We start from the raw sequence: 57368 nt of genomic DNA, 5'->3' as shown, positions 1-57368 counted from the left end.
GTCGGTGGTGCCGGTATAGATCCGGGAGGTCTGGTCGTTCAGGCTGATCACCTGGGAGCCCAGGTAAGAAAGCTCGGAGTCGCCGCCGGTGGCGTGGGCGGCGGTGGCGCTGAGCCGGGCCTCGCGATCGGCGACCTCGGCGGCGGTCTGGGGAGCGAGAGGCCGGGCGGCCGCCTCGACCTCCACCGGAGCGAGCTCGTCTTCGGTGAAGTCGGTCGGGGCCCGCAGGTCGCCCGGTACGACACCGGGGCTGGCGGCCGCGGGGACGAAGTCGTCGGCATTGAAGGCGGTCGACTCGAACCGCTGGTGGGTCCGGCCGTCCCCGGTGGCGATGAGGTTCATCAGTGACAGCCCTTGGGTGCAGGGGCTGTAGCCCGAGTTGAAGACGCCGACGCTGTCGGCCAGTCCGCCGTCGGCGGTGAGGACCATGAGCCCGTAGCCTTCGTCGGCGAGTCCGGTGCCGTAGGCGACGTTGTAATCGCCGGCCTGGTAGTAGCTGGATCCGGTGTGGACGGCCAGGTAGGTGTCGCCGGGTTCGAGCACGACATCGCCGATGACGGGGATCTGGTCGGAGGGGCTGCGGCGGCCGTCGCCTTGACAGCGGTGGACCTGCCAGCCTTCCAGGGAGACGGAGGTGTCGCCGAAGTTGGCCAGTTCGAAGAATTCGTCGGCGCCGCCACCCGGGCCCGTGTTGATCAGTTCGCTGATGCGGACGCCGGTCTCGACCGGTTCGGGGTCGCTCACCTCGACCGGTTCGGCGAGGGAGCCGATGGTGCGTTCGCCCTTGACGAAGTCGGCGGCGTTCTCACCGGTGTTCCCGGTACGCTGCCAGGTCTGGTTCCAGCCGAAGTCGAGCCGGTTCGGGAGGGCCGTGCCCTGAATGCAGGGGCCGTCGGTGGGGGCCTGGTGTACGCCGTCGGCCTCGTAGACGCCGACCGCGTCGCGGATCTCGCCGTGGTCATCGACCAGCATCGCGCCGAAACCCTCGTTGGCCAAGCTCACCGAGTATCGATTCGACTGCACGCCACTGGGAACCGATACCGAGTTGTGGGCGGTGACGAAGACCTCGCCGGGGTCGAGGACGGTGCCCGCCGGGATGGTCGACTGGAGACTGCCTGGTGTGGACTGGCCCGAGCCCCAGCAGCGGTAGAACTGCCAGCCGCCGATGCCGACCGCCTCAGAGCCGAAGTTCGCGAACTCGACGAAGTCGTCCGAGCTCCCGGCCGGGCCGGCGTTGGTCAGTTCGGAGATGAGCACATCGCTGGCCTGCACACCCGAATTGGGTTCGGTGGCGTTGGGCTCGCGAGGGGTGCGGGTGGCCCGGATGAAGTCGTCCCGGTCGGTCCCGGTGTCGCCGGTGCGCTGCCAGGTCTCGTTGCGAATCCCGTTGAGGTTATTGCGGAGCGGGGTGTCGCCGAGGGCGCATTCGCTGTCGACGCCGGGCGCGTAGACGGCGACGGAGTCGACCACATTGCGGCCTGAGTCCTGGAGCAGGACGCCGAATCCGGCGTTCGCGGTGCTGATCTCGTAGTAGGCGTCCGCGTCATCGATGGTGCCCTTGGCATTGGCGATGAGGAAGGTCTCGCCGGGGTCGAGCACGACCCCCTCCAGCGGCGGGAACTGCGGCTCGTAGGCGCGGGATCCGCTTGCGGCGCAGCGGTAGACGCTCCAGGCGTCCATATTGGCCGGCTCGTCGCCGTAGTTGGTGAGTTCGATGATCTCGTCGGCGCTGCCGGCGGCCCCGTAGTTGCTCAGTTCGCTGATGAGCACGTTCGGGCCGGCCTGGGCCGAGGCGGAGCTGGAGTAGGCGAGGAGGGAGGCGGTGAGGGCAGCGGTCAGGGACGCCGCGATTGCGGGCAGGCGCCATGACACGCGTTTCCGGGGGGAGGGCGTCATAACTCAGAGTGTGGAGGCGGTCGATGAATCAAAGATGAACCGGAGGCGGCGACAGCGCCTATCGGCCAACAATTCTCGGACATTTCGCACCTCACAAGGTGGATTCGCGGTCCAACGAGGACACCGGACGTGCCACGGGGCAGCGTACCGCGGGCCGGGCGAGGTATCCGGGAGGCCGCGGGAGGTGGAACGCTCCCGCAAAAAATATCGAGGCATTCAAATTCGGAGGCCTTGACGCGTGAAAAGAAACCCGTGTACGTTGCGCATGACAACGTAGTCAGAGCTTCCCCCAGGAGCCCTCATGCCGTCCCACGCGCCGCCGGAAGATGCCGGTGGCAAGCGCCGCCCTCCCGGGATGACCGATGTGGCGCGCGCGGCCGGGGTTTCGCAGAAGACCGTCTCGCGGGTCATCAACAACGAGCGCTATGTCAGCGCCGACGTCCGCGAGCGGGTGCTGACCGCCGCCGCCGAGTTGGGGTACCGGCCCAATACCGCCGCCCGCGCCCTCATCACCGGCCGGTCTCAGCGCATCGGCGTCGTCTCCCTCGGCACCGCCCTGTACGGCCCGGCCTCGCTGCTGGTCGCACTGGAGCGCGCCACCCGGGCCGCCGGATTCTCCTTCATGATCGCCAATACCGTTGAGGACCAACCCGACTCGCTTCAGCAGGCGATCGACTGGCTGCTGGATCAGGGCGTGGACGGCATCGTCATCGCCGAACCGATCGCCGACGGTCCCGCCTTGCGCCTCGACACGGACACGCCAATCGTCAGCATCGGCCAGGCATCCGGCATCCCCGAGGCCGTCCCCGGGACACGCACCGTCGCCGACTCCCGCGAGGCCACCGAGCACCTGCTCGACCTGGGACACGAACGGGTCTGGCACATCGGCGGGCCGAGCCGGTGGTGGGAGGCGCGCGACCGCCTCAAGGGATGGCGCCAGGCCCACACCGACCGCGGCATCATCGCCCCGCCCCCGTTCGAGGGCGACTGGACCCCCGCCTCCGGATACCAAGCGGGCCTGGAGCTCTCACGTGACCCCGAGGTGACGGCCGTGTTCTGCGCCAACGACGACATGGCCATCGGGCTCATCGGCGCCCTCGCCGAATCCGGGCGCCGCATTCCCGAAAGCATCAGCATCGTCGGCTTCGACGACATCCCCGCCGCCGCTTTCCTCACCCCTCCCCTGACCACCATCCCCCAGGACTTCGAGGCCGACGCGACCCGCGGCCTCGATCTCCTCCTCCGGCACCTGCCGGGCGCGGCGACCGCCGAGCCCGGCACCGCCGACAGGACGGCCGAACCCGCGCCCGGACGCCGCCTGGTCGTCCGCGGCTCAACCGCCCCACCTCCCTTCCGGCGCAACGAAGTGCCGCAACGAAAGGAACAGTGATGAATCCCCGTCTCAGCCGCCGGTCGGCGGCCAAGGGGGTCGCCGCCGCCCTAGCAGGCCCGTTGGCGCTCTCCGCCTGCAATAGCGGCCCCCCGGCCCCGCCGACCCACGTCACCCAATCCGATATCGACAAGGCGATGAGCACCCCCACCGAGATCAACTTCTGGACTTGGGTGGCCAATATCGACCAGGAAGTCGCCCTCTTCCAAGAGCTCTACCCGGACATCACCGTGAACATCGTCAATGCCGGGCAGGGCGCCCCGCACTACGCCAAGCTCCGCACCGCGCTGCGGGCCGGAAACGGCGCCCCCGACGTCGCCCAGCTCGAATTCCAGATGATCCCCTCCTTCACCATCACCGATCACCTGCTCGACCTGCGCCCCTTCGGCGCCGGCGACCTGGCCGACCAGTTCGTCGACTTCGCCTGGTCGCAGGTGAGCGGAGAGGGCGGCGAGGTCTGGGCGATCCCGCAGGACACCGGTCCGATGGGAATGCTCTACCGCACCGACATCTTCGAAGCCCACAACTTGGAGATCCCCGAAACCTGGGACGAGTTCGCCGCGGCCGCCCGCGACCTGCACGAGGCCGACCCCGAGATCTTCCTGACCAACCTGCCCCCCGCTCAGGGAGGGTTCTACGCCGCGCTGCTGTGGCAGGCGGGGTCGAACCCGTTCGCCGGCAGTTCCGGCGGCGACTTCCACCTCGACCTCGGCTCCGAGGAGGCCGTCCGGGTCACCAGGTACTGGAGCGATCTCGCGGAGGAAGGCCTGGTCTCGGTCGACCCCGACTACACCGATCAGTGGTATCAGGCGCTCAACAACGGCAAATACGCCGCCTGGCTCGCCCCAGCATGGGCTCCCAGTTTCCTCTCCACCGCGGCGAGTTCCACCTCCGGCAATTGGAGGGTCGCGCCGCTGCCGCAGTGGGACGCCACGGCCGCACCGGCCTCCTCCAACTGGGGCGGCTCGACCTCGGCGGTCATGTCCACCACCGAGAACCCGATCCCCGCCGCACTGTTCGCCCAGTTCCTCAACACCGACGTCGAATCGACCACCAAGTTGGCCAACGAGCAGCTCCTCTACCCGCCCACCACGGCGTTGCTGGAGGACCCCGAATTCACCGGCCGGCCGCTCGAGTTCTACGGCGGCCAAGAGGTCAACGCCCTCTTCGCCGAGATCAGCGAAACCGTCAGCGACGACTTCCAATGGTCGCCGTTCCAGGACCAGGTCTACGCCGAGTTCACCGAAACCGTCGGCACCGCGTTCACTGAGCGGACCGATGCCGTTGCGGCACTCGAAGAGTGGGCCGAACGCATCAAGGAATACGCCGAGTTCCAGGGATTCACGGTGAGGCAGCCATGACCACCACCAGCAATGCCGCACAGGCGAAACCGGTGACCGGACGGCGGCGCCCGCTGGCCGGCTACCTCTTCGTCGCCCCGTTCATGCTCGTCTTCGCCGCCATGTTCGTGGTGCCGCTGCTGTACGCCGCGTACTTCAGCCTCTTCCGCGAACAGCTCGTCGGCGGCACGATCTTCGTCGGGTTCGAGAACTACGCCCGGGCCTTCGGGGACGCGGAGCTGTGGAGCGGAGTCGCCCGGGTCGGGATGTTCTTCCTCCTCCAGGTCCCGCTCATGCTCGTCGCGGCCCTGGTCTTCGCGCTGGTCCTCGACACCGGCCTGGCACGGTTGTCGAGGGTGGCCAGGCTGGGGATCTTCGTGCCCTACGCCGTCCCGGGCGTCATCGCCACCCTCATGTGGGGCTTCCTGTACGGGCCGGACTTCGGACCGTTCGCGCAGATTGCCGACATGTTCGGCACGGCCGCACCGGACTTCCTCGGCCCCAACCTCATGCTCGGGTCCCTGGCCAACATCGTGTTCTGGGAGTTCACCGGCTACAACATGGTGATCCTGTTCGCCGCGCTGCGGGCCGTCCCGACGGAGCTGTACGAGGCAGCCAGCGTCGACGGAGCCGGGCAGTGGCGCACCGCGTGGAGCATCAAGATCCCCTCGCTGCGCCCGGCACTCATGGTCTGCCTGATCTTCTCGATCATCGGCGCATTCCAGCTGTTCAACGAACCCAACCTCATGGCCTCGTTGGCACCCACCGTCATCGACAGCGCGTACACCCCGAACCTGTACGCCTATAACCTCGCGTTCGTCGGGCAGGAGTACAACTACGCCGCCGCCGTGTCGTTCGTCCTCGGCCTGGTCATCCTGACCGGCTCGTACGCGTTCATGTTCGTCACCAACCGCCGGAGCCGGTCATGACCGCGACAAAGCTGAATCTCAAGCGCCCCAAGGGCAAGCGCAGCACAATCCTCACGGTGGCGTTGCTCGCCGTCACCGCCTACTTCCTGCTGCCGCTGGTGTGGCTGATCATCGCCTCCACCAAGTCCAGCGCCGACCTGTTCTCCACCTTCGGATTTTGGTTCTCTGGCGACTTCGCCTTCTTCGACAATCTGCAGCAGACGTTGACGTACGACAACGGCGTCTTCCTCAGGTGGATGGGCAACACCATCCTGTACGCCGTCGCCGCCGCCGGCGGCGGCGCGCTCCTGGCGGCCCTGGCCGGGTACGGCTTCGCCAAGTATCGATTCAAGGGCAACCGCGCCATGTTCATGGGCGTCCTCGGCGCGGTCATGGTGCCGACCACGGCACTCGCCATCCCGACGTACCTGCTGTTCAGCGAGATCGGGCTCGCCGACACGCCGTGGGCGATCATCCTGCCCTCACTGGTGAATCCCTTCGGGCTCTTCCTGATGCGCGTCTACGCCGAGCAGGCGGTTCCGGACAGTCTCCTGGAGGCCGCCCGCATCGACGGAGCGAGCGAGGCGCGGATCTTCTTCCAGGTGACGCTGCGGCTGCTCGCGCCCGGCTTCGCGACGGTGCTGCTGTTCGCTCTGGTGCACACCTGGAACAACTACTTCCTGCCGCTGATCATGCTCAACGACCCCGAGCTGTATCCGATCACGGTCGGCCTGGCGCGGTGGCAGGGCCAGGCCGCAGCGGCCGGCGGGGCCAGCGGCGACCTGGTGTCCCTGGTGGTCACCGGGTCGATGCTGTCGATCATCCCCCTGGTCATCGCATTCCTGTACCTCCAGCGGTACTGGCAGTCCGGTCTGGTCGCGGGCGCCGTCAAGCAGTAACCGAATACCCGGGTCGGGCGCCGATGCGAAAGCGGCGCCCGACCCGTTTCGATCTGGCGATAGGAAAGGAAACCACCCATGAGCAACTGGCCCAACCCGATCCTCTTCGGGGCGGCGTACTACCACGAGTACCAGCCTGAACCCCGGCTCAAAAATGACCTGGACCAGATGGTCGAGGCCGGGTTCTCGGTCATCCGAGTCGGCGAATCGGTGTGGAGCACTTGGGAACCGGAGAACGGCCGCTTCGATCTGGACTGGCTCCAGCCGGTGCTGGACGGGGCGCACGAACGCGGGATCGCCGTCATCGTGGGCACGCCGACATACGCGGTACCGCCGTGGCTGGCGCGGCTCTACCCCGAGATCGCCGGGGAGCACCACACCGGCCGGCGCATCGGCTGGGGCGGACGCCAGGAGGTCGACTACACCCACGCGGCCTTCAAGTTCCACGCCGAGCGGGTCATCCGCAAGATCCTGGAGCGCTACGCCGACCACCCGGCGGTCATCGGCTTCCAGGTCGACAACGAACCGGGCCTGCAAATCTTCCACAACGAAGGCGTCTTCCAGCAGTTCGTGGATCACCTGCGGCACACCTACGGCGACGTCGAGACGCTGAACCGAGAATGGGGCCTGGTCTACTGGTCGCACCGGCTGTCCACCTGGGCCGACCTGTGGCGGCCCGACGGGAATGCCCAGCCGCAGTACACGCTCGCGTGGCGGCGCTTCCAGGCGCAGTTGACCACCGAGTTCATCGGTTGGCAGGCGGACATCGCGCGCGAGTACGCCGGCGCGGACCAGTTCGTCACGACCTGTATCTCCTATCCGCGTCCGGCGATCGACGACCGGGCCGTCTCAGAGCGGCTCGACGTCACCGCGGGGAACCCGTACTACCGCATGCAGGACGCGTTCGCCCTGCCGCGCACCGAGGGCGACGCGCACTCGTGGCAGACCGAGGGGACGTGGGCGCTGTACCACTCCGCCGACCGGATGTACTCCTCGCGGCAGGAGCCGTTCCTGGTCACCGAGACGAACGCGCAGGCGATCGGGGAACCGTGGCGCAACGAGCCGGCCTTCGATGGGCAATGGCGCCAGGCCGGTTGGGCGCTGGTCTCGCGCGGAGCCCGCATGATCGAGTACTGGCACTGGCACACCCTCCACTTCGGAACCGAGACGTACTGGGGCGGAGTGCTCCCCCACTCGCTGGAGCCGGGTCGCGTCTACCGCGAACTGTCGCGGCTGGGCGCCGAGTTCCGCAAGGCCGGGCCGCTCATCGGCGACATGATCCCCGACGCCGATGTGGCGGTGCTGTACTCGAAGTCGAGCCAGTGGGGCCTGGCTGCGCATCCGCAGCTCGCGCGCGAGAACGGCGAGGCGGACCGCGACAGCTACGAGGGTTTCTCGAACCCGTTCTACCGGGGCGCCTTCGAGGCCGGGCTCCAGACGCGCATCGTCCACACCGAACAGCTCGGCGACGCTGAGACCGCCGCGGCACAGTACCCGGTGTTGGTGGCGTCGGGCCTGTACGTCGCGGGCGACGACCTGCTGGACTGGCTGGGCGATTACGCGGCCGCAGGCGGGCACCTGGTGATGGGCCCGCGAACCGGCTACGGCGACACCGAATCCCGGGCGCGCCTGGACGTCAAGCCCGGACGCCTGGCCGAGGCGGCCGGTGCTTGGTACGACGAGTTCGCGAATCTCACCGATCAGGTCGGCGTGGCCGCCGGAGCGGACTCGCCGCTGAACCTGCCGGAGGACGCCGCGGCAACCCGCTGGGCCGATGGGTTGCAGCTCAAGGGAGCCGACGCGGTGGCCTCATATGTCCACCCGCATTACGGCCAGTTCGCGGCGGCCTCGACGAAGGCACATGGAAAGGGCCGCATCACGTATGTGGGGACGGTGCCGAACCAGGCCTTCGCGAGGGCGCTGTTCGACTGGATCGCACCGGCCGATCCGTGGCGCCCGGCCAACCCGAGCCTGACCGCGACGAGCGGCACCACCGCCGACGGTCGCCGGGTCAGGTTCATCCACAACTGGTCATGGACCGAAGCCGACTTCGAACTGCCTGCGGCCGTTCACGATCCGCTCTCCGAGAGCCACTTCGCCGCGGGCGAGTCGCTCCGGCTGGGCCCGTGGGACGTGCGGGTTCTCATCGAGGGCTGACCGACTCCGCTGCCGTGGAAATGGCGCGGTGCCCTGGGGAGGTCTGATGGCCCAGGGCCGTTCGCGATCGCGAACGGCCCCTTGTGAGTCATCAGGGTTCGAGGACGACCGGGGACAGGGCCTGGAGACCGTCGGGTTCGGCGACGATATCGATGGCCGCGACCCGTCCGTCCACGATGGTGAAGCGGAACGCGATCCGCGGCTTGCCACCGCGGGACCACAGGGCGCCGATACGGTCGCCGACGAGTGCGACCTCGGCCCCTCGGGCGCGGCCCAGGAACGTCTCGGCCACCGCCCGCACCCCGCTCACCTCGCGCTCCGCGCCCGCCTTGACCGCCGCGTCGTCCGCGCGCACCACGATCTCGGGGTCCAGGACGGTCAGGAGTCTTTCGAAGTCGCCGTTGCGGGAGGCATCCAGAAAGGCGTCGACGACTTCGCGCTGGCGCCCCAGATCGGGCACCGGAGCGGTGCCGCGCACCCGGCGCCGGGCCCGACTCGCGAGCTGACGCGCCGCCTCCGGGGTCCGTTCGACGATCGGTCCGATCCGCTCGTATGGGACGCCGAAGAGATCGTGGAGGACGAACGCCAGTCGCTCCGCGGGGCCCAGGGAGTCGAGCACGACCAGCAACGCCAGGCCGACCGAGTCCGACAGCATCGCCTCGCGCTCGGGGTCCGCGTCCTCGGAGGCGCCTGCGCCGTGGAACTCGATCGGCGTCTCGCGACGGGTCTTGCGGGTTTCGAGCAGGTTCAGGCACACCCGTGAGACGACCGTGGTCAGCCAGCCGCGCAGGTTCGCCACGTCTCCGGTATCGGTGCGGGCGAACCGGATCCACGTCTCCTGGACCGCGTCATCGGCCTCGCTCGCCGTGCCGAGCATGCGGTGGGCCACCGCCCGCAGATGGGCGCGGTGCGCTTCGAAGCGCTGTACCGCGAATTCGTCCTCGCTCATCGGTCACTTCCTTCGTCCGGGGATGGTCAATCATGTTGACCGGCCGAATCCGGCCGGCGTGACGAGAAGGACGAGATCAATGACCGACGCTTCCCGCGCCGCGGTGCGAACCCGTGCGCGCTCCGCCGCCTACTGGACGACGACCCTCATCATCGCAGCCGAATCGGCGCTGGGCGGGGTCTGGGACATCATGCGGACCGACTACGTCAGGGACGTGATCGGCGAGGGCCTGAGCTTCCCGCTCTACGTTGCCGTGATCATCGGCGTCTGCAAGATCCCCGCAGCGATGGTCCTGGTCCTCCCCCGCTTCCCGCGGTTGAAGGAGTGGGTCTACGCCGGGGTGGCCTTCATCTATCTGGGCGCAGTCACCTCCCATCTGGCGGTCGGCGATCCTGCCGCGGCGAGCGGACCGCTCGGCTTCCTGGCGATCACCATGGCGTCGTGGGCGCTGCGGCCTGCATCCCGGCGCGACCCGGCCCCCGACTCGTGGCGTCCGGGCCGGCCCTTCAGGGGCAAGGTCGCCCTGTACTGGGCGGCCACCGGGATCATCGTCGCCGTGCTGCTCACCGGCGGCGGGGCCGACCTGATCCGCCGGGAGCCGACCGTCGACGGCATGGTGGCCCTCGGATACCCGGTGTACTTCATGACGTTCCTCGGCACCGCGAAGGTGCTCGGTGCGATCGCCCTGAGCGCGCCGCGTTTCGGGCGGCTCAAGGAATGGGCGTACGCGGGGGCGTTCTACAACTTCGCGGGGGCGTTCACCTCGCACCTGATCATGGGATCCGAGGCGGGCCACGTGTTCTGGACGGGCCTGTTCTCGGTCCTCACCCTGGTCTCGTGGGCGCTGCGCCCGAGCGGTCGCGTCCTCGGGTTCGCCGGTGCGGCCTCGGACACCGGCCTCCGCTCCTCTTCGAGGGGCGCGAGCCGGCGGCCGGTCGCGCCCCGGTAAGTCTCCGATGAATTGGCCGACCAGGATCTCCAGGCGCTCCGCCTGGAGGCCCGGGCGAAGCCGGCCGTCCCGATCGAGAATCGCCAGGCCGTGGATCGCGGCCCAGCCGGTCTCGGTCAGCAGCTCGGGGTTGCGCTCGCCCGCCACGTCCGCGAAGACCGTATAGAGCTCGGCGAATGCCGCCTTGAGCTCCTCGGGCGCCTCGGGCCCGAACTTCAGTCCCTCGGCCCTGGTGAACAGCGCTTCGAAGAGCGCGGGGTGCGCCGCCGCGAAGTCGATATAGGCCCGCGCGACCGCCGCCAGCGCGGGTTCGCCCTTGGCACCGGTCCGCGCCCGCTTCAGCTCGACGGCGAGTTCGGCGGAGCCTTGGAGCGCGACGGCGTCGATGATCGCGCCGCGGCCGGCGAAGTGGCTGTAGAGGACCGGTTGGCTGTATTCGATGCGCTCGGCGAGCTTGCGAATGGTCACCGCGTCCCAGCCTTCGGCCTCGGCCATCTCGCGGGCGGAGCTGACGATCAGTTCTCTGCGTTGCGCGCGTTCGCGTTCGCGGCGGTTCTGGACGACCATCACCTCATTCTAGCATCGCTAGACTTTCGAGCAAGGCTATGTTAGCGTTACTCTCATATCTAGCAACGATAGATTTTCTAGCTTAGCTTAGGAGCCCCCCGTGGCACGCAAGATCACCGCCAACGTCCTCACTCTCATCGTCGCCCTCGGCATCATCTACATCGGCGTCTCCTATCTCCTGACGCCGGAGACGCTCGGCTCGAGCTTCGGGTTCCCCCACTGGCCCACCGGAGAGGCCGCCGACATCCTCACCATCAAAGGCGGCCGCGACATCGTCATGGGCCTGATCCCCCTCGCCCTGTTCCTCACGGGCCAGCGCCGCGCCCTCGGCTGGGTCCTGCTGGTCGAGACTGCGGCCCCGATCGCCGACGGCACGCTCGTCCTGCTTCACGACGGCAACCTCGCGACGGCGTTCGGGGTCCACTACGCCACGGCGGCACTCGTGATCGTGGCGGGCGTGCTCCAGCTGCAGGTGGCGCGCAAAGAGGCGCTTCAAGAGACGCTCCAAGCGGCGTGAGGGACCGGAAGCGGCGACCAGGGCGAGGATGACGCGGCCGACTCCGACTCCTTCGGGCGCTAGCTAAATTTCTAACGCTAAAAGGCCGGCACCGGCGCCCGAAGGCTCCGGTGCCGGCCGCTCCCTCAATCAGTTTCGCTTATCGAGCATCCCCTGCACCCCGGCGCGGATCTCCGGAGTGTCAAGACCCCGGATCTTCAAGGTGGTCCGGCGGCGCAGGACGTCGTCGGTGGTCTCGGCCCATTCGTGGTCCCTGGCGTAGGCGACCTGCGCCCAGATCTCGGGGGCGTCCGGGTGGATGCGTTCGGCCAGTTCCGGCTGCTCCCCCGCCAGGCGGGTGATCTCGAAGGCGAGCGAGCCGTAATGCGTCGCAAGGTGTTTGGCGGTGTCCTCGCCGAGACTCGGCAGCGGGGCGCCGCCGTCGGTGAGGAGGCGGTGCTGCACCGCGTGCGGATTGGCGATGCCCGGCAGCGGCAGCCGCGGCAGCTTCGACATCGGCTCCATCCCCTCCCCCAGTGAGTAACCGGGGAGGTCGGAGAGCTTCTTGATTACCTGGCGTCCGATGTGGCGGAAGGTGGTCCACTTGCCGCCGGCCACCGAGAGCATGCCGCCGCGGCCCTCGGTCACCACGGTCTCCCGCTTGGCCTTCGACGTCTCGCCGGGTCCGCCCGGCAGGACCCGCAGGCCCGCAAAGGAGTACGTGATGAGGTCGCGCCGCAGCTGCTGGTCCCGCACCGAATGCGCCGCCTCCGAGAGGATCTGGTCCGTGTCGGCGCCGGTGACGGACAAGTCCCCCGGGTCGCCCTCGTAGACCTCGTCGGTGGTGCCGAGCAGCAGCATGTCCTCCCAGGGGAGGGCGAAGGTGATGCGGTACTTGTCGATCGGGGTCGCCAGCGCGGCCTTCCACTGGGAGGTGCGCTTGAGCACCAGGTGCGCCCCCTTGGAAAGGCGGATCGACGGGTTCGCCGCCGAGTCCTCCATGCGCCGCAGGTGGTCGACCCAGGGTCCGGTCGCGTTGAGGACCACGTGGGCGTTGACGCCGAACTCGGTACCGTCGGTGCGGTCGCGCAGGTCGGCGCCGGTGACGCGGCCGCCGGTGAGCCGCAGGCCGGTGACTTCGGCGTGGTTGAGGGCGACCGCTCCGGCCTGGACGGCGGCGCGCGCGGTCATGAGCGCCATGCGGGCGTCGTTCATCTGGCTGTCGCCGTAGACGGCCACGGCCTTGAGTCCGTCGGTGCGCAGTTCGGGGACGTCCATGCGGGCCTTGACGGGGTTGAGCAGGTGCCCGACGCCGTCGCCGAAGCCCGAGAGCGCGGAGTAGGCGAACACGCCGGCGCCCATCTTGGCCGCGCCGTGCGGTCCTCCCTTGTAGATGGGGAGGTAGAACGCCAGCGGGTTGGACAGGTGCGGGGCGACCTGCCGGGTGACGGCGCGGCGTTCGAAGTGGTTCTCGGCCACCAGTTTCACCGCGCCGGTCTGCAGGTAGCGCAGTCCGCCGTGGAGGAGTTTGGAGGAGGCCGAGGAGGTGGCGCCGGCGAAGTCGCCGGCGTCGACCAGGGCCACCCGCAGCCCCGACTGGGCGGCGTGCCAGGCGGTGGAGATGCCCAGGATGCCGCCGCCGATCACCAGCAGGTCGTAGGTCGCCTTCGACAACTGCTCGCGGTTCTCGGCCCGGCCCGCATGCTTCGCGGGAAGCACGGTGGGGCCGGCGGTCGGGGTCGTCCCGAGTTCGGGGACGTGCTGCAAGGTGGTCATGGTCTCGCTCCTATTTCGACTTTTCTTAGTCGTCCAGCCAGCCCATGGTCCGTTCGACGGCCTTGAGCCAGCTCTTGTATTCGCGTTCGCGGATCTCGGGGTCCATGTCGGGCGTCCATTCCGCGGCGCGGCGCCAGTTGACGCGCAGGTCCTCCGTGTTGTCCCAGAAGCCGACGGCGAGCCCGGCGGCGTAGGCGGCGCCGAGGCAGGTGGTCTCGGCGACCATGGGGCGAACCACGGGTGCGTCGAGGACGTCGGCGAGGAACTGCATGAGGAGGTTGTTGGAGGTCATGCCGCCGTCGACCTTGAGCGCGGCGAGCTCGACGCCGGAGTCCTTGGTCATGGCGTCGGTGATCTCGCGGGTCTGCCACGCGGTGGCTTCCAGGACGGCACGTGCGATGTGCGCCTTGGTGACGTAGCGGGTGAGCCCCGCGATGACGCCGCGCGCGTCGCTTCGCCAGTAGGGGGCGAAGAGCCCCGAGAAGGCCGGGACGAAGTAGGCGCCGCCGTTGTCCTCCACGCTGGAGGCCAGCGTCTCGATCTCGGCGGCGGTGCTGATGAGACCCATCTGGTCTCGCATCCACTGCACCAGCGAACCGGTGACGGCGATCGAGCCTTCGAGGGCGTACACCGGTGCGGCGTCGCCGATCCGGTAGCCGACGGTGGTCAGCAGCCCGGACTCGGAGTGGATGAGCTGCTCGCCGGTGTTCATGAGCATGAACGTGCCGGTGCCGTAGGTGGACTTGGCCTCGCCGACGCTGAAGCAGGTCTGTCCGAACAGGGCGGCCTGCTGGTCGCCGAGCGCGGAGGCGACGGGGACGCCGCCGAGGAGCCCGCCCAGGGCCCCGCCCTTGACCTCGCCGTAGACCTCCGAGGAGGAGCGGATCTCGGGCAGCACCTGCATCGGGACGCCCATTTCGGCGGCGATGTCCTCGTTCCACTTGAGGTCGTCGAGGTTCATCAGCAGGGTCCGGGAGGCGTTGGTGACGTCGGTGACGTGGACGCCGCCCCGCACTCCGCCGGTGAGGTTCCAGATGACCCAGGAGTCCATGGTGCCGTAGATCAGGTCGCCGGCCTCTGCCTTTTCGCGCAGGCCGGGGACGTTGTCGAGCAGCCAGGCGATCTTGGGGCCGGCGAAGTAGGCGGCCAGCGGCAGCCCGGTCTGCTGGCGGAAGCGGTCCTGGCCGATGTCGCCGCCCAGTTCGCGGCACAGCGTGTCGGTGCGGGTGTCCTGCCAGACGATGGCGTTGTGCGCCGGCTGGCCGGTGTGCTTGTCCCACAGCATGGTGGTCTCGCGCTGGTTGGTGATGCCGATCGCGAGGATGTCCTCTTTGGAGACCTTGGCCTTGACCATGGCCCCGGCGACGACCTCCTGGACGTTGTTCCAGATCTCGGCCGCATTGTGCTCGACCCAGCCCGGCTTAGGGAAGATCTGCTCATGCTCCTTCTGGTCGACGGCGACGATGCGGCCGTCTTTGTCGAAGATGATGCAGCGGCTGGAGGTCGTGCCCTGGTCGATAGCCGCGATGAACGGGCCGGTGTGCGTGTCGGTCATAGTGCGCTCCTGAACGTCGTTGTCGAGGTGTCTTCGTTACACGGGGTCATGGTGCATCACGCGAAGGCCAGGTTGTAGACGCCACCGGCGATCACGGCGCCGACGATCGGTCCGACCACGGGGATCCAGGCGTAGCCCCAGTCCGATGCGCCCTTGTGCTTGAGCGGCAGCAGGGCGTGGACGATGCGGGGGCCCAGGTCGCGGGCGGGGTTGATGGCGTATCCGGTGGGGCCGCCGAGGGAGATGCCGATGCCGACGACGACGAGGGCGGTGATGAGGACGCCGAGGGTGCCCAGGCCATTGCCTTCGTCGTTGAGGCCCTGGGTGAGGATGGCGATGACCAGCACGAAGGTCGCGATGATCTCGGTGGTCAGGTTCTGCGCGGTATTGCGGATCTCGGGGGCGGTGGAGAAGATCCCCAGGACCGGTCCGGCCTTCTCCCGGGTGGCGTCGGCGGTGGCCTGCGCGCCGGGTCCCGACTGGACGGCGAGGTCGGCCATGTGGGCCTTGAAGTGCCCGTAGTAGGCGAGGTAGACCAGGAAGGCGCCGAGCATCGCGCCGACCATCTCACCGAGGAAGTAGACGGGGACCTGGGACCACTCGATGCCGCCTTGGATGGCGAGGCCGACGGTCACGGCGGGGTTGAGGTGCGCGCCCGAGACGCCGGCGGCGATGTAGGCGCCGGTGAGAACGCCGAAGCCCCAACCGAACGTGATGGTGAGCCATCCGGCGTTCTGGGCCTTGGACTTCGTGAGGGTTACGGCCGCGCATACGCCGCCGCCGAGCAGGATCAGCATGGCGGTGCCGAGGATCTCGCCGGTGAGGATATCTGAAGTGGACACCCGTGACTCCTTTGTCATTGGTCTGGGGTGGGCTTCCCGGAGGTGGCCGGGTTCCCGCCCCATTGGAAGGGCTTGCGCCAGCCGGCAGTCCTGCCGAACACTCAATCCGTTAGGTGTTCGACAATGTCGACCGACGTACGCAAAGTGTTCTCCTACATTACTACACCGTCAAGCCAATTGTGACTACCGACACATAGACAATCCGGCACCTCGTGGCACCGGCGACCCCACGCGACAGCGCGGGCACCACCGGATGCGATGAAGTGGCTTGCAGGAGTGGATCACCCAGTACATCCGCAATGAAGTAAACATGTCAACGAAATCGGTCAGATTGACGAAGAAATTTCAGCGCGGACGGGCCGAGGCGGCCGGGGGCGTTCAGAAAGCCGCTAGAAGGGGCCCGAGCCCAGGTCCCGGGAGACGGCCCTGGCGGTATCGCGGATCGCCGCGATGAGCTCGGGACGCAGCTCCCCGCCCGAGCAGACCCGCTCGACCGCGCCGGTGACGCCGACCGCGCCGACCGCCATGCGGCGCCGGTCGAAGACCGGGGCCGCGACCGAGGCCACGCCCTCCCAAGTCTCCTCGATATCGGTCGCATACCCTTGCGCCCGAGTCAGATTCAGGACCTCTTCGAGGGCGGGCAGCTCGGTGACGGTGCGGGCCGTGAACGGCTCCCGCTTCCCGTCGACCATCTCGCTGTGCGCCACCGGATCGTAGCCGGCCAAGACCCTGCCCAGCGCGGTCGCGTGGAGCGGCTGCATCGCCCCCACTTCCAGCACCTGGCGGCTGTCGTCCGGCCGGAAGACGTGGTGGACTACCAGGACGCCCTGCTGGTGCAGCACCCCCAGGTAGACCGCCTCGCCGCTGGCGCGGGCCAGGTCGTCGGTCCACACGAGGGCGCGCGCCCGCAGTTCGTGCACGTCGAGGTAGGTGGTGCCGAGGCGAAGCAGTTCGGCCCCCAGCTGGTAGCGGCCGGAGTCGGGGTCCTGCTCCACGAAGCCCTCGTGCTGGAGGGTGCGCAGAATGCCGTGGGCGGTGGCCTTGGCCAGGTCCAATGAAGAGGCGATGTCGGACAGGCCCAGGCGGCGCTCGCCGCCGGCGAGCAGGCGAAGCATGGCCGCCGCGCGCTCCAGCGACTGGATGTTCCGGGCCATGGCGGCGCCTCCGTTCCAAATGCGTTCCGCGTTCGACAATGCTAAACACTATCGGCTCTTCGCGACCAGGGTTGCCCGGGTGTCCATGCGGGTCCGGAATGTCGCTTTGGGCAGACGAAAGCGGAGGCCCCATCGGGGCCTCCGCCCTGCGTTTCGGCAGATCCTATTTCATATAGGATATATAATATAGGATTCGCGGTTGCTCATGGGCGCCTCCGCTTCACCGGTGCCGGATCAGAGGTCGTAGCGGGTTTTGAGGTGCCACCACCAGTCCCTGAGCATCCACTCGTCGAATTCGGTGATGGTCGGCGAGGAGCCGGCGTTCATGATGAAGCAGCACTGGCCCGTCGGGGTCCAGTCGTAGAAGTCGTCCAGCCCGAAGGTGTGGCCGAGCTCGTGCAGGTAGATCGTGATCTGCTCCTGATCGAGCGCGCCGGTGAAGTACTCCTGGCCCATGCGCTGGCCCCAGTCGCCGCCGGCGCCGCCGCCCATGCCGTCCGTGAGCCACAGGCTCTGGTCGTAATGATGGTCGGCTCCGCCGGGACAGTTCGAGTAGTCACCGTCCTGATTGAAGAATCGGCCGCAGTCCTCGGAGCACTGCGGCGCACCCTCGTTCATGTCCCCGATGTAGACGTCCACCGAGTCGTCGTCCCAATCGAGCAGGGCCCGATCGGTCGCGGCCCAGCCGACGACATTGACCTCGATGGTCTCGAACGGCCAGTCACTGAACCCGGCCATCTGGTCGAACCAGAGCTGGTACTGCTCGGCCAGCTTCGCCTCGATGCCGTCCCGCAGCTCGGCCGAGGCCTGCTGCGTCGAATCCCAGCGGACGCAGTAATTGATCGTCCCCCCGGTGGCCATGACCTGGTCCCAGCCGAAGTTCTGGAAGTCCATGTTGTAGGTGTCTTCGTAGTGCGCCCAGACCTCGTCGAGCGGCTGGACGAGCTCCGCGGGCGGGTTCCAATCCTCTTGGGCCGCACCGGCATCCGATCCGGTCGTTTCGGCCCCGGCGGAAGTCAGCGCAAAGGCGGTGGTGCCGAATGCGATGACGGTCGCGCCGATGGCCGCGAGGATGGTGCGCTTTCTATTGCGTCGCTTTGGGAGTGCCGGTCCCATATCGATTCCAATCTTGTCGCCGCGACCGGGACCGAAGCCCCGGCCGCGTGTGATATTCGCAATAGAAACGCTAGGCGGGTATGATCCTGGGCACAAGCCACTGATCGTGATCAGTCGGACACATCGGACTTCGGGCCTGGTCAACGGCCCCACTGGGGGAGTTTTCCGAAAACGCTAGGGGGTGTCTGGTGGTGCCACCGGCGGGAACGGGATCTCGGCGAGCACCGGGATCAGCTCGGTCTCTTCGTAGTCCAGGTGCGCGTGCAACCGGTCGGTCATCGACTCGAGCTCGGTGGCGAACGCGGCGGCGTCGAACAGCTCGATGTCCCCCACCAGCGCCGCGATCTCGTCCTTGAGGCGGTTCACCACCTTGTGCTCCTCGCGGAGCCGGTCGATGGGCTCCCGCAGGTGCGGGTGGTGCTCGGCCAGAGAGGGGAACACGCCGTTCTCCTCGCTGTCGTGGTGGAAGGTCAGGAACTCGCAGAACGTCAGGCAGTGCTGGCGCAGCTGGAGCCCGAGCCCGGGCTTCGGTGGCTCGGCGGACTCGGCCGCCGCGGCGAAGTGGGCGTCGGCCTCACTGCGAACCCGGTCCAACTGCTCGCGGAGCGCGTCGTGGATTTCAATGAGCTTGTCGCCCATATTGTCGATGGTCTTGGTTTCGTGCATAGGTATTGGTCTGACTCCATGAATAGGGTTCCGCGCACGCGGAAAGTATTGGGGGCGCGCCGAATCTGCATTCGGACGCGAAGCGACCGTCACGGGAGACGGCACCAGGCCGCATCCACTGGGGACGGTGGGTTCAGAGCTGTCGCGGCACGGGAGTTGATTCCCGGGGACAGAAGACGACGCGACTAAGGCGTCAGATGATGAGCGTGGAGTTTGACCTCATGACACGACCCTTCAGGTAATTGTGCTCGCCCGGCGCCCGACCTGCCTCGAATTTCTCGGTCGGCGCCACGTGGCACAGCGCCCATTAAATCATCCGCACCCGCGCCCCGCAAGGGTGAGCGCGGACACCGGCACGGACGCTCAGCCGGTGATGGCGTGGGCCATAGCGACGACGACCGGGCCCAGCAAGGGCAGCACCACATTGGAGAAGGCATAGACGATCGTATAGGCCATCAAGGGAGTCGCATTGCCCGCGGCCTGCTGGACGGCGGTCACGCCGGGCGTCGAGCACTGCTGTCCGGTGATCGCGCCGAGCGCCAGCGGCGCGGGCAGCTTCATGACCCTCCAGGCCACGAACAGCGAAATGCAGGCGGGAATCAGCGTCATGGCGACGCCGGCGATGGGCAGGCCCACGCCGAACTCCTTGACCAGCGAGACCGCCTCGGGCCCGGAGGACAGGCCGACCGCGCAGATGAACACGGCCAGGCCGAGCGTCTTGATGACGTCGGCCGCCCCCGAGTCGTACTGCCCGAAGGTGGGCCGCTTGGAGCGCAGCCACCCGAACAGCAGACCGGTGAGCAGGCAACCGCCGCCGGTGCCGAGCGTCAGCGGGATGTCGCCGATCTGCCAGACGAGCTGACCGACCAGGAAGCCCGCGACCACGCCGATCGAGATGAACACCAAGTCGATCCGCACCGACGGGTCGAGCCGGAAGCCCACCAGCGGAATGACGCGGCGCAGGTCGCGTCCGGACCCGGCCAGGCGCACCGTGTCGCCGTGCTGGATGACGGTCTGCGGCTCCACGGGCAGTTCGTGGTCGCCCCGCTGGATCTTCTGCAGGAACACGCCCTGCCGCTCCTCGGCGAAGTCGTGGCGGATGTCTCCGAGCGTGGTGGCCTTGTAGCCCTTGGCGGTGACCACGACCTCGGCCACGTCCAGGTCCATCTCCATGCGTTCCTCGACGGCGACCTCGTCGCCGATCTGGCTCGCGCCGCCCACCAGGACCTCGCGCCGGCCGACTACCAGGATCCTGTCCCCCTCCACAAGGATCAGTTCGTCGTCGAGGATCTGCTTCTGACGGCCCCGGTACACCGCTTCGACGGTGACATCCCCGTTGAATGATTCCTGGAGCGTGCCGACCGACTGGTCGGCGGCCGCGGTGACCTCGTACTCGCGTCCGACCACGCTCGGCGCCGCCGGAGTGGCGGTCTCCTCGTCCTCGGCGCCGCCCATCTTGCGCCACAGCTTCGTGGCCTCTTCGCGCAGGTTGATCCGCATGATCTGAGGGAAGATCTGGCTGGCGAGCAGCACGATCGTGATGAGCCCGCAGATGTAGGAGATCGAGTAGGCGGTGCCCACATTGTTCTGCAGCGTCTCGATCTCGCTCTGCGGCAGGTTGAGTCGGGCGATCGCGTCGGTCGCAGTGCCGACCGCCGCCGACTCGGTCGCCCCGCCGGCCAGCAGTCCGGCGGCGGTGCCGACGTCCAGGCCCATGATCACGATCGCGATGGCCGTGATGACCAGGACCGAGACGACCTCGATGACGGTGAACGTGCCGTACTTGAGGCTCTTGCGGTTGAGGCTCGCCACGAATGTCGGCCCGGAGATGTATCCGAGCGTGAAGATGAACAGGGCGAAGGCGATGGTCTTGACCTGGTCGTTGAGTTGGATTTCCCCGATCATGCCGATGAGGATCGCCACGACCAGCGTGCCCGCGACGCCGCCCAGGGAGATCTTCCAGATCCGGACCTTGCCCACGGCGAAGCCGAGGGCCAGGCACACGAACAGGGCGATCTCCGGGTTGGAGCGCAGTTCGTTCGCTATCCAGTCCATCGCCGTCTCCCCTATCCGCGGTTCGCGTATTCGGCCTGGTATTCGTCGCCGATGCGGCGAAGCCAGGACCCGATGGTGGTGTAGGCGTCCTTGGGCAGGTTCGCCATCGAGACGCGGACCGACCATTCGGGACCGCTGAAGCCGCCGCCGTTGAGCAGCACCACCGAGGCCTGCTCGGCGAGGCGGAAGATCGGGTCGGTCGGCTCGTAGGTCTCCCGCATCCAGTCCGCGAAGTCCTCCCCCAGGTGCTGACTGGCCCAACTGAGCAGGTCGAGCTCAATGTAGTAGCGGGCGGCGTCGGTATCGTCGGGCAGATCGACGTCGAGCGCCTCGGTGAGGGCCTGCATGCGGCGGGCGATGATGGCCTGGCAGTCCTTTCGGTACTGGTCCTCGGCGTCCATGAGGCAGTGCAGCGAGAACAGGGCCATCTGGACCTGCTGCGGGGTCGAGAGACCGGCGGTGTGGTTGAGCGCCACGTCCCGCGAGTCGGCCACGAGCCGGTCGACGAACTTCAGGTTCTCCGGCTCCAGCGAGATCGTGGAGTAGCGGCGGTTGAGTGCGACCTGGTGGTCCTGCGGCAGCGCGGCGATGGCCGGGTCGAAGATGTTGTTCCTGCCGACGGCGATGACGCCGAGGCGCCAACCGGTGCAGCCGAAGTACTTGGAGAAGGAGTAGACGCCGAGCGTATTGCGCGGGATGACGGACATGAGGGACTGGAAGCCGTCCACGAAGGTGCCGTACACGTCGTCGGTGATGATCACCAGGTTCGGGTTGTCGTCCTTGACGATCTGGGCGATCTGGTTCATGGTGTCGGGCGTGAGCTTCACCGACGGCGGGTTGGACGGGTTGACGCAGAACAGCGCCTTGATGCTCGGGTCGCGGAGCTTGTCGATCTCGGCCTCCGAGTACTGCCAGGCGTGGAAGCCGTTGTCGGTGAACTTGTCGGCCTTGAGCTCCACGACCTCGAAGTCGTAGCGGTCCAGATGCGGGATCTCCAGGTACGGCGTGAAGATCGGCGTCATGATCGCGATCTTGTCGCCCTTGGCGAGCAGGCCGTTGACCTGTGCCGAATCGAAGAGGTAGCACATCGCGGCGGTGCCGCCTTCGACCGCGAAGAGGTCCCAGCCGCCCTCGGGTGCGCCGCCCATCGCTTCTGCCAGGTAGGCATGGACGATCTTCTCGCAGTTCACGAGCATCCGGTCGGGCATCGGGTAGTGGTCGCCGACGACCGCGTCCGACAACTCGCCCACGAACTCGTCGGGGTCGAGCCCGAGTTTGCCGGTGGCCCAGGCGACCGAGGCCCGCAGCTGCGCGGCGCCGGGCGCGTCGGCGTTCTGGCCGAGGAAGCTGTCGAGCCGGGCGGCGATGCCGTCCTTCTGGGGCATGCCGCCGAGATCGGCGAACTCGTCCCAGTCGCGACGGCATTCCTCCACCGAGAACAGTCCGAGCTGGAAGAACGCCTCACGGGGCGAGGTCGCCGTCCAGTTGGGGTTGCCGCGACCGGCGTTGACCATCGCGATGGCCTCGCGCTTCTGGTTCGAGTCGGCGAGCTCGATGAGCTTGCCCTTGAGTTCGAACGGGCTGAGCGATTCGAGACGGCGCTGCTCGGCACGCCCGGTGTGCTGGTCGGACATTGTGAACTCCTTCGATCGGTCAGGCGAGGAAGGCCACGATGACCGCGCCCCAGCCAGGTGCGTAGCCGAGGAGCTTGGGGACGAGCGCGTCACTCGGTCGATTCCACACAGTGACCCCCGACTCACTCACTGCATTGGCTGTGAATCTAACCGATTTTTCCCTCTTGTACCCTGGTTTCCCTCGCGGGCGACCACCCTCTAGGTTGGTTCGATCAGGGGGTTCGGCCGAGCGGCGCGTTCCAGTTCAGTGTCGGACTTGAAAACTTTCTCCACAACATTGACAACACGCGAAGAATTCCGTCATTCTGGTCGGTGAACCGACCGGAAACGGCGGATGCCCGATCCGCACCCGGAACCGAATGCGAGGCGCAGTCACCCCCATGAGCAAGCTTTCGAAAGCCTGGCGTCTACTCGCGGCGGGCGCGACGCTGGCGCTGTCGGCCGCGCTGGTCGCCGCCGCGCCGAGCGGCGCCGCCGCCCAGGACGAGGACACCGACACCATCCGGATCGCCACCGATCAGGAAGTCGACACGTGGAACCCGTTCAAGGCGCGCTACGTCATCACCTACAACACCAACCTGATGACGTACGACACTCTCATTAGGATCGGCGCCGACGGCTACGAGCCGGTCCCCGGCCTGGCCACCGAGTGGACGGAGTCCGACGACGGTCTGACGTGGACGTTCACCATTCGCGAGGGTGCGACCTGGTCCGACGGCGAGCCGCTGACGGCGGCCGACGTGGCCTACACGTACAACCTCCTCATCGAGAACCAGGCCATTCGCGACTGGAACATCGACTTCGCCGGGAACCTGGTCAGCGCCGAGGCCCCCGACGACACCACGTTCGTGCTCACGCTCAAGGAAGCGGCCCCCGCCGAGGTCATCAACCGGGGCATCTACATCGTTCCCGAGCACATCTGGTCGACCTACCCCGACCCGTCGGCCGACGACGCCAACGACCAGCTCCCGCTGGTGGGCTCCGGCCCGTTCCGGGTGAGCGAGTACGAGACCGACGAGTTCATCCGCCTGGACGCCAACGAGAACTACTGGGACGGCGCGCCCGGCTTCGACGAGATCGTCTACGACTACTACTCCGAGCCCGACGCGGCCGTCGCCGCGCTGGAGACCGGCGAAGTGGACATCGTCGGCGCGCTCAACCCGGCGCAGGCCGAGGCCCTCGGCGAATACGACCACGTCACCGTCAACGACACCCAAGGCCGCCGGTACGTCTCGCTGACGATCAACCACGGCACCGTCACGCAGGACGGCGAGGAGTTCGGCGACGGGCACCCCGCCCTCAAGGACCCGGCGGTGCGGTTGGCCATGCACACCGCGATCGACAAGCAGGCGCTTGTGGACACCGTCCTGGACGGCAGCGGCACCCCCGCTACCTCGCTCATCCCCGCCATCTTCGAGCAGTGGCACTGGGACGGCGGGGAGGACCTGGTCGAATTCGACATCGACGAGGCCAACCGGATCCTCGACGAGGCCGGCTACGAGATGGGCGAGGACGGCATCCGCACGATGCCCGACTCGGACCAGAAGCTCAGCTTCCGCTTCTACCAGCACGCCGACAACACCGACTACGCCACCGTCGTGCAGTTCGTGTCCGAGTGGTGGAAGCAGATCGGCCTGGAGATCACTCCCGAGCCGATCGAGCAGACGGCCCTGAACGACCTGGCCTACCTGGGCGAGTTCGACGTGGCCTTCTCCGGCTGGGGCGTGGGCCCGAACCCGACCGAGCAGCTGGGCATGCACACCTGCGCGGTGCTGCCGACCCTGACCGACGGTTCGGAGCGGTCCAGCGAGAACTCCTACTGCAACGAGGAGTTCGACGCCCTGCACGAGCAGCAGAAGGTCGAGTCCGACCCCGACGCGCGCGCCGAGCTCGTCCGGCAGCAACAGCAGCTGCTCTACAGCGACAACCCCGTGATCTGGCTGTACTACCAGAACAATATGGAGGCCTACAACAGCGACAAGATCTCCGGCATGACCACCCAGCCGACCGACGGCATGGTCACCGGCCAGGAGGGCTTCATGTGGGCCTACCTCACCGCCCAGCCCGCAGCGGAGTCCGACGAAGGCGGCACCCCGATGTGGGTGTGGATCGCGGTGGGGGCCGCCGTCGTGGTCATCCTCGCCGCCGGAGGCTTCCTCCTCATGCGGCGCAGGAGCACCGCCGACGAACGAGAGTGATCGTCCTCAATGACCGATAGTCCGTCCTCCGGGGACGAGGCCTCGCAGGGGAACCCGGCCGTGCGCCACAAGCGCGCGGCCGGGCCCTCGGGCCGCATCTCCTCCGGATTCGCCCGCTACGTCCTCAAACACGCCGGGGGCGCCGCGGTCTCGCTGCTGCTGGTGCTGTTCTCCTCGTTCTTCATCTTCCGCCTCGTCGGCGGCGACCCGATCGACCAGCTCACCAGCGAACGGCCGGTCAGCCCCGAACAGCGCGCGGCCATGCGGGCCGAACTCGGGCTCGACAAGCCGATGTGGAACCAGTTCACCGACTACATCACCGGGACGCTTACCGGGGACCTGGGCGAATCGTTCCAGTACCGGCGCCCCATCCTGGAGCTCATGCTCGAACGGCTCCCGGCGACGCTGCTCCTGTCGGGCACCGGCATGGTGCTGGCCGTGGCCCTCGGATTCTGGATCGGCGCCCGCTCCGGGTGGAAGCCGGGCAGCCGGTTCGACCGCACCCAGGTGGGGACGAGCCTGCTGCTGTATTCGACGCCCACATTCTGGCTCGGCATGATCATCATCCTGGTCTTCGCGAGGTACCTGCGCCTGTTCCCGGTCAACGGGATGCGTTCGTCGAGCACGCCGCCGGAGCTATGGCCGCAGGCGCTCGACATCGCCCACCACCTGGTCCTGCCGGTGCTCACCTATACCGCGGTGGTGTACGCGGGATACCTCCTGGTGATGCGATCATCCATTCTGGATGAAGTCGGCGCCGACTACCTGACCACCGCCCGCGCCAAGGGATTGCGCGACGACGACGTCCGTCGCAAGCACGCCGTGCCCAACGCGCTGCTGCCGTCGGTGACGCTCGTCTTCCTGGCGCTCGGCAACGTCGTCAACGGCTCGATCGTGACCGAGGCGGTCTTCAGCTGGCCCGGACTCGGGAGCATGTTCGTCCACGCGATCTTCTATCCCGACCGGCCGGTCCTCCAGGCCCTGTTCGTGCTGTTCTCCGCCTCCACGATCATCGCCGTGTTCTGCGCGGAGATCCTCTACTGGTTCATCGACCCGAGAATCCGGCGATCGTCATGAGGCGGGGAATGAGTACCGACGCTAAGACCCTCTCTCCGCGCGCCGTCACCTGGGCGCGCCGCAGGCAGGCCACCCGGCGGGCGTGGGACGCCTACCGTGTCCAGCGCTCCGGGATGGTCGGACTGGTGCTGCTCGGCGCCATCGTCCTGTTGGCCATTGCCGCACCGCTCCTGGTGTCCCCCGCGGACCTGAGCGTCACCCAGGCCACCGGCGGGCGCATGGACCCGCCCAGCGCCGGCTTCCCGCTCGGCACCGACACGAACGGACGGTCGGTTCTGGCGCTGGTCCTGTGGGGCTCGCGCCTGTCCCTGGTGATCGGGCTGACCGCCACGGTCGTCGCCATCGTCATCGGCACGCTGCTCGGCCTCACCAGCGGTTACTACGGCGGCTGGTACGGCTGGTTCACGCTGCGCTTCTCCGACTGGTTCATGGTGCTGCCCAGCCTGGTCGTGGCAATCGCACTGCTGGCCGTCATGGGCCGGAGCGTCGTCACCACCATCGTCGTCATCGCGATCGTCTCCTGGTCGGGCACCACCCGCTTGGTGCGAGCCCAGACCCTGACGGTCAAGTCCCGGCCCTACCTGGAGCGGGCCCGCGCCCTCGGCGCCGGAGACTGGCACCAGATGACCAAGCACCTGCTCCCCAACGTCCTGCCGCTGGTCCTGGCCAGCGCGACGCTGCTGGTCCCCTCAGCGATCCTCATGGAGTCGACCCTGGCGTGGCTGGGTCTGGGCGACCCGACCGTGATCTCGTGGGGCTCGATTCTCAACGAGGCCTCGAACCAGGGTGCCGTCTCGGCTCGCGCCTGGTGGTATCTGCTGCCTCCGGGCCTGGCGATCCTATTGGTGGTGCTGTCGTTCATGATGTGCGGCCGGGCGCTCGAGGCGGTCTTCAATCCCCGATTGCGAGGCGAGTCGTCATGACGCTCTTGGAGATCCGCGACCTGAACGTGACGTATTCGGGTTCGAGGGGCAAGGTCCCGGCGGTGCGCGGGGTGAACCTGGCGCTGGAGGCGGGGCAGACGATCGGCATTGCCGGGGAGTCCGGCTGCGGGAAGTCGACGTTGGCGATGGCGGTGCTGCGGCTGTTGCCGCGCAGCGCGAGGGTCACCGGGGAGATTCTGCTCGACGGCGAGGACGTGCTCACGATGGGCTGGGGCCGGCTGCGGGCGGTGCGCTGGGTCGGCGCCTCGATCGTGTTCCAGGGCGCGATGCACTCGCTCAATGCGGTGCACCGGATCGGGCGGCAGGTCGCCGAGCCGATCCTGTTGCACGAGAAGGTGTCGGAGCGCGAGGCGATGAAGCGGGCCGAGGAGCTGCTGGACCGGGTCGGGTTGCCTCCGTCGCGCATGCGGGCGTACCCGCACGAGTTGTCGGGCGGCCAACGCCAGCGGGTCATGATCGCGATGGCGCTGGCGTGCGACCCGGATCTGGTCATCGCGGACGAGGCCACCACGGCGCTGGACGTGATGGTGCAGGCGCAGGTGCTGCGGCTGATCTCAGGGCTGGTGGCCGAGCGGGGCGTCGGCCTCGTCATGATCAGCCATGACCTGTCGGTGCTGTCGTCCACGTGCGACCGGGTCGCGGTCATGTACGCGGGGCGCGTGGTGGAGACCGGCCCGGCTCACGAGTTGTTCACCTCGGCGCGCCACCCGTATTCGGCGGCGCTGGGCGCGGCGTTCCCGGTGATCGGGGACGCGGCGGCGCGGCTGCGCCCGGCGGGGCTCGCGGGTGATCCTCCAGATCCTGCCGATCTGCCGCGGGGGTGTGAGTTCCGGCCGCGGTGCGTGGTGGCGGTGGAGCACTGCTCGAAGGAGACTCCCGCTCTGAAGCCGGTGCCGGGGGACGCGGGCCGGCTGAGTGCCTGTTTCGTCGCACAGGATGGGAGGCCCGTTGTCGCCTGAGGATGAAGGAGGTCGGCGATTGTCCGCACAGCTGCTGTCGGCGCGGGATCTGCGCGTGGAGTTCGGTTTGCCCGGCGGGCGGGTGGCGCGGGCGGTCGACGGGGTCGACCTGGATGTGGCGCCGGGTGAGATCGTGGCGCTGGCCGGGGAGTCCGGTTGCGGCAAGACGACGTTGGCGCGCACGCTGCTGGGTCTGGAGCGGGCCACGGGCGGCGAGGTCTCGTTCGGCGGGGTGCCGCTGAGCCACAAGTCCAAGGCGCTCAAGGCCTACCGTCGGCGCGTGCAGCTGATCCTGCAGGATCCGACGGGGGCGCTGAATCCGCGCCACACCGTCTATGACGCGGTGGCCGAGGGGCTGCGCATCCACGGGATCACCGGCAACGAGACCGAGCGGGTCTCGGAGGCGCTCGCGCGGGCGGGGCTGCGCCCGCCGGAGCGGTTCTTCCTGTCGTATCCGCATGAGCTGTCGGGCGGGCAGCGCCAGCGGGTGGTCATCGCCGGGGCGCTGGTGCTCCACCCGCACATCATCGTCGCGGACGAGCCGGTCGCGAGCCTGGACGCGTCGGTGCGCGGGGAGATCCTGGCGCTGCTGCTGCGGTTGAAGGAGGAGATGGACTTGGGCGCCTTGGTGATCACGCACGATCTGGGCCTGGCGTGGAGCATCGCCGACCGGATCGCGATCATGTATCTGGGGCGGATCGTGGAGCAGGGCACGGTCGAGCAGGTCCTGACCGACCCGCGGCACCCGTATACGCAGGCGCTGGTGTCGGTCCTGCCAGGGTCGTTGCAGAAGGCACAGTCGCCGGTGCGCGAGCCGATCGTGCTGACCGGGGAACTGCCCGACGCCGCGAATATTCCGGGCGGGTGCCGCTTCAGACCTCGCTGCCAGGAGTTCTCCTCGGGTCGGGCCGCCGCGGTGGCGGCCCGGTGTCAACATGAGGACCTGGAGGTGATGGGCGCCCAGACTGTGGATCATGCTGTGGCGTGCCATCTGCATCGACTGCAGGTCAAGGAGGCCGCATGAGGATTCTCATCAGCGCTGATATGGAGGGCGCGACCGGTGTGACGGGCCCGGACGATGTGCTGCCGGGTACGGCGCAGTGGGAGCGGATGCGCCCGCTGTTCACCGGTGACGTGAACGCCGTCATCGAGGGGCTGCACGCCATGAACAGCCGGGCGAAGTTCGTCGTCAATGAGGCGCATTGGACGATGCGGAATCTCCTGCTCGAGGAGCTCGACGGCCGGGCGTCGATGATCACCGGGCGGCACAAGGCGCTGTCTATGATGGAGGGTGTGCAGTACGGCGACGTCGACGGGGTGGTCTTCCTGGGTTACCACGCGGGGGCCGGGACCGAGGGCGTGCTCGCGCACACCTACCTGGCGAACTCGATCACCGGGGTGTGGCTCGACTGGGTGCGCGCGAGCGAGGGCCGCCTGAACGCGGCGCTGGCCGCCGAGTACGGCGTCCCGGTGATCATGGTGACCGGCGACGACAAGACCATCGAGGACGCGAAGGACTATGCGCCCCAGGCGGTCGGCGTGATCGTCAAGGAGTGCGTCTCGCGCTATGCCGCCCGCTGCCTCACGCCGGGGGCGTCGAGCCGGGCCATCGCAGATGGCGCGTCCGAGGCCGTCGCGCAGGCGGTGCGGCACGACCCGGTGGTCCGCCCGCACCGCATCGACATCGAGTTCGACGCGAGTCACCTGGCGGAGGCGGTCACCGTCATTCCGGGGGTCGAGCCGGGCGGGGAGCGGCGCGTGACCTTCGAGGCGCCGACTATGTACGAGGCCATCCGGTGCTTCAAGGCCGTCACCACGATCGCCTCGGCGGCAATGGAGGAGCAGTATGGCTGAGCCGGGCACCGGCGAGCACGGCATCGACGAGCAGGCGCTCGACGAGGTCGTGCGGTTCACGTCCGAGCTCATCCGCATCGACACCACCAATCACGGCGGCGGGGACGGGAACGAGCGAGCGGCCGCCGAGTACGCGGCCGCGCACCTGGCCGAGGCCGGTCTGGACCCGGTGATCCTGGAGAAGGCCCCGGGCCGATCCAATGTGGTCGCCCGCATCGCCGGGACCGACCCGGGCGCGGACGCGCTGCTCGTCCACGGGCACCTCGACGTCGTGCCCGCCGAGGCCTCGGACTGGAGCGTCGACCCGTTCTCCGGGGAGATCCGCGACGGGATCGTCTGGGGCCGCGGGGCCCTGGACATGAAGAGCATGGACGCGATGGTGCTCGCGACGGTCCGGGCCTGGGCTCGGGCCGGGGTGCGCCCGAGGCGCGACATAGTCATCGCGTTCACCGCCGACGAGGAGGCCAGCGCCGAGTACGGAGCGGGCTTCCTTGCCGAGGAGCACGCCGGGCTGTTCGAGGGCTGCACCGAGGGCATCTCCGAATCGGGCGGCTTCACCTTCCACGGCGGATCGGGCCTGCGGATCTATCCGATCGGGGCGGGCGAGCGCGGTACCGCGTGGCTGCGGCTGTCGGCTCGGGGCCGGGCCGGCCACGGTTCGAAGGCGAACCCGCGCAATGCCGTCACCATGCTGGCGGGGGCCGTGGCCCGGATCGGCGCGCACCGGTGGCCGGTGCGGCTGGTCCCGACGGTGCGGGCGGCGCTGACCGAGCTCGCGGCCGTCTACGGCGCCGAGGCGGATCTGGACGATGTCGACGGGCTGCTGGTGAAGCTGGGCCCCGCGGCGCAACTGGTCGAGTCGACGCTGCGCAATAGCGCGAACCCGACGGCGCTGGAGGCCGGCTACAAGGTCAATGTGATCCCCGAACACGCTGCGGCGCAGGTGGACGGGCGGATGCTGCCGGGCTATGAGGACGAGTTCTGCAGGGTGATGGACGAGCTGTGCGGACCCGACGTGGCCTGGGAGTTCCAGCACCGCACCGAGCCGCTGGGCGCGCCGGTCGACTCGCCGACGTTCGCGGCCATGCGGGCTGCGGTGCTCGAGTTCGATCCCGAGGGCCACGTCGTCCCCTACTGCATGTCCGGCGGCACCGACGCGAAGCAGTTCTCCCGCCTGGGAATCACCGGGTACGGCTTCTCGCCGCTGCGTCTGCCCGCCGAGTTCGGTTACGGGAAACTCGCGCACGGCGTGGACGAGCGGGTCCCCGTCGACGGACTGCAATTCGGGGTGCGGGTACTCGACGCCTTCCTCAAGAGGGCATAGGCAATGCGCGGCAACGACGAACGATGAAGGAACCAATATGGACCAGAAGCGACTGCCCTACGGCACCTGGGATTCGCCCATCACCGTCGACCTGGTCGCCGAGGGCGACGGCAGCCCCGCGCACCTGGGCATGGTCGGTCAGGAGCTGTGGTGGACCGAGCCGCGCCCGGCCGAGGGCGGGCGGCGGGCGCTGATCCGCCGCCGCCCCGACGGGTCCACCGAGTCGGTCCTCCCCGAGCCGTGGAATCCGCGCAACCGCGTCCTGGAGTACGGCGGTACCCCGTGGGTGGGGACCATGACCGAATCGGGCCCGCTCATCGTGTTCTCCAACTACGCCGACCAGCGGCTCTACCGGTTCGAGCCGGATTCGGGGCGCGCCCCCGAGCCGCTGACGCCCTCGCCGCGCTTCCCCGCGGGGCTGCGCTGGTGCGACATGGTGATCGACGAGGGGCGCGGCGAGGTCTGGGCGGTCGTGGAGGACTTCCTCGGGGAGCGGCCGACCGAGCTGCGGCGGCTCATCGCGGCCGTCCCGCTGGACGGCTCGGCCGTCGCCGACCGGACGGCGGTCCGCCCGCTCACGTCCGACGAGTACCGCTTCACCACCGGCCCCAGGGTCAGCGCCGACGGGAAGCGGGCCGCGTGGATCGTGTGGAACCACCCGAACATGCCTTGGGACGAAACGGAACTGCGCGTCGCCGAGATCACCGACTCCGGCGCCTTCAGCGGCGAGCGGACCATCGCGGGCGGCGACGGGGAGTCCATCGTCCAGGTCGAATGGGCCCCGGACGGAACGCTGGTGTTCGCCGGCGACCGGACGGGCTGGTGGAACCTGCACCGCATCGACCCCGACAGCGGCGAGACCGGGCCCTTCTTCGAACGCTCCACTCAGGAGGCCGAATACGGCGGCCCGATGTGGACGCTGGGGAAACGGTGGTTCCAGCTCCTCCCCCGCGGCGAGTTCGCCGCGATCCACGGCAAGGGCGAGAGCCGGCTCGGATTCTTCGACGGCTGGGCGGGCGGGTCGACGGACTACGCGCCGGGGCCGTGGACCGACTGGACGGGCATCATCGCCAACGACGACTGGGTTTACGCCCTGGGCGCGAGCCCGTCCTCGGGGTACGAGATCGTCTCGTACGACTCGCTCGCCGGCGAGGTCGACGGCGTATTTACCGAGCACGTCGACAAGGTCGATCCCACCTACTACCCGGTACCCGAGCACCGCACCTTCGCCGGGCCGAACGGGCGCGAGGTCCACGCCCACGTCTATCCCCCGCGCAATCCCGATTTCGCCGCGCCCGAAGGCGAACTGCCGCCGTACGTGATCTGGGTGCACGGCGGCCCGACCAGCCACGTGCGGGCCGTGCTCGATCTCGAACTGGCCTACTTCACTTCGCGCGGCATCGGCGTCGCCGAGGTCAACTACGGCGGCTCCACCGGCTACGGGCGCGAGTACCGCAATCGGCTGCGCGAGCAGTGGGGCGTGGTCGACGTCGAGGACTGCGCGGCCGTGGCGCGGGCCCTGGCCGACGAGGGCACCGCCGATCGGGCGCGCCTGGCGATCCGGGGCGGCAGCGCCGGCGGCTGGACGGCGGCGGCGTCGCTGACTTCGCCCGCATCCGAACGGCTCTACGCCTGCGCGACGATCAAGTACCCCATCCTGGACCTGTCGAACTGGAGGGGCGACAAGACCCACGACTTCGAGTCGCAGTACCTCGAATCGCTCATCGGTCCGAGCCTGAAGGTGCCGGGGCGCTACCGGGAGCGCTCGCCGGTCAACCACGCCGAGCGCATCACCGCCCCGTTCATCCTGCTGCAGGGCCTGGAGGATGCCATCTGCCCGCCCTCGCAGAGCGAGAAGCTGCTGGCGGCGGTCGAGGGCAAGGGCATCCCGCACGCCTACCGGACCTACGAGGGCGAGCAGCACGGCTTCCGGAAGGCTTCGACCATCATGGACGCGGTCCTCGCCGAGCACGCGCTCTACGCCCAGGTCTTCGGATTCGAGGGCCCCGAGCGCTTCGAACTGGAGCTGGAGGGGTGATGGAGCCCCTGCGCCGGCCCAGGCGCCTCGTCGCCGGAGACCGGGTCGCGGTCGTCGCCCCGAGCGGGCCCTTTCCGCCCGAGGATCTCGAGGCGGGGATGGCGGTCCTGCGCAGCTGGGGCCTCGAGCCCGAGGCCATGCCGCACGCCCTCGAACGCCATGCGGCGCTGTCATATCTGGCGGGCGGGGACCGGGAGCGGGCCGAGGACTTCCAGGCCGCGTGGAGCGATCCCGCATACGCCGCCGTCATTTCGGCTCGGGGCGGCTACGGGACGCAGCGCATGCTCGACCTGGTCGACTGGTCGGCCATGGCACCGGCGGAGCCGAAGCCGTACATCGGATTCAGCGACGCCACGGCCCTGCACGAGGCGATCGCCCTCCGCTTGGGAGTGTCCACGCTCCACGGCCCGATGCCCGCGTGGCGGAAGTTCATCGCGAACGCCGAGAGCCAGGAGCACTTGCGGCGCACGCTCTTCGAGCCCGAGCTGACCCAGAAGCTGACCCCGGCCTCGGCGCGGACCCTGGTGCCCGGGCAGGCCTCCGGCGTCACCTTCGGCGGCTGCATCAGCCTCCTCGCCGCTGGCATCGGCACCGCCGAATCCCGCCTGAACGTCGAGGGCGGCATCCTGCTGCTGGAGGAGATCGAGGAGGCCGGGTACCGGCTCGACCGCTACCTGACCCAGATGCGGCGCGCCGGTTGGTTCGACGGCGTCAGGGGCATCGCCCTCGGGTCCTGGGTGGACTGCGGCCCGTATGAAGAGATCCGCGCGACCCTCCTCGACCGCCTGGGAGACCTGGGCGTCCCGGTGGTCGAGGACTTCGGCTTCGGGCACTGCATCCCATCCCTCACGATCCCGCTCGGCCTCAAGGCGACCCTCGACGCCGACGCCGGGACGCTCCAATTCGACACGCCCGCCCTTTACTTACCGTTATCGATTCTTCACCTGAATCCGTGTCGCGCATCTTGCCTTCCCTTGGCGATTCCTGCCAGGATGGTCCGAAGGGGTCATAACCGCCCCGGGGACGTCACCCATCGCCTCCCGACCCCTTACAGGTTGGAACCCCGGCGACGCCGACGCGTAACTGGCAACCTACTTGAAGTACCGCTGTTGCCATTACCGCGTCGCAAGGGACCAGGATGAATCGCAGATACCTGCTGGGCGTCTCCGCCGGAGCCTCGCTCGCCGTCGCCTCCCGAACGGCCGCCGCGTCGGCCGTCGGGCCCGAGGACGTGGTCTTCCGCTCCACGCCCCGGCGGCTGCGGTACGGGGCGTCGTTCCTGGCGGACATGGACGTCGAGCAGGTCGAGCTCATCACCGGCGACACGGCCGCCTATATGACCGGGCCGGCCCCCTCAATGCCCGGTTTCGTGGTCCTGGCCGCCCGCGACGGCATAGTCGTCAAGCACGAGGCCGCCGGGCACCGGGTGCGCTATGCGGGCTGGGACGACAAGCATGGCGAGCCGATCGAACTCCTCCGCGAGCAGTGGGAGCCCATGACCGTCGACACCGTGTTCGACCTGGCCTCGCTCTCGAAGCTGTTCACCGCCACGGTGACCGGCGCGATGATCGACACCGGCGAGATCGACCTGGCTGCGCGCGTGGTCGACTACCTCCCCGAGTTCGACTCGATGGATCCCGAGAAGACGCCGATCACGTTGGGGCAGTTGCTGAGCCACACCTCCGGGATGATCGCTTTCAATCACGTCTACGACCTGGCCGACAACCGAGCGCGGATGGACGCGATCTTCGCCGAACCGCTGCGGCGCGCGCCCGGCACCGGCTACGAGTACTCCGACCTCAACCTCATCGTCCTGGGCAAGACCCTCGAACGCGTCAGCGGCAAGGGACTCGACCGGCTCGTGGCCGACCTCGTCACCGGACCGCTCGACATGCGCGACACCGGCTACAACCCACCCCCGCAGCTGCGATCGCGCTGCGCGGCAACGGAGTACCAGCCATGGACGGGTCGCGGCATGATCCGCGGCCAGGTCCACGACGAGAATGCGTGGAGCTTCGGCGGGGTCGCCGGCCACGCCGGAGTCTTCTCGACCGCCTGGGATCTGGCCGTCTTCGGCCAGATGATCCTCAATGGCGGACGCTACGGCGGCGCCCGCGTCCTCTCGGAGACGACCACGCGGCTCGTCTTCACGAACCAGAATGCCGACCTTGACCCGAGCGCGGCGCGCGGCCTGGGCTGGCAGCTCGACCAGAGCTGGTACATGGACGAACTAAGCTCCCCGGTCACCGTGGGCCACACCGGATTCACCGGCACGTCGATCGTGCTGAACCCGGTCACCAGCATCGTCTCGGTCCTGCTCGCCAACCGGGTCCACCCGACCCGCGACTGGGGCACCGACTCGGCCTACCGTCGCGCGGCCAACCGCCGCATCGCCAGGGCCGTCTGCAGGGCCGACGAGATCCGGTGATGAGAGAACTCCACTGCAATCGCAAGCCGGCTCCAATCCAAGCCGCAGCTGGCTCCGAGGTTTCCCGGCTTTGATCACTGGGAGCTACCGATAGGAGAAGCAGTGATGCCAGGACTCAAGAGCACGGAACGGATGTACGAAGGACGTCCGCTGGACCACCCGGACGAGGAGGTCGTCGACCAGGGACTTCGTTTCGACATCGACACGATCTTCTCGCGTCGGCGGATGCTGGGCCTGGCGGGGGCGGGCACCGCGGCGGCGGTCGTGGCGGCCTGCGGCGGCGAGTCCACGCCCGACGGCGACCCCTCGGCCGCCGACTCCTCGGAGCTGTCCGAGATTCCCGAGGAGACCACCGGCCCCTTCCCGGGCGATGGCTCCAACGGCGCGGACGTGCTTGAGGAGAGCGGGGTAATCCGCAGAGACATCCGCTCCAGCGTCGGCGACAGCACCACCACCGCCAAGGGAGTTCTCATGACGCTGGAGCTTGAGATCATCGACATGGCCAATGGCAATGCCCCGTTCGAGGGCGTGGCCGTATACGTATGGCACTGCAGCCGCGAGGGCGGTTACTCGATGTATTCCGAGGGCGTGGAGCACGAGAACTACCTGCGCGGCGTCCAGATCGCCGACGATGCCGGGAAGGTGACGTTCACCAGCATCTACCCCGCCTGCTACGACGGGCGCTGGCCGCACATCCACTTCGAGGTCTACCCGGACGCCGACTCCATCACCGACGCCGCCAACGTGATCGCCACTTCGCAAGTGGCCCTGACCGAGGAGGCCTGCGACGCGGTGTACGCCGAAGCGGGCTACGAGCAGTCGGTCACCACCTTCGCCGACGTCGCGCTCGACACCGACATGGTCTTCAGCGACGACGGCGGCGCCAGCCAGACCGCGACGGTCACCGGGGATGTCACCAGCGGTTACACCGTGGCCCTGACCGTCGGCGTCGACACCGGCACCGGCACCGGCACCGGCACCGGCACCGACAACTGACAGCCTGAACCGAATCCCCGTCCCTGCGTCAGGAGGCGTCATGACCGAAAGCACGAAGCCCCGGTATGACGGGCTGGCGACGTGGTACGAGGACTACAACGCCAAGGCCGCCAAGGAGAACCGGGGCGCACTGACCGAACTCCTCGGGCGCGGGGAGGGCTGGTGCCTCGACCTCGGTTGCGGCACCGGCCAATACTTCGACGCGATCCGCTCCACCGGCCGAACTCCGGTCGGCCTGGACCGCTCCGGCGACCAGCTCCGCATCGCGTCCCGGCGAGACCGGGCGGTACTCCAAGCCGACGCGGCGGCCCTCCCCTTCGCCGACGCGACCTTCCCGACCGTTGTCTCCCTCTGGGCCTCAACCGATGTGGACGACTGGGGCCGGGTGATGCGGGAGACGGCCCGGGTGCTGCGGCCCGGCGGGCTGTTCGTGTTCTACGGCGTCCACCCGTGCTTCAACGGGCCCCACGTCCAGAATCGCGACGATGGGGCCCGGATCATCCACCCGGTCTATCGGGAGGCCGGCTGGCACGAGGATGCGCCCTGGTGGAGCAGCGGCGGCGTTCGCCGGCAGCTCGGCATGCGGCACCTGCCACTCAGCGATCTGCTCAACGGCGTGCTCGATGCGGGGCTCGCGTTGGCCCGCGTCCGCGAACCCCGCGAGCACGCGATCCCGTTCGTCCTCGCGTTCAGCGCCCGCCGCCCGCTGCCTTAGCTCATTGGGAGGCGCGGCGGTGGCGGACCGCGGCGGCCAGCTCGCCCAGGAGCTGCTCGGTGCGCTCCCAGCCGACGCAGGCGTCGGTGACGCTCTGGCCGTACTTCAGGGTCTCCAGCGGCCCCGGTTCCTGGCGGCCCTCGGCGAGGAAGCTCTCGATCATCAGGCCCGCAATGCCCTGCTCGCCCTCGGCGATCCGGGTCGCGACCTCGCTGACGACCTCGGCCTGGCGGACGTGGTCCTTGCCGCTGTTGGCGTGGCTGGCGTCGACGACCAGGCGCTCGGGCATGCCGTGCTTGGAGAGGAGGGCCAGCGCGTCGCGGATGTCCTCCGGGCTGTAGTTGGGGCCTCCGCGGCCGCCGCGGAGGATGAGATGGCAGTCGGGGTTGCCGCTGGTCGAGACGATCGACGCGCGGCCTTCCCCGTCGATGCCGAAGAAGACGTGGTCGCCGGCCGCGGCGCGGCAGCCGTCGATGGCGGACGTCAGGTCGCCGTCGGTGGCGTTCTTGAATCCGACCGGCATCGACAGACCCGAGGCGAGCTGGCGGTGGACCTGGCTTTCGGTCGTGCGCGCGCCGATGGCGCCCCAGGAGACGGCGTCGGCGATGTGCTGCGGACTCGTCGGTTCCAGGAACTCGCAGCCGACGGGCAGGCCGGTGTCGAGTACGTCGAGCAGGACCTGGCGGGCGAGCCGGAGGCCCAGCTCGACGTCGTGGGTGCCGTTCAGGTGCGGGTCGTTGATCAGGCCCTTCCAGCCGAGGGTGGTGCGGGGCTTCTCAAAGTAGACGCGCATGACCACGCACAGGTCGTCTGCGAGCGAGGCGACGGCCGCGGCGAGGCGCTGCGCGTAGTCCTTGGCGGCGGCCGGGTCGTGCACGGAACAGGGGCCGACGACCAGGAGCAGGCGGTCGTCCTCGCCGGCCAGGACATCGCGGACCTCGTCGCGGCTGCGGTTCACCAGGGCGGCGCGGTCGGGGCCGAGCGGAAGCTCGGCGAGCAGCACGTCCGGGGGTACGAGGGGCTGGAATCCGAGGACACGGAGGTCGTTGGTCTGCGGCGTGTGCTCGGCGGGCGTGGTCATTTCGCGGGATTCCCATCTTCTGGCTGAAGCGGGTCCGCGTCCGTTCGTGGATTTCCACCCCGGTGCCGGCCCGCCTTCACGACGAAAGGCAGAGACGGTCGTCTCTGCCTTGTTGGCTCCGGGTGTTCGTTCAGTCAGCGCGTGCGACTACGGGCTCCACCCGGAGCCAGCGTAAAGCGCTGATACCAACGAACTGTCGTAGACATGCGGCGACCGTAGCACATGCGGTTCGCACCGGCCACGCTCGGCGCCTGCCGTGGACGCACGTCACGCCCTAGGGGTGTCTGTCATCCAGGAGCGGAGCTTCTCGGGGTTGCGGACGGCCCAGAGCCGCCCGATCCGGTCGCCCGTGACCTCGATTCGAGAGGAGGCTTCCTGCGTGCGCTGAGCCCGATCTCAAGGACTCTCGGGTGCGGTTTCCCTTGCGGCGGTTCGCGGTGCGGTCCCGACGATGAGGAGGCCGATGGCGAGTCCGATCCAGAACGACATGGCGCTGAGGTCGGCACCGAGCCAGTCGTCGCCGGAGGCGGTGGCGATGAGCTGGAGGAGCGCCGCGACGGCGAAGCCGAGTCCGGCCGCCAGCGCGAGGAGGCGCATGCCGAGGAGGCCGGCGGCCACGGCGAGGGCGCCGAGGCCCAGGGCCACGGCGATGGCGACGCCGCCGATGGTCATGAACCGGAACTTGTCGAGGCCCTCCCAGGCGAACACGACGCTGGCGATCGAGGCGAGCCCGAGGACGGTCGCGGCGCGGTCGAGCGTGCGGATGTGGGTCATGACGCCGCCTTCATGAGTCGGTAGACGCGACCATTACGATGTATCCACAGTGGCCTGAGGATGCCGTCCATGCCGCCGTAGCGCCCGGCCGCGACCGCGAAGAGCAGCAGGTGGATGAGGATCATGAGCAGGTAGGCCCAGTACCACTCGTGCGGGGCGTTGAGCACCGAGAAGGTGATCGCGAGACTCTGGACGACCCCGAGCAGCGCGAAGGCCCTGGTGAACAGTCCAATGAGCAGGAACGCGCCGAGGGAGGCCTCCATGGCGAGGACGAGCCATCCGAAGAGGAGGAAGTTCGGGACGACGACGGTCTCCACGAACCAGGCCCAGGGGGCGAGCACCTCGTATTCGACGCCGTAGAGCGTCCAGCGGTACAGCCCTCTCGAAGTTCCCTCGCCGAAGTTCGGCGGGACCTTCCAGGAGACATTGTCGATCCACATCAGCGCCACGCCGACGCGGACGACGGCGATGAGCCAGACGTTCAGCCGCGACGGCGCGATTGGGGTTGCTGCCTTCATTTCCCGAGTACAGCATGGATAGGGCGCCCGCGGACCTTACAAATCACGAAACCGCGGCGGGGGCTCGGCGCATTGGGACGGGAGCGAACACATGGCGCATTAGTCCGCCTCACCATGCGCTCGACCTGCCGAGTTTCACGATTTGTAAGGAACGGCGCGGGCCGGTCGTGGTGCACTCGAAAACATGCCCCCCGTAGTCGTCGAAAGGAATGCAGTGATGGCGACGACCGAGACCGCCAGCCCAGCGGCCACCCCCTCACGTCGTGCGATGTTGCTTGGAACGATCGGCTTCGCCGCGGTCGCCGTGGCAGCCCTCGCCTGGGCCAAATGGCTGCCCTATACGGAGCGACTTCCCGCCGTGATCGACAGCGGCACCGTTGGAACGTCGATCGTGAACGGTGAGGAGTCGGCCCCGCCGGCCCCCTCCTGGCGGGCGGCGGTGGACTATGCCGTCGCCTACGGCCTGGCGATCTGGCCCGCCATGGTGGCCGGCCTGCTGCTGGCCGCGTCGGTGGAGGCCTTCCTGCCGCGCCGTAGGCTGTTGAAACTTTTTGCGCGGCACCGCGGTGCGGCAGTGAGCACGGCGGCCGGCGGTGCGTTGTCCACGACGTCGATGATGTGCACCTGCTGCGCGGCACCGGTCGCGGCCAGCGTCAGGAAGCGGGGCGTGCCAATGTCCTCGGCGCTGGCGTTCTGGCTGGGCAATCCGGTCCTCAATCCGGTGGTGCTGGTGTTCATGGCGGTGGTGCTGCCCTGGCAGTTCGTCACCGTCCGCGTCGTCACCGGAGTGCTGCTGGTATTCGGCGTGACATTGCTGGTCGCCAGGCTGGCCGGCGCCCGCAAGGCCGTCTCCGACCCGGATCTTCTGCCGGAGGACGACTCCGCCGCCTCCGATGAGCCCGTGAGTGTGCGCGACGCGCTCGGTCGGTTCTTCAAGACGCTGGGCCGCCTGTCGGTGGTCCTGATCCCCGAGTACGTGGTCATCGTGCTGCTGCTGGGCGGGCTGCGCGGCTGGCTGTTCCCGGCGGGTGCATCCGAGTGGGGCGTGCTCGCCGTGCTCCTGTTCGCGGTGGTCGGGACGCTGTTCGTCATCCCCACCGCCGGCGAGATTCCGATCATCCAGGGATTGGCCCTGGCCGGGGTCGCGCTGGGCCCGGTCGGAGCCCTGATCCTCACGCTCCCGGCGCTGTCGCTGCCGTCGATGCTCATGATCCGGCGGGCCTTCCCGGCCGCGGTGATCGCCGCGACCGGCGCGTCCGTGTTCGCGCTGGGCCTGGCGGGCGCGGGCCTGCTGGTGGTGCTGTCATGACCTCGGCGGCACCGGTTCCGGCAGCGGTGTGCGACGGCGGCACGCTCGACTGCAACGGCGGACTGCTCATCGCCATCCGGCGGGCGCTGAACGGCATCGCGGTCGGAGCGATCCTCGAGATCCGCAGCCAGGCCCCGTCGGTGGAGGTCGACCTGCCCGCCTGGTGCGAGCTCGCCGGTCACCCTCTGGAACTGGTGGCCCGCAATGGGTCCGAGTCCAGCTACTTCGTACGAAGGGGACGTTGACCATGGTGCGATCCGATGTGGTCCTGAACGCGGACGGAGCCGACTTCGGCAGCGGCCTGCTCGTCAAGCTGCATGCGGCGGTGGAGCAGCTGAACGCCGAGGAGATCCTGGAGGTGCGCGGCGGCGCCCCGTCGGTGCCGGAGGACCTGGCGGCCTGGTGCGTGCTCACCGGCAATGCCCTGGTCGGACCGCTCCAGGTCAGGAAGGGCGCGGTGGAGGTCGAGCCCGACCCGCCGAAGCTCGGCACCCGGCTGTGGCTGTACTCGAACTTCAACTGCAATCTCGCCTGCGACTACTGCTGCGCGGAGTCCTCCCCCGCCGCGAGCGCCCGGCAACTGCCGGTCGAACTGGTCCGGGCGGCGGTGGCGGAGTTCGTCTCAGGCGGCGGCGCAGAGGTGATCATCACCGGCGGCGAGCCGTTCCTGCACCCGGAGCTCGGCGAACTCATTGACGCGGCGATCGAACACGTCCCGGTCACCGTGCTCACCAACGGCATGGTGTTCCACCGCGGCAATCGGCGCCGCACCCTGGAAGCGCTGGACCGCGAACGGGTCACGCTGCAGATTTCCCTGGACTCGGCCACCCCGGAACTGCACGACCGCCACCGAGGCGCGGGCTCCTACGACCGCGCCCGCGCCGGGATAGCCCTGGCCCGGTCGCTGGGCTTCCGGGTCAGAATCGCCGCCACCATCGACGCCGCCGACGCCGAGGAGGTGGCCGCGCTGCGCGAACTGCTCGACACCGAAGGCGTTCCGCCCGAAGACCAGATCATCCGCCGCATCGCCCGGGAGGGCTTCGCCGACGACGGCGTGGTGCTGACCCGGGACGACCTGTATCCCGAGCCCACGGTGGCCGTAGACGGCATCTGGTGGCACCCGGTCGGCATCACCGACCCGGCCCTGCGGGTCACCGACGCACCGCTCCCGATCCGCGCCGCGATCGCGGAGATGGACCGTATCCTCCAGGTCACCGCGGAGCAGCAGGACAACACCAGGAAGGCATTCCGATGCGCATGAATCGGCCGACGACACCCGGAGACCGTGCCGCCCACTGGAACACGGTCTACGACACCAAGGGCGAGGACGGCGTCAGCTGGTTTCAGGCGACCCCGACCATCACGCTCGAACTGCTGGACGCCCTGGACATCGGCCGTGACGCGTCGATCATCGACCTGGGCGGCGGAGCCTCGGTGGTCGTCGATCACCTGCTCGACCGCGGGTTCACCGACGTCTCGGTCCTCGATGTGTCCAAGGTGGCCATGGAGGACGCCCGATCCCGCCTCGGCGCGGCCGCCGAACGCGTGCACTGGCTGCATCGGGACATCTTCGACTGGACGCCCGAACGCCGCTTCGACCTCTGGCACGACCGCGCCGTATTCCACTTCCTCATCGAAGCGGAGGAGCGCGAGTCCTACCTGCGAGTCCTCCGCTCCGGCATAGCCGGGGACGGCCACGTCATCATCGCCACCTTCGACGCCCACGGCCCGACCCACTGCTCCGGTCTCCCTGTGGTGCGTTACAGCGCAAGCGAACTGGCCGAGCTGTTCGCCCCGCACTTCAGCCTCGTCACCACCCGCTCCGAGGAGCACCTGACCCCGGCCGGCCTCATCCAGCCGTTCACCTGGGTCACGCTCCGACCGGCGTCCTGAGCCACGGCTCCCCGGAGCCGAACCGCCGCGCGGCTATAGCGGGCCTGGGGAGCCGGAAGGCTGTAAGGGTCTGGCGATCAGGGTGAATCCTTGCTGAAGGCATGACAAAGGCCAGGGGAATCAGTTCCCCTGGCCTTCGTGTCGACCACTCCGGTCCTACGGGCGAACCGCAGTTCCGGAGTGGTCGGTCTTATTAGAGGACTCGAATGTTCGAGGCCTGCGGGCCCTTCTGGCCCTGCTCGACGTCGAACTCGACCTGCTGGTTCTCCTCCAGGTCACGGCGACCCGAGCCCTGGATGGCGGAGAAGTGCGCGAACAGGTCGGCGGACCCGTCGTCGGGGGCGATAAAGCCGAAGCCCTTGTCGCCGTTGAACCATTTGACGGTGCCAGTTGCCATTGTGTTACTCCTGTTTGTTGATGGATCGCCGAGGCAATCCCTTGTCCGTGCCGATGTTCCGACGCGGAAAACTATGGGGTGTTGAGCAGCTCCGGCGCATCGTTTGCGAAGGAGAGCTCGAGTTCGAGAACGGATGACGCGTCTTCAAGTGATCGGTAGACACCGAGCATCTGCGCGTGCGGTCCGTGAAGTGTGTGAAGGGGTCCTGAAACAGCGACGAATCCGGCGAATTCCCCGTCGAGCGTAGCGGCGTGAAGGCCCTCGACGGCCTGCCTCCAGAGGATTCTGCTCTGCGGGGCGGTGTTTGGTGAAGCTGAAGAAATGATTGCCTGATTCGTAGAAGTGTAAGGAAACGTTGCTCCGCCTTGTGAACGGAGGCGTTAGAAACTCGATGAATTCCGAGTGATGGCGTGCCATAAGCACGCATCCGTCGCATATAGCGATCAAGATTCCAGTGCGGCCGCGGATTTCCACTTCCGCGGGCCTAGTCCACCCTACACCACCCTCATCCGCCCCGACGGATCCCGGCCCATCGTCGGCGTGTGACGTCGGACCCGCCCCTTGGCTGACGCGATCCGAGGACCCGGGGTCCGTCACGCAGCGTCACGACCCGCCCGCGAGCCGCCCTCGGAGCCGGCCAGCGCGGCCCTTCGAGGCCGAAGAACTGCGAGGTCGGGCGGCCGAACCCCTGCGTAGGGGGCACCCGCCCAATCAACCTTTCATAAAATCTGACCTGCCCCGGTTGACGCGATATTGATCGTTCACTATTGTTTCCCTCACGATTGAATCCTTTCAATCGCAGATGAGATCCGTGCTTCCGTCATGTGGCACCGCAGATGCGCGGCCGACGGAAGCGTGGCCCCGTCGCATCAATGGAGATGTGGGAGTACGCATGACGCTGGACACCGTATGACTATCGCTGCAAGCGCTCGCCAACCGACGCCGGACCGCTCCGCCCGCGGCGGCGCGCGGGTCGAGCGCTGGTACGGATGGGCCGACGCCTTCGCATTCATCGGCCTGCTGAACCTGCTGGTGATCGCGTTCTCCCTGGCGGGCGGGCTCCTCTTCGGCTGGGCCCCGGCGCTGGCCGCCGCCACCTCGTGCAGCCGGACCCGGCTGCGGGGCGACAGCCAGCGGCTGGTGCGGACCTTCGCCACCCAGTGGTGCCAGCGCTTCGTCGGCGCCAACCTCCTCGCCGCCCCGTCCGCCGCCGCCCTCGCGTGCCTGGGCGTGAGCCTCGTCGCACTGGGCGGACAGTCCGGTCCGGCATGGCTCGACTGGGCGCTCATCGCGGCGGCCGCCGTGTGCCTCGCGCACCTGGTGCTCGCATTGACGATGGACGCCCATTACGACCTGCGGCGCGCGCAGTGCATACGCCTGGCCTGGGCCTTCCTGGTGCGATTCCCCGGCGCCCCGCTGCTGCTCATCGCGACGACCGCACTGGTCATCGCCATCACCGCCTTCATACCCGGGCTGCTGCCCGTGTTCTCGATCGGTGCATGGGCGTACCTGTGCACCGGACTCTGCCTGTCCTTCTACGCCGCGAACGACCGGAACCTCCCGGCCGCCCCCTGATCCCCCGCCGGCGACCCCGCCTACCCAACCGCACGAGTGACCAACGAAATCCCCTGGTGAAAGGCCCCCATGAAACCAAAGACAGCGATCCCTACCGCAGTACTCGCGGTCGGCAGCCTCGCGCTGACCGGCTGCTCCGGCGGCGACTCCGGCAGCGATGAGCCGCTGGAGTCCCTCGACATCATGGCCCCCTACTTCTCCGAGGTGCCGCCCGAGGAAGACGACCCGATCGACAAGGCGCTCAGCGAGGTCGCCGGCCTCGACCTCAGCGTCCAATGGGTGCCGAACAGCGACTACGCGGCCAAGACGAACACCGTCCTGGCGGGCGACGACATCCCCGACGTCATGGTCATCGGGGGCAAGGACCAGTCCTTCGTCCAGACCGCCGAAGCGGGCGGATTCTGGGACCTCACCGAGCACCTCGCCTCCGGCGACTACCCCAACCTCGTCACCGAGAACCCCGAGGTGCAGGAGGCCTCCAGCGTCAACGGCAAGGTCTACGGCGTGTACCGCGCCCGGGACGTCATCCGGCACAGCGTGATCATCCGGGCGGACTGGCTCGAGAACCTGGGCATGGACCTGCCCGAGACCACCGACGACCTCTACGAGCTCGCCCGCGCCTTCACCGAGGACGACCCGGACGGCAACGGCGAGAACGACACCTACGGCATGATCAATGTCGAGTGGCCCGCCGCGATCGGCACCAACAGCCCGTACGACGCGATCGAGGTCTGGCACGGCGCCGGCAACGTCTGGCAGGAGGAGGGCGGCGAGCTCACCCCCTCCTTCGAATCGGACGAGTGGCGGCAGGCCGTGGAGTACGAGCGCGACCTGGTCGAGAACGGCTACCTCAACCCCGACTACGCCACCATGGCACCGGAGACCTGGAACGAGCCGTTCCTGAACGGCGAGGGCGGCATCATCATCGACGTCCAATCTCGGGCCAGCGAACTCGTCAAGTTGTTCAATGAGCAGGACCCCGAGAACTACGACCAGTACGTCGCGCTCGCCGGCCAGTTGGAAGGCCCGAACGGCACCTATGCGATGCCCACCGCCGGGTACGCCGGATTTCTGGCGATCCCCCGCTCCGGGGTGCAGACCGAGGAGCAGCTCGACCAGGTGCTGACGGCCCTCGACAAGCTGAACAGCACCGAGGCGCAGATCCTGTTGAACAACGGGATCGAGGGCGACAACTTCACGGTCGAAGGCGAGTTTGCCGTGAACGACCCCGAGAAGCAGGACTTCACCGACCAGGTGACCGGGGCCTGGGCCCAGCTCGGCACGGCCGTCGCCGGCTACAACGCCTACACGATCAAGCCGGCCTCCGAATACGACGAGGAGCTGCTCCAGCTCCGCCTCGACCTGCAGGCCGAGGATCTCGGAAACGCGGTCTTCAACCCCGCTGCGGCGCTCGTGTCGCCGACTTACACCACCAGCGGCAGCCAGCTCGACACCATCATCGCCGACGCCCGCATCCAGTACATCGACGGACAGATCGACGATGCCGGGCTCCAGAGCGCCATCGACCAGTGGCGTTCCAGCGGCGGCGGCGACGTGGAGACGGAGATCAACGACCTCTACGCCGAACTCCAGTAACGCTCCGGTGCGGGACCCGCGGCACGGGTCCCGCACCCGCTTCCAAATCCCTTGACACCCCGATCCCCTAGGAGAGTTCGATGACGACCGTCGTCGAAGTCGAGCGTGAGGCGCCGGACGCCCAGCCCCCGCAGGCGCCCGCCCGCCGCCGGAGGTTCTTCAACGGCGTAGTGCGGTACCGATGGCTGTTCTTCCTGATGCTGCCGGGCCTGTTGTACTTCGCCCTGTTCCGGTTCTGGCCCATGTACGGGGCCCAGATCGCGTTCAAGAACTACATCCCGTTCCTCGGCATCGAGGACAGCGAGTGGGTCGGCCTGGCCCACTTCCAGGAGTTCTTCACCAATCCCGACTTCCCACGGCTGCTGACGAACACCCTGATCGTCGCGGCGCTCAGCCTGTTCATCGCGTTCCCGCTCACCATCGTGCTGGCCGTCCTGCTCAACGAGCTGCGCCTGAACATCCTCAAACGCACGGTGCAGACGCTCGTCTACATCCCTCACTTCCTGTCGTGGACCGTCGTCGTCTCCCTCACCGCGCTGCTCTTCGCCATCGGCGACGGGCCGATATGGACGCTGTTCAACGGGCTCCTCGGCACGGACTCCAATATGATGGCCGACCCCGACTGGTTCCGGCCGCTCATCCTCATGCAGATGGTCTGGAAGGACACGGGCTGGGGCACGATCATCTTCCTCGCGGCCCTGGCCGGCGTTGACCAGGAGCAGTACCAGGCCGCGATCATCGACGGAGCGGGACGCTGGCAGCGCGTCTGGCACATAACCCTGCCGTCGATCCGCCCCACCATCGTGGTGATGCTCATCCTCCAGACCGGACAGATCCTCAATACCGGATTCGAGCAGATCTACCTGATGTCGAACTCCCTGAACCGACACGTCGCGGACGTCTTCGACACCTACGTCTACTTCACCGGCATCGAGCAGGGCGCGTACAGCTACTCCACGACCGTGGGGCTGTTCAAGGCGCTCGTCGGGCTCGTCCTCATCTTCGGTACGAACTGGCTCGCCAAGCGCTTCAACCAGCAGGGGATCTTCTGATGTCCTCCGACTACAAGCGGTTCAACACCCGCGCCGGACGCGCCTTCGACGTCCTCAATATCGTGCTGCTGATCGCGGTGGGGCTGCTCGCCATCCTGCCGTTCGCCTACGTGCTGGCCGGCTCCTTCGCGACCGAGTACGAGATCACCACCCGGCCGTTCTTCCTGTGGCCGAACGAGTTCTCCACCGAATCGTACGAGTCGATCCTGTCCTCGGACGTATTCGTGCGCGCCTTCGTCACGACGGTGCTGGTCACCTTCGTCGGCACGCTGATCCAACTGGCGCTGACGGCGCTCATGGCGTATCCGCTGTCGAAGGTGGACCTCCCCGGCCGCCGCACCATCCTCAGCCTGGTCATCTTCACGATGGTCTTCAGCGCCGGCATGATCCCGACGTTCCTGGTGGTCAAGGACCTCGGTCTGCTCGACACGTACTGGGCGCTGATCCTGCCCATGGCGATCAACCCGTTCAGCCTGATCATCATCAAGAACTTCTTCCAGCAGCTGCCGGTCGAGCTGGAGGAGTCGGCCAAGATCGACGGCGCCAACGAACTCCAGGTGCTGCGGCACGTCATCCTGCCGCTGTCCAAACCGGTGCTGGCGACGTTCGCGCTGTTCTACGCCGTGGGCATCTGGAACGACTACATGTCGCCGCTGCTGTACCTGACCGACACCAGCAAGTGGACCCTCCAGATGATCCTGCGCCAGGTGACGGCCGCGGCGTCGCTGTCGGCGGAGGAGATGAACTCCGATGTGGCGCCTCCGGCGCAGGGCATCAAGTTCGCGGTGGTCATCATCGCGACGATCCCGGTGCTCCTGGCGTACCCGTTCCTCCAGAAACACTTTGCAAAAGGCATGCTCATAGGAAGTGTGAAGGGCTGATGACGATCCACCTCGCGGGCGACTCCACGGTCGCCCCCACCGACAATGGCGCCACCTCCGGCCGCGCCGACCTGCCGCTCCTGGGATGGGGCGACGAGCTGGACCAGTTCATCGACGACGAGGTCCGCAACTACGCCGTCGGCGGCGCCACCACTCAGTCCTTCCGCGAGGAGGGGCATTGGGGCAAGGTCACTGCGGTGCTCCGACCGGGCGACACCGTCGTGATCCAGTTCGGGCACAACGACCAGAAGGAGCCCGAACTCCTTGCCGCGTCAGGCGGATACCGCACCCGCCTCACCGAGTTCGTCACCGAGGTCCGAGGCGCGGGCGGGCGGGCCATCCTTGCCACGAGCGTCGAACGCCGCATGTTCGACGAGGCCGGAAAGCTCCAGTACTCGCACGGCCCCTACCCGGCCGCGGTCCGCGCCCTGGGCCACGAGCTCGACGTGCCGGTCATCGACCTGACCGTGTTCACCCGGTGGCTCTACACCTGGCTCGGCGAGGCGGAGTCGGCCGCGCTGTTCGTGCACGGCGCGGCCGCGGCGCGCGGCATCGACGTCGATCCCGCGCTGGCCAAGGACAACACCCACTTCACGACCGCGGGCGCCGCCGCCGTGGCGCGGTTCGTCGCGGAGCAGCTTCTGGCCCTGGACGGCGGCGGCGATGAAGTCGAACCCCTCGGGAAGTGGCTGGTGCGGCCTTGAGTTCGTACCGCAACCCGCTCGCCGCACCGACGGATCTCGAAGGCTGGGTGGCCGAGGGGCCGGCCGGGGTCGAGCATTCGGGTGGCGGCATGGTGCTGTCCAGCACCGCGGACGAAGCCGCCCTGGTGGCCGCCGGTCGGGGCGACCACGCGCACTTCACCTTCTGGTGCCCCGAGGTGTTCGACGCCGACGTCGAGATCTCGTGGGACTTCCGGCCGCTGTCCGGAGAGGGCCTGGCGATGCTCTTCTTCGCCGCCACGGGCACCGGCGGACGCGACCTGTTCGACCCGTCGCTGGCGCCGCGCACCGGGTACTACCCGCAGTACCACTCGGGCGACGTGTCGGCGTTTCACGTGTCCTATCTGCGCCGCAAGTGGCCCACCGAGCGGCGGTTCCGCACCTGCAATCTGCGCAAGAGCCCGGGGTTCCACCTGGTCGCGCAGAGCGCCGACCCCCTGCCCGGAGCGGAGGACGCCGACGGCCACTACCGCGTGCGCGTCACCAAGCGCGGCCCGGAGGTGTCGTTCGCGATCGACGGCCTGGAGCTGTTCACGTTCCACGACGACGAGCCGCTGGGGGCCGGACGGATCGGCTTCCGCCAGATGTCCCCGCTCGCGGCCCACTACCGCAATCTTGAGGTGAATCCGCTGTCATGAAGACCGCCGCCACTGTCGATGTTCCCCTGCGCTGGCTCGAAGACGCCCGGCCCGACCTCTCGGTTGGCGGTGTCAGCTGCGGCGTCCCGCTGGCCTGCGGCGCCGTCGCCGATACGGCGAAACTGGCGGTCGTCGATTCTGCGGGGACACCGGTGCCCGCCCAAACCTGGCCGCTGGCCACCTGGCCCGACGGCAGCGTGAAGTGGGCTGGCATTGCGCTCGGCGCGGGCCGCGAGCCCGCGGACGGCTACCGGGTCGTGGTTCGCGACCGCGGAGGCGCCGAGGATTCGGCGGACCGGGTCACCGTGACCGCGCTCGAGGACGGCTTCGAAGTCGACACCGGCGCGTGCCGGGTAGGCGTGCCCGACAATGGGCACGACATTGTCCGGTCCATGCGTGTCGGTGGCGCGGAGGTCGCGGTCTCGGGTCGGCTGGTCTCCAGTCGGCAGGACCATCCGGAACCCGACGTGCGCGGCCGGGCCTGCGCCGTCGGGCACGTCACCGGCTGCGTCGTGGAGCAGGACGGGCCGCTGCGCGCCGTCCTCCGGGTCGACGGGATCCACCGCGACGAGGCGGGCGACGGCCGCGAATGGCTGCCGTTCACGGTGCGGCTGGTGTTCGCCGCCGGAGCGCCGACCTTCAGGCTGATCCACTCCTTCGTCTGGGACGGCGACCCCGAGCGGGACTTCCTGTCGTCGCTCGGCCTGCGGTTCACCGTGCCGCTGCGGGCGGACCCACACGACCGGCACGTTCGCCTGGCGGGCGCCGATGGCGGGTTCCTGCGGGAGGCCGTGCGCGGGCTGACCGGGCTGCGCCGCGACCCGGGGGCCGAGGTGCGCGCCGCGCAGATCGAAGGGCGGGCCACTCCTCCCCCGCCGAACTGGGCGGGGTCCGTAGCGGATCTCGCGCGCTGGATCCCCTGCTGGGGCGACTACTCGCTGCGTCAGCTCACCGCCAACGGTTACACCATCCACAAGCGAACGGCCGCCGATCGGCCCTGGATCGACGTCGCGCAGGGTACGCGCGCGGACGGACTCGCCTACGTCGGCGACACGTCCGGCGGGCTGGCCGTCGGACTGACCGGATTCTGGCAATCCCACCCAACCGGCCTCGATGTGCGCGATGCCGACTCGGACGCGGCGACGCTGACCACCTGGCTGTGGTCGCCGGACGCCGCCCCGATGGACCTGCGGTTCTACCACGACGGACTCGGTCAGGAGAATTACGCCGACCAGCTCGACGCCCTCGAGATCACCTACGAGGACTACGAGCCCGGCTTCGGCACGGCACACGGCATCGGCCGCACCCACGAACTGACCGTGACTCCTTTCGCCGCAACGCCTCCGGTAGACGAGCTGGCACGCATCGCCGGCGCCACGGCCGTTCGTCCCCAGCTTGTGCCCACGCCACAGGCGCTGCACGCGGCCGGCGTGATGGGCGACTGGGATCTTCCCGACCGCGCCGATCCGCGCCGCGCCGCGCTCGAAGACCGGCTCGACTTCATGCTCGACTACTACATCGGGCAGGTCGATCAGCGCTCCTGGTACGGGTTCTGGAACTTCGGCGACGTCATGCACGCCTACGACGCCGACCGGCACACCTGGCGCTACGACGTCGGCGGGTACGCGTGGGACAACTCCGAGCTGTCGCCGGATCTGTGGCTGTGGACCTCGTTCCTGCGCACCGGCCGCGCGGACGTCTTCCGCCTCGCCGAACGCATGACCCGCCATACCGGGGATGTGGACGTCTACCATTCCGGGCCGTGGCAGGGGCTCGGCACTCGGCACAATGTCCAGCACTGGGGTTGCAGCGCAAAGCAACTGCGCATCTCCACGCCCGCGTACCGGCGGTGCCACTATTTCCTCACCGGAGACGAGCACACGCGCGACCTCATGCTGGAGCTGCGGGACTCCGACACCACCTTCCTTTCGATCGACCCCACCCGCAAGGTGCGACAAGACGCCGCCACGTACCAGCCGGAGCGCCACGCCCTGGCCGTCGGACTCGGCACCGACTGGAGCGCGCTCGCGGCGACCTGGCTGGCCGACTGGGAGATCACCGGGAACGAACGCTCCCGAGACCGACTCATCGGCACCATGAGCGACATCGGCGCACTGCCACACGGGTTCTTCACCGGGGAGGCGCTGTACGACCTGGACGCGGGCAGGTTCGACACCGCGCGCGACCGCGTGAACGTCTCCCACCTGTCCGCCGTGTTCGGACTGGTAGAGGTGTGCAGCGAGCTGGTGAGCCTGATCGACTCCGGCCAGATCGAGGCCCCAGGGTTCCGGGAGGCTTGGCTCCAGTACTGCCGGCTCTACCTCGCGTCGCCCGACGAGCAGCGGGCGGAACTGGGAGTGGCACCCTCGGGCATCCACTTGGAGCAGGCGCATTCGAGGCTCGCGGCCTATGCCTCGGACCGGACGGGCGACGACGCACTGGCCGAGCGGGCGTGGGAGGCGTACTTCAAGGGCGGCGAATTCATGGGCGACGCCTTCCGCGCGGTGCGGATCCTGCCGCCGGAAGTACTGTCCCCTGTGGATGAGACGCGCTCGCTGTACACCAACGACGCGGCCCAGTGCGGCCTCGCCACCATCCAGAACCTGGCCTTGATCGGCGATCAGCTCGGGATAGCTCCGAAAGGCCCGGACGAAATAGTCCGCCGCCAGGAAGGCACCTGACGGTTCTCGGGCGGCCGGTCCCGGGCGGCTGAAGGTTCGGTGGCCGGGTCCGCGACCCGAAGTCGGTCACGGAACCCCAGGTCAGGCTCATTTCTCGATTTCCGACTGTGATGGCGGTCATTTTTCTTGGTCGGGGCGTTGACTGTTCCATAAGTTCAGTGTTTACTGAACAAATCGCAATTGCGGAACATCCCGTAACTACAGACCAAAGGAGGGTCGAGATGACCGCCCCCGCCATCCGCGTCGCAGGCCTCAGCAAGAACTACGGAAAGCACGTCGCCCTCACGGACCTCAACCTCGAAGTCCAGCCCGGCGAGGTGTTCGGCTTCCTCGGCCCCAACGGCGCCGGCAAGTCGACCACGATCCGCATCCTGCTCGACCTCATCCGCCCCACCGCCGGCCGCATCGAGGTCCTCGGCACCGACCCCCGCACCGGCGGGGCCGCCCTGCGCGAGCGCATCGGATACCTGCCCGGCGAACTCGAGATCGAAGGCCGCAACACCGCCCGCGAACTCCTGGGCTTCCTCGCCGACCAGCGGGGCACCGTCGCGAAGCGCCGCATCGAAGAACTGGCCGAGCTGCTCGACCTCGACCTGGCCAAGCACGTCGGCAAGATGTCGAAGGGCAACAAGCAGAAGGTCGGCATCATCGCCGCCTTCATGCACCGCCCCGACCTGCTCGTCCTCGACGAGCCCACCTCCGGACTCGACCCGCTGCTCCAGCAGCGCTTCCTCGGCCTGGTCCGCGAGGCCGCCGACAATGGACAGACCGTCTTCATGTCCTCGCACATCCTCTCTGAGGTCCAGGACACCGCCGACCGGGCCGTGATCATGCGCGCCGGGAAGCTCCTGGGCACCGAGAACGTCGAGGACCTGCGCCGACGCTCGCCGCGGTCGGTCGAGCTGGTCTTCGCCGAACCGGTCGACGAGGCCGAGTTCGCGGGGCTGCCCGGGCTGCGCGATCTCCACGTCGACGGCCGCACCCTCAAGTGCACCACCGAAGGCGAGGTCGACGACCTGTTCAAGGCCGCCGCCAAGCACCGGATCCAGAGCGTCCTGTCGACCGAACCGGACCTCGAAGCGATCTTCTTCAGCCTCTACGGCCGCTGAGACCCGACACCGAAGCCCCCACCCCCGCAAAGACTGAGAAGGAGCAACCGCCATGACCCGTTCGATCTTCACCCAGACCCTGAAGGAACAGCGCCGCGGCCTCATCGGCTGGTCGATCGCCCTGTTCGCCGTCCCGATGATGTACGTCCCGTCCTATGAGTCCTTCGCCGAGCAGGGCGCCCTCGACATGGAAGGCGGCGGCATCTACGACGCGATGGGCATGGGCGACTTCAACACTGCCGCCGGCTACCTCGACTCGACGATGTTCTCCCTGATGGGCCCGCTGCTACTCCTGATCTTCGCGATCACCTTCGGAGCCCGCACCGCGTCCCAGGAGGAGAGCGGCACGCTCGACCTGATCCTGGCCCAACCGGTCAGCCGCACCAAGGTCCTCGCCCAGCGCTTCGCGGCCCTGACCGTCCAGACCGCAATCGTCACCGGCGTCTTCGGCGCGGCGATCTTGGCCGGGGCCTCGGCCGGGAACATGGACCTCCCGGCCGGCAATATCCTCGCCGCCGTAGTCGGGACGGGCCTGCTGGCCTTGGCCTTCGGCGCCATCACGCAGATGGTCGGCGCCCTGACCGGACACCGGGCCTCCGCGATCGGGATCTCCGCGATCATCGCCGTCGCCGGCTACTTCGCCAACAACCTCGGTGGCATGGACCCTGACACCGAGTGGCTGCGATACCTGTCGCCGTTCTACTACGCGACCGGCGACTCGCCGCTGACCAACGGTTGGAACCTCGGACTCATCGCGGTCCTGGTCATCCTCCCGATGGCGACCCTGGCGCTGTCACTGTCGACGTTCAACCGCAGAGACCTTGCTGTATGAACACCCACCGCGGGGTGGGCCCAGCTACTGGGCCCACCCCGCATCGCTCGTTTTGACACTAAGGAAGGAATACTGAACCGATGGCCAGCTCAGAGCAAGAGAACATCAGCGCGACTCCCGAGGAGCTCGCCTTCGTCGAAGAATTCGCGCTCGCCATGGAGCGTCTCGGTCTGGTTCGCATGACCGGCCGCACCATCGGCTGGCTTCTCGTGTGCGACCCTCCCGAACAGACCTTCGGGCAGATCGCCGATGTCCTTCAGGCCTCCAAGGGTTCGATCTCCACGGCGCTGAAGTTCCTCACCACCGCCGGCTGGGTCACCAAGAGCTCCAAGCCCGGTGACCGCAAGGACTACTACACCGTCCGACCCGGCGCCATGGCCGACCTGGTCAAAGCCCAGAGCGGCCAGTACGCCGGATTCGCCGACGTCCTCGCCAAGGGCCTGGATTCGTTCGGCGACCTGCCTCCGGAGAAGACCGAGCGGGTCCGCGAGATGCACGAGCTGTTCTCGTGGCTCGCCGAGGAGATCCCGGCGATGATGGAACGCTGGGACCGCGAGCACGGCAAGTAGCAGGAACGCCGCTCAGGTAGGTGGGCGCGATTCCTCATCCTCGGTCCTGTCGAGCCAGCCGGGCCAGACGCCGGCGGTGTCGGCGTCGGCCCGGCGGAGCCTGCCGCCGAGGTGCATCGCCCGCCAGACCCCGCGGTAGCCGGGCAGTACTCCCGAACCGAGTCCGCGGCCAGGGCGGCCAGGCCGCGCCAGCCGGTCACGGCGCCGACGACTCAGAGAGCTATCTCCCACGAGTTTGACATTGACACGGTGACAAGGTCTTTACTTGATGGCGGAGGTGGTCCCCATGAATACCGCGCACGCGAATCCGCTGGACCCGCACCTGATCCCGGCCCTGTCCGCCCGCGACTCCTCGACGCGGCTCAAGGCCGCTCTCGCTGCCGGCACCCATCCCGAGCCCGCGCTGGTCGACACCCTCGTGGCGCGGTGTGCGATCGAGCCCGACTTCTTCGTGCGCGACATGCTCACGTGGGCGCTGACCCAGCTCCCGTCGGACCTCACCGTCCCGAGACTGCGCGCGGAGCTGGGCTCGGAGCGCGCTCAGGCCCGGAGCCAGGCCCTGCACACACTGTCCAAGATCGGGGACGCGAGTGTGTGGCCCGCGATCACGCGGTCCCTGCTGCGCGATGCCGACGACGAGGTCGCCCGGAGCGCCTGGCGGGCCGCCGCCGTCCTCGTGCCCGACGGGCAGAAGCATGAATTGGCCGAGGAACTGGCCGCCTCGCTCGGTCGCGGCGACCGGGAAACCCAGCTCAGCCTCAGTCGCGCCCTCGTCGCGCTCGGAGCGGTGATCGAGCCGGTGCTGCGGACGGCGATGGCGAGTGACGATCCGGGCGTCCGCGCGCATGCGAGCGCCACGGAGCGGCTGCTGCGAGACCCGGACGCCGGTTTCGAGCTGGCCATTGCCGATGCGAAGCGGATCTTCGCGCTCGGCGGGGAACGGGAGGCGTGAACCGTGCTGATCGGGGAGGTCGCTCGCCGCTCGGGCGTGAGCACCAGGATGCTCAGGCATTACGATGCCCTCGGACTGGTGCGGCCGTCCGACCGTACGGTGAGCGGCTACCGCGAATACGCCGACGAGGACATCCGGCGGATCTTCCACGTGGAGAGCCTGCGGACCCTGGGCCTGTCGCTGCGTCAGATCGGACTCGTGCTGGAAGACCCGGGTTTCGCACCGGCCACGCTCATCGGCGACCTCATCCGGGAGGCCGAAGTGCGCCTGAGCCGGGAGCGGGAACTACTCAAGCGGCTCCGCGCGGTCGACGCGTCGGAGCCGTTCGGCTGGGAGGACGTCCTGCGCATCGTCGAACTCCTGCACGGTCTGGGCTCGCCGAGCGCCTCCCGTCGACAGCAGGCCGTGCTTGCGCCGGCGGCCGAGGTCCACGCCGAGCTGCTGACCGAAGCGATCCTGGCCGAAAGCGACCCGCACGTCGCCGGGGCCCTGCGGTGGGCGCTCGCCAGGGCGGACCACGACGTTGTGGCGAGCCTGGCAACCGGCCTGGAATCGGAGAACGTCGAGGTCCGGCGGAGCGCGGCACTGGCGCTGGCCGAGATCCCCGGTGACGAGGCGGCCGCGGTCCTTGCGGGGGCGCTCGAGGACACGGACGCGACGGTCCGCGGGCACGCCACCCTGGCGCTCGGAGCGCGCGGGAGGCCAGAAGCGGTGCCGCGACTCGTCGGCATGGTGGTCGAGGGGGCGAACGACGTCGAAGCGTCCGAGGTCCTGGGGGCGATGGCCGCCGATCCCGAAAGGGCCGACCGGATCAGGAGCGCACTGGTCGATGAGCTCGACGCCGCTGCTAGGGAACCGGCGGTGCGGATGCGACTGGTCCAGGCGGTCGCCGAGCTGCCGACAGACATCGCGCTGGAGGTCCTCCACGGACTGGCCGACGACGAAGACCGGACCGTGGCCCGCACCGCCACCGCCCTAGCGGGAATGCTCGAAAAGCGGGGACGCTAGCGGCGGCCGAAACGAGCGGGGGGTAGGAATGGCCGGTCAGGGTCCTGCCGGGGTGCCCTGCCGGGGTGGCCTGCCGGGGTGGGGCTGGCCGTCGGTGCAGGTTCGAGCTCGCAGCGATGGCAAGGTGGCCGGTCTGTCGCCGATGCGTCGCGGCGTCGGCCCGCGCTTCCCTTGCGGTTCAGGCGGTCAACGATGGAGTGGTGGCGGGCTGGGCATTGGTGCGCCGCCGAGGCCGGGTGGCATTTCCCTTGCCGTTCAGGCTCGCAGCGACGGGGGGACGGGGAAGGCCGGTCGGGGTGGCCTGCCGGGGCCGGGCCGGATTGGGCCGGGCGGAGCCGGTGTGGGGTGTGGTGGGGGCGCTGGCCGGTGCCGGTGGCCTCTGCCGCCGGTCCTTGCGTGAGGGTGTGCCGGCGGGGGCAGGGGCGAGGCGCAGTCGGCTTCGAGTCTGTCATGGTCTGCATGGCTGTCATGGTCATCTTGCCTCCCTTCCCGTGTCCCGCTTCGGGCATCACACATCGGCCCTCGGTCTTCGTGCCGCTCGGACCTGCTCGGACCTGCTCGCCCCTCTCTCTTCAGGGGCTTCGCGGCCCGGGCCGGTCCGTTCCGGCCCGGTGAAGCCCACCGGGGCGCCTCCCGCTCGCCGGTTCGCCCGGGAGCGCGTCAAGCCCGCCCAGGAGCATCCCGCTGACGGGGCTCCCGTTCACCGGTCCGTTCCGCTGACCGGCCCTGTTCCGGTGGCACGGTGCCGTTCAACGAGCGTCCCGCTCACCGGCCGGTCCGGTCGAGCGCAGCCCCGCCATCGAGGCGTGCTCACCGGCCGGTCCGACCGTGTCCTGGCCGCTTCCCTCCCGTGCCCCCTCTGGTGTGCAGGCGGGTTCGGTCCGGGAGGCTCCCCGGGC

Annotated in this window: 48 protein-coding genes and 2 pseudogenes (1 of these 50 running past the window's edge); 35 read left to right on the top strand and 15 right to left on the bottom strand. The window is 68.5% G+C overall.

What is annotated here, in order from left to right:
- A protein-coding gene (locus FAB82_RS26735; protein ID WP_136537635.1) for a lamin tail domain-containing metallophosphoesterase family protein crosses the window boundary here: on the bottom strand, positions 1-1896 show its 5' portion. Its footprint begins 1563 nt before the window's first position; only the first 1896 of its 3459 coding nucleotides appear in the window; the start codon lies at positions 1894-1896; its stop codon lies off the left edge, out of view.
- A gap of 301 nt (positions 1897-2197) precedes the next feature.
- Here FAB82_RS26735 and FAB82_RS26730 point away from each other — a divergent pair, with 301 nt between their 5' ends.
- The 5 genes from FAB82_RS26730 to FAB82_RS26710 all read left to right on the top strand — a co-directional run bounded on the left by FAB82_RS26730 (position 2198) and on the right by FAB82_RS26710 (position 8590).
- On the top strand, positions 2198-3286 hold the full coding sequence (locus FAB82_RS26730) for a LacI family DNA-binding transcriptional regulator (protein WP_211116884.1): 1089 nt from the start codon (positions 2198-2200) through the stop codon (positions 3284-3286).
- Entirely contained in the window at positions 3286-4647 is a 1362-nt protein-coding gene (locus tag FAB82_RS26725) for an ABC transporter substrate-binding protein (RefSeq protein WP_136537634.1), read from the top strand. The genes FAB82_RS26730 and FAB82_RS26725 overlap by 1 nt, the downstream gene beginning before the upstream one ends.
- Positions 4644-5555, top strand: coding sequence for a carbohydrate ABC transporter permease (locus FAB82_RS26720; RefSeq protein WP_136537633.1), 912 nt, complete (start codon positions 4644-4646; stop codon positions 5553-5555). The genes FAB82_RS26725 and FAB82_RS26720 overlap by 4 nt, the downstream gene beginning before the upstream one ends.
- The gene (locus FAB82_RS26715; RefSeq protein ID WP_136537632.1) at positions 5552-6433 is read left to right on the top strand and encodes a carbohydrate ABC transporter permease; all 882 of its coding nucleotides are present in this window, start codon (positions 5552-5554) and stop codon (positions 6431-6433) included. Before FAB82_RS26720 ends, FAB82_RS26715 begins: the two co-directional genes overlap by 4 nt.
- 78 nt (positions 6434-6511) lie before the next feature.
- Positions 6512-8590 carry a beta-galactosidase gene (locus tag FAB82_RS26710; RefSeq protein ID WP_136537631.1) on the top strand — a complete coding sequence of 693 codons (2079 nt, stop codon included), beginning with the start codon at positions 6512-6514 and terminating at the stop codon, positions 8588-8590.
- A 91-nt stretch (positions 8591-8681) separates the two neighbouring features.
- Here FAB82_RS26710 and FAB82_RS26705 read toward each other — a convergent pair whose 3' ends face one another.
- Positions 8682-9539, bottom strand: a complete 858-nt coding sequence (locus FAB82_RS26705; protein ID WP_136537630.1) for a sigma-70 family RNA polymerase sigma factor — start codon at positions 9537-9539, stop codon at positions 8682-8684.
- 79 nt (positions 9540-9618) lie between these two features.
- Here FAB82_RS26705 and FAB82_RS27710 point away from each other — a divergent pair, with 79 nt between their 5' ends.
- On the top strand, positions 9619-10488 hold the full coding sequence (locus FAB82_RS27710; RefSeq protein WP_211116883.1) for a DoxX family protein: 870 nt from the start codon (positions 9619-9621) through the stop codon (positions 10486-10488).
- Positions 10489-10584: 96 nt separating this feature from the next.
- Here FAB82_RS27710 and FAB82_RS26695 read toward each other — a convergent pair.
- Positions 10585-10983: pseudogene (locus FAB82_RS26695) on the bottom strand (TetR/AcrR family transcriptional regulator); the annotation flags it as partial.
- 172 nt (positions 10984-11155) lie between these two features.
- On the opposite strand from FAB82_RS26695, the gene FAB82_RS26690 reads away from it, so the two are divergent.
- Positions 11156-11572 carry a DUF4267 domain-containing protein gene (locus FAB82_RS26690; protein WP_136537629.1) on the top strand — a complete coding sequence of 139 codons (417 nt, stop codon included), beginning with the start codon at positions 11156-11158 and terminating at the stop codon, positions 11570-11572.
- A 129-nt stretch (positions 11573-11701) separates the two neighbouring features.
- On the opposite strand, the gene FAB82_RS26685 is transcribed toward FAB82_RS26690, so the two are convergent.
- From FAB82_RS26685 to FAB82_RS26650, 8 genes are all read right to left on the bottom strand, one after another.
- Positions 11702-13327, bottom strand: a complete 1626-nt coding sequence (locus tag FAB82_RS26685) for a glycerol-3-phosphate dehydrogenase/oxidase (protein ID WP_136537628.1) — start codon at positions 13325-13327, stop codon at positions 11702-11704.
- Between the two features lie 25 nt (positions 13328-13352).
- Positions 13353-14882 carry a glycerol kinase GlpK gene (gene glpK / locus FAB82_RS26680; RefSeq protein ID WP_136537627.1) on the bottom strand — a complete coding sequence of 510 codons (1530 nt, stop codon included), beginning with the start codon at positions 14880-14882 and terminating at the stop codon, positions 13353-13355.
- A 56-nt stretch (positions 14883-14938) separates the two neighbouring features.
- Positions 14939-15724: an MIP/aquaporin family protein gene (locus FAB82_RS26675; RefSeq protein WP_136537626.1), complete on the bottom strand. Its 786-nt coding sequence runs from the start codon at positions 15722-15724 to the stop codon at positions 14939-14941.
- Positions 15725-16113: 389 nt separating this feature from the next.
- A complete protein-coding gene (locus FAB82_RS26670) occupies positions 16114-16878 on the bottom strand; it encodes an IclR family transcriptional regulator (RefSeq protein ID WP_136537625.1) in 765 nt (254 codons plus the stop codon).
- Between the two features lie 234 nt (positions 16879-17112).
- Positions 17113-17994: a hypothetical protein gene (locus FAB82_RS26665; RefSeq protein ID WP_136537624.1), complete on the bottom strand. Its 882-nt coding sequence runs from the start codon at positions 17992-17994 to the stop codon at positions 17113-17115.
- A 174-nt stretch (positions 17995-18168) separates the two neighbouring features.
- Positions 18169-18660, bottom strand: a complete 492-nt coding sequence (locus tag FAB82_RS26660; protein WP_136537623.1) for a hemerythrin domain-containing protein — start codon at positions 18658-18660, stop codon at positions 18169-18171.
- 363 nt (positions 18661-19023) lie between these two features.
- Positions 19024-20715 carry an aspartate-alanine antiporter gene (gene aspT, locus FAB82_RS26655; protein WP_136537622.1) on the bottom strand — a complete coding sequence of 564 codons (1692 nt, stop codon included), beginning with the start codon at positions 20713-20715 and terminating at the stop codon, positions 19024-19026.
- 11 nt (positions 20716-20726) lie between these two features.
- A complete protein-coding gene (locus FAB82_RS26650) occupies positions 20727-22349 on the bottom strand; it encodes a bifunctional aspartate transaminase/aspartate 4-decarboxylase (protein WP_136537621.1) in 1623 nt (540 codons plus the stop codon).
- A gap of 380 nt (positions 22350-22729) precedes the next feature.
- On the opposite strand from FAB82_RS26650, the gene FAB82_RS26645 reads away from it, so the two are divergent.
- From FAB82_RS26645 to FAB82_RS26590, 12 genes and pseudogenes are all read left to right on the top strand, one after another.
- Positions 22730-24547: an ABC transporter substrate-binding protein gene (locus FAB82_RS26645; protein WP_168801799.1), complete on the top strand. Its 1818-nt coding sequence runs from the start codon at positions 22730-22732 to the stop codon at positions 24545-24547.
- A gap of 9 nt (positions 24548-24556) precedes the next feature.
- Positions 24557-25624, top strand: coding sequence for an ABC transporter permease (locus FAB82_RS26640; RefSeq protein ID WP_136537619.1), 1068 nt, complete (start codon positions 24557-24559; stop codon positions 25622-25624).
- 8 nt (positions 25625-25632) lie between these two features.
- Positions 25633-26547 carry an ABC transporter permease gene (locus FAB82_RS26635; RefSeq protein WP_136537618.1) on the top strand — a complete coding sequence of 305 codons (915 nt, stop codon included), beginning with the start codon at positions 25633-25635 and terminating at the stop codon, positions 26545-26547.
- Positions 26544-27527: an ABC transporter ATP-binding protein gene (locus FAB82_RS26630; RefSeq protein WP_136537617.1), complete on the top strand. Its 984-nt coding sequence runs from the start codon at positions 26544-26546 to the stop codon at positions 27525-27527. The genes FAB82_RS26635 and FAB82_RS26630 overlap by 4 nt, the downstream gene beginning before the upstream one ends.
- Positions 27505-28551 (top strand): ABC transporter ATP-binding protein, encoded by a 1047-nt coding sequence (locus tag FAB82_RS26625; protein WP_136537616.1) that lies wholly within the window; start codon positions 27505-27507, stop codon positions 28549-28551. The genes FAB82_RS26630 and FAB82_RS26625 overlap by 23 nt, the downstream gene beginning before the upstream one ends.
- A complete protein-coding gene (locus FAB82_RS26620) occupies positions 28548-29381 on the top strand; it encodes a M55 family metallopeptidase (RefSeq protein WP_136537615.1) in 834 nt (277 codons plus the stop codon). Before FAB82_RS26625 ends, FAB82_RS26620 begins: the two co-directional genes overlap by 4 nt.
- A complete protein-coding gene (locus FAB82_RS26615) occupies positions 29374-30705 on the top strand; it encodes a M20/M25/M40 family metallo-hydrolase (protein WP_136537614.1) in 1332 nt (443 codons plus the stop codon). Before FAB82_RS26620 ends, FAB82_RS26615 begins: the two co-directional genes overlap by 8 nt.
- Positions 30706-30742: 37 nt before the next feature.
- Positions 30743-32743, top strand: a complete 2001-nt coding sequence (locus tag FAB82_RS26610) for an LpqB family beta-propeller domain-containing protein (protein ID WP_136537613.1) — start codon at positions 30743-30745, stop codon at positions 32741-32743.
- Positions 32743-33663: pseudogene (locus FAB82_RS26605) on the top strand (S66 peptidase family protein); the annotation flags it as partial. The gene FAB82_RS26610 and the pseudogene FAB82_RS26605, both read left to right, overlap by 1 nt.
- Positions 33664-33881: 218 nt before the next feature.
- Positions 33882-35171 (top strand): serine hydrolase domain-containing protein, encoded by a 1290-nt coding sequence (locus tag FAB82_RS26600; protein WP_136537611.1) that lies wholly within the window; start codon positions 33882-33884, stop codon positions 35169-35171.
- 105 nt (positions 35172-35276) lie between these two features.
- Entirely contained in the window at positions 35277-36167 is an 891-nt protein-coding gene (locus tag FAB82_RS26595; RefSeq protein ID WP_136537610.1) for an intradiol ring-cleavage dioxygenase, read from the top strand.
- 40 nt (positions 36168-36207) lie between these two features.
- Entirely contained in the window at positions 36208-36882 is a 675-nt protein-coding gene (locus FAB82_RS26590; RefSeq protein WP_136537609.1) for a class I SAM-dependent methyltransferase, read from the top strand.
- Between the two features lies 1 nt (position 36883).
- Here FAB82_RS26590 and FAB82_RS26585 read toward each other — a convergent pair whose 3' ends face one another.
- The 3 genes from FAB82_RS26585 to FAB82_RS26575 form a co-directional block, all read right to left on the bottom strand.
- Complete coding sequence (locus tag FAB82_RS26585) at positions 36884-37963, bottom strand: 3-deoxy-7-phosphoheptulonate synthase (RefSeq protein ID WP_136537608.1); 1080 nt, start codon at positions 37961-37963, stop codon at positions 36884-36886.
- A gap of 396 nt (positions 37964-38359) precedes the next feature.
- Entirely contained in the window at positions 38360-38737 is a 378-nt protein-coding gene (locus tag FAB82_RS26580) for an Rv1678 family membrane protein (RefSeq protein WP_136537607.1), read from the bottom strand.
- Entirely contained in the window at positions 38734-39255 is a 522-nt protein-coding gene (locus FAB82_RS26575; RefSeq protein ID WP_136537606.1) for a TQO small subunit DoxD, read from the bottom strand. The genes FAB82_RS26580 and FAB82_RS26575 overlap by 4 nt, the downstream gene beginning before the upstream one ends.
- Before the next feature lie 217 nt (positions 39256-39472).
- Between FAB82_RS26575 and FAB82_RS26570 the strand changes: the two genes are divergently transcribed.
- Genes FAB82_RS26570 through FAB82_RS26555 form a run of 4 tightly spaced genes read left to right on the top strand, consistent with a single transcriptional unit; the run spans position 39473 to position 42457 of the window.
- A complete protein-coding gene (locus FAB82_RS26570) occupies positions 39473-40564 on the top strand; it encodes a permease (RefSeq protein ID WP_136537605.1) in 1092 nt (363 codons plus the stop codon).
- Positions 40561-40809, top strand: a complete 249-nt coding sequence (locus FAB82_RS26565; protein WP_136537604.1) for a sulfurtransferase TusA family protein — start codon at positions 40561-40563, stop codon at positions 40807-40809. Before FAB82_RS26570 ends, FAB82_RS26565 begins: the two co-directional genes overlap by 4 nt.
- 2 nt (positions 40810-40811) lie before the next feature.
- Entirely contained in the window at positions 40812-41825 is a 1014-nt protein-coding gene (locus tag FAB82_RS26560) for an Rv1681 family radical SAM protein (protein WP_136537603.1), read from the top strand.
- Entirely contained in the window at positions 41816-42457 is a 642-nt protein-coding gene (locus FAB82_RS26555; RefSeq protein ID WP_211116879.1) for a class I SAM-dependent methyltransferase, read from the top strand. Before FAB82_RS26560 ends, FAB82_RS26555 begins: the two co-directional genes overlap by 10 nt.
- Before the next feature lie 193 nt (positions 42458-42650).
- Here FAB82_RS26555 and FAB82_RS26550 read toward each other — a convergent pair whose 3' ends face one another.
- Positions 42651-42854 carry a cold-shock protein gene (locus FAB82_RS26550; protein ID WP_136537602.1) on the bottom strand — a complete coding sequence of 68 codons (204 nt, stop codon included), beginning with the start codon at positions 42852-42854 and terminating at the stop codon, positions 42651-42653.
- A gap of 909 nt (positions 42855-43763) precedes the next feature.
- Between FAB82_RS26550 and FAB82_RS26545 the strand changes: the two genes are divergently transcribed.
- The 12 genes from FAB82_RS26545 to FAB82_RS26485 all read left to right on the top strand — a co-directional run bounded on the left by FAB82_RS26545 (position 43764) and on the right by FAB82_RS26485 (position 56469).
- The gene (locus FAB82_RS26545) at positions 43764-44429 is read left to right on the top strand and encodes a YesL family protein (RefSeq protein WP_168801798.1); all 666 of its coding nucleotides are present in this window, start codon (positions 43764-43766) and stop codon (positions 44427-44429) included.
- Positions 44430-44498: 69 nt separating this feature from the next.
- Positions 44499-46025, top strand: a complete 1527-nt coding sequence (locus FAB82_RS26540; protein WP_136537600.1) for an extracellular solute-binding protein — start codon at positions 44499-44501, stop codon at positions 46023-46025.
- 80 nt (positions 46026-46105) lie between these two features.
- Complete coding sequence (locus tag FAB82_RS26535; protein WP_136537599.1) at positions 46106-47077, top strand: ABC transporter permease; 972 nt, start codon at positions 46106-46108, stop codon at positions 47075-47077.
- A complete protein-coding gene (locus FAB82_RS26530; RefSeq protein ID WP_136537598.1) occupies positions 47077-47958 on the top strand; it encodes a carbohydrate ABC transporter permease in 882 nt (293 codons plus the stop codon). Before FAB82_RS26535 ends, FAB82_RS26530 begins: the two co-directional genes overlap by 1 nt.
- Entirely contained in the window at positions 47958-48662 is a 705-nt protein-coding gene (locus tag FAB82_RS26525) for a rhamnogalacturonan acetylesterase (protein ID WP_136537597.1), read from the top strand. The genes FAB82_RS26530 and FAB82_RS26525 overlap by 1 nt, the downstream gene beginning before the upstream one ends.
- A complete protein-coding gene (locus tag FAB82_RS26520) occupies positions 48659-49318 on the top strand; it encodes a DUF1961 family protein (RefSeq protein WP_136537596.1) in 660 nt (219 codons plus the stop codon). Before FAB82_RS26525 ends, FAB82_RS26520 begins: the two co-directional genes overlap by 4 nt.
- Positions 49315-51999: an exo-rhamnogalacturonan lyase family protein gene (locus FAB82_RS26515; protein WP_136537595.1), complete on the top strand. Its 2685-nt coding sequence runs from the start codon at positions 49315-49317 to the stop codon at positions 51997-51999. Before FAB82_RS26520 ends, FAB82_RS26515 begins: the two co-directional genes overlap by 4 nt.
- Before the next feature lie 221 nt (positions 52000-52220).
- Positions 52221-53108: an ABC transporter ATP-binding protein gene (locus FAB82_RS26510; RefSeq protein ID WP_136537594.1), complete on the top strand. Its 888-nt coding sequence runs from the start codon at positions 52221-52223 to the stop codon at positions 53106-53108.
- A gap of 52 nt (positions 53109-53160) precedes the next feature.
- Entirely contained in the window at positions 53161-53940 is a 780-nt protein-coding gene (locus FAB82_RS26505) for an ABC transporter permease subunit (RefSeq protein WP_136537593.1), read from the top strand.
- Between the two features lie 80 nt (positions 53941-54020).
- Positions 54021-54509 carry a GbsR/MarR family transcriptional regulator gene (locus FAB82_RS26500; RefSeq protein WP_136537592.1) on the top strand — a complete coding sequence of 163 codons (489 nt, stop codon included), beginning with the start codon at positions 54021-54023 and terminating at the stop codon, positions 54507-54509.
- Positions 54510-54777: 268 nt separating this feature from the next.
- A complete protein-coding gene (locus tag FAB82_RS26490) occupies positions 54778-55461 on the top strand; it encodes a HEAT repeat domain-containing protein (RefSeq protein WP_136537591.1) in 684 nt (227 codons plus the stop codon).
- 3 nt (positions 55462-55464) lie between these two features.
- Positions 55465-56469: a HEAT repeat domain-containing protein gene (locus FAB82_RS26485; protein WP_136537590.1), complete on the top strand. Its 1005-nt coding sequence runs from the start codon at positions 55465-55467 to the stop codon at positions 56467-56469.
- Positions 56470-57368: the final 899 nt, after the last annotated feature.

The organism is Glycomyces buryatensis (genome assembly GCF_004912275.1).
In the GTDB taxonomy this organism is placed as follows: Bacteria; Actinomycetota; Actinomycetes; order Mycobacteriales; family Micromonosporaceae; genus Glycomyces; species Glycomyces buryatensis.
The sequence above is the reverse complement of the archived record's forward strand: the minus strand, read 5'-3'. Positions and strand labels throughout refer to the sequence as shown.

What these genes read in the sequence shown, in the direction of transcription:
- FAB82_RS26650 (WP_136537621.1), bottom strand. Translation starts at nt 22,349, where the DNA reads ATGTCCGACCAGCACACCGGGCGTGCCGAGCAGCGCCGTCTCGAATCG.
- FAB82_RS26525 (WP_136537597.1), top strand. Translation starts at nt 47,958, where the DNA reads ATGACGATCCACCTCGCGGGCGACTCCACGGTCGCCCCCACCGACAAT.
- aspT (WP_136537622.1), bottom strand. Translation starts at nt 20,715, where the DNA reads ATGGACTGGATAGCGAACGAACTGCGCTCCAACCCGGAGATCGCCCTG.
- FAB82_RS26580 (WP_136537607.1), bottom strand. Translation starts at nt 38,737, where the DNA reads ATGACCCACATCCGCACGCTCGACCGCGCCGCGACCGTCCTCGGGCTC.
- FAB82_RS26540 (WP_136537600.1), top strand. Translation starts at nt 44,499, where the DNA reads ATGAAACCAAAGACAGCGATCCCTACCGCAGTACTCGCGGTCGGCAGC.
- FAB82_RS26730 (WP_211116884.1), top strand. Translation starts at nt 2,198, where the DNA reads ATGCCGTCCCACGCGCCGCCGGAAGATGCCGGTGGCAAGCGCCGCCCT.
- FAB82_RS26555 (WP_211116879.1), top strand. Translation starts at nt 41,816, where the DNA reads ATGCGCATGAATCGGCCGACGACACCCGGAGACCGTGCCGCCCACTGG.
- FAB82_RS26620 (WP_136537615.1), top strand. Translation starts at nt 28,548, where the DNA reads ATGAGGATTCTCATCAGCGCTGATATGGAGGGCGCGACCGGTGTGACG.
- FAB82_RS26570 (WP_136537605.1), top strand. Translation starts at nt 39,473, where the DNA reads ATGGCGACGACCGAGACCGCCAGCCCAGCGGCCACCCCCTCACGTCGT.
- FAB82_RS26510 (WP_136537594.1), top strand. Translation starts at nt 52,221, where the DNA reads ATGACCGCCCCCGCCATCCGCGTCGCAGGCCTCAGCAAGAACTACGGA.
- FAB82_RS26500 (WP_136537592.1), top strand. Translation starts at nt 54,021, where the DNA reads ATGGCCAGCTCAGAGCAAGAGAACATCAGCGCGACTCCCGAGGAGCTC.
- FAB82_RS26665 (WP_136537624.1), bottom strand. Translation starts at nt 17,994, where the DNA reads ATGGGACCGGCACTCCCAAAGCGACGCAATAGAAAGCGCACCATCCTC.
- FAB82_RS26725 (WP_136537634.1), top strand. Translation starts at nt 3,286, where the DNA reads ATGAATCCCCGTCTCAGCCGCCGGTCGGCGGCCAAGGGGGTCGCCGCC.
- FAB82_RS26610 (WP_136537613.1), top strand. Translation starts at nt 30,743, where the DNA reads ATGGACCAGAAGCGACTGCCCTACGGCACCTGGGATTCGCCCATCACC.
- FAB82_RS27710 (WP_211116883.1), top strand. Translation starts at nt 9,619, where the DNA reads ATGACCGACGCTTCCCGCGCCGCGGTGCGAACCCGTGCGCGCTCCGCC.
- FAB82_RS26625 (WP_136537616.1), top strand. Translation starts at nt 27,505, where the DNA reads ATGGGAGGCCCGTTGTCGCCTGAGGATGAAGGAGGTCGGCGATTGTCC.
- FAB82_RS26515 (WP_136537595.1), top strand. Translation starts at nt 49,315, where the DNA reads ATGAAGACCGCCGCCACTGTCGATGTTCCCCTGCGCTGGCTCGAAGAC.
- FAB82_RS26630 (WP_136537617.1), top strand. Translation starts at nt 26,544, where the DNA reads ATGACGCTCTTGGAGATCCGCGACCTGAACGTGACGTATTCGGGTTCG.
- FAB82_RS26535 (WP_136537599.1), top strand. Translation starts at nt 46,106, where the DNA reads ATGACGACCGTCGTCGAAGTCGAGCGTGAGGCGCCGGACGCCCAGCCC.
- FAB82_RS26565 (WP_136537604.1), top strand. Translation starts at nt 40,561, where the DNA reads ATGACCTCGGCGGCACCGGTTCCGGCAGCGGTGTGCGACGGCGGCACG.
- FAB82_RS26490 (WP_136537591.1), top strand. Translation starts at nt 54,778, where the DNA reads ATGGCGGAGGTGGTCCCCATGAATACCGCGCACGCGAATCCGCTGGAC.
- FAB82_RS26505 (WP_136537593.1), top strand. Translation starts at nt 53,161, where the DNA reads ATGACCCGTTCGATCTTCACCCAGACCCTGAAGGAACAGCGCCGCGGC.
- FAB82_RS26595 (WP_136537610.1), top strand. Translation starts at nt 35,277, where the DNA reads ATGCCAGGACTCAAGAGCACGGAACGGATGTACGAAGGACGTCCGCTG.
- FAB82_RS26560 (WP_136537603.1), top strand. Translation starts at nt 40,812, where the DNA reads ATGGTGCGATCCGATGTGGTCCTGAACGCGGACGGAGCCGACTTCGGC.
- glpK (WP_136537627.1), bottom strand. Translation starts at nt 14,882, where the DNA reads ATGACCGACACGCACACCGGCCCGTTCATCGCGGCTATCGACCAGGGC.
- FAB82_RS26705 (WP_136537630.1), bottom strand. Translation starts at nt 9,539, where the DNA reads ATGAGCGAGGACGAATTCGCGGTACAGCGCTTCGAAGCGCACCGCGCC.
- FAB82_RS26545 (WP_168801798.1), top strand. Translation starts at nt 43,764, where the DNA reads ATGACTATCGCTGCAAGCGCTCGCCAACCGACGCCGGACCGCTCCGCC.
- FAB82_RS26575 (WP_136537606.1), bottom strand. Translation starts at nt 39,255, where the DNA reads ATGAAGGCAGCAACCCCAATCGCGCCGTCGCGGCTGAACGTCTGGCTC.
- FAB82_RS26645 (WP_168801799.1), top strand. Translation starts at nt 22,730, where the DNA reads ATGAGCAAGCTTTCGAAAGCCTGGCGTCTACTCGCGGCGGGCGCGACG.
- FAB82_RS26660 (WP_136537623.1), bottom strand. Translation starts at nt 18,660, where the DNA reads ATGCACGAAACCAAGACCATCGACAATATGGGCGACAAGCTCATTGAA.
- FAB82_RS26715 (WP_136537632.1), top strand. Translation starts at nt 5,552, where the DNA reads ATGACCGCGACAAAGCTGAATCTCAAGCGCCCCAAGGGCAAGCGCAGC.
- FAB82_RS26615 (WP_136537614.1), top strand. Translation starts at nt 29,374, where the DNA reads ATGGCTGAGCCGGGCACCGGCGAGCACGGCATCGACGAGCAGGCGCTC.
- FAB82_RS26530 (WP_136537598.1), top strand. Translation starts at nt 47,077, where the DNA reads ATGTCCTCCGACTACAAGCGGTTCAACACCCGCGCCGGACGCGCCTTC.
- FAB82_RS26585 (WP_136537608.1), bottom strand. Translation starts at nt 37,963, where the DNA reads ATGACCACGCCCGCCGAGCACACGCCGCAGACCAACGACCTCCGTGTC.
- FAB82_RS26670 (WP_136537625.1), bottom strand. Translation starts at nt 16,878, where the DNA reads ATGGCCCGGAACATCCAGTCGCTGGAGCGCGCGGCGGCCATGCTTCGC.
- FAB82_RS26685 (WP_136537628.1), bottom strand. Translation starts at nt 13,327, where the DNA reads ATGACCACCTTGCAGCACGTCCCCGAACTCGGGACGACCCCGACCGCC.
- FAB82_RS26635 (WP_136537618.1), top strand. Translation starts at nt 25,633, where the DNA reads ATGAGTACCGACGCTAAGACCCTCTCTCCGCGCGCCGTCACCTGGGCG.
- FAB82_RS26600 (WP_136537611.1), top strand. Translation starts at nt 33,882, where the DNA reads ATGAATCGCAGATACCTGCTGGGCGTCTCCGCCGGAGCCTCGCTCGCC.
- FAB82_RS26640 (WP_136537619.1), top strand. Translation starts at nt 24,557, where the DNA reads ATGACCGATAGTCCGTCCTCCGGGGACGAGGCCTCGCAGGGGAACCCG.
- FAB82_RS26710 (WP_136537631.1), top strand. Translation starts at nt 6,512, where the DNA reads ATGAGCAACTGGCCCAACCCGATCCTCTTCGGGGCGGCGTACTACCAC.
- FAB82_RS26590 (WP_136537609.1), top strand. Translation starts at nt 36,208, where the DNA reads ATGACCGAAAGCACGAAGCCCCGGTATGACGGGCTGGCGACGTGGTAC.
- FAB82_RS26550 (WP_136537602.1), bottom strand. Translation starts at nt 42,854, where the DNA reads ATGGCAACTGGCACCGTCAAATGGTTCAACGGCGACAAGGGCTTCGGC.
- FAB82_RS26720 (WP_136537633.1), top strand. Translation starts at nt 4,644, where the DNA reads ATGACCACCACCAGCAATGCCGCACAGGCGAAACCGGTGACCGGACGG.